Below are 56,848 nucleotides of genomic sequence, written 5' to 3' on the forward strand. Positions count from 1 at the left end.
GATCCGCTTCTTCACCGACCCGGCCGAGGCCGAGTTCGTGAAGTGCGCCCACAACATCTACAACGCGACGAAGATCAGCTTCTGGAACGAGATGTGGCTGGTCAGCCGCACGCTCGGCCTCGATCTGGACCCGATCGCACAGACCGTCGCCCGCTCCGCCGAAGCCTCGTACAACCCGTACTACGGCATCCGCGGCGGCAGCCCGTACGGCGGTGTCTGCCTGCCCAAGGACACCCGCGGGTTCCTCGCGCTCGCCGACGGCCTCGGGGTCGACATGCCCCTGCTCACGGCGGTCGTCAAGGTCAACGAGGTGCTCTCCGCCTCCAGTCTCGGCCGGCCCTGACCGCCGCTCGCGGTCTCACCACGAGGACGGACACGGATCATGAGCAGATTCCTCGACTTCTTCTTCGACAGCGCGCACGGCGCACTCGGTGAACTCCGCTACTACCTCGTCTACCTGCCGCTGGGCATCATCGGCCTGGTCCGCTGGGCCTCCTGGCTGCTGCGGCGGGTGCCGGCGGCGCTGTACCGGCCGGCCCGCGGCGAGTACCGGGCCACGCTCGGCGTCGTCGTCCCCGTCTACCAGGAGGACCCGGAGATCCTCCGCCTCGCCATCGAGTCCTGGCTGGCGAACGAGGTCGACGAGGTGGTCCTGGTCATCGACGTCACCGACGACGTCTGTCGCCGGGTGGCGGAGGGCTACCCGGTCACCGTGCTCGTCACCGACGTCCCCGGCAAGCGCGACGCCCTGCGGCGGGGCTGGGAGGCCTGCCGGTCGGAGCTGGTCGCGCTCGTCGACTCCGACACGATCTGGGCCGACGACGTGGCGGCCGAGGTCCGCAGGCCGTTCGCCGACCCGCGCGTCGGCGGGGTCGGCACCCGGCAGAACGTCTACAACCCGCGCGGGTTCCTCCAGCGGGTCAACGACATGTTCCTCGACTACCGGTACTTCGACGAGAACGCCGCGCAGACCGTCCTCGGCCGCGCCGTCTCCTGCCTGTCGGGGCGCACCGCCGTCTACCGGCGCGCCCTGCTCCTGGAGGTCTCCGACGACTTCATGAGCGAGACCTTCCTCGGGGTGCCGTGCATGTCCGGCGACGACAAGCGGCTGACCACCCTCGTCCTGGAGCGCGGGCACCGCACCTACATGCAGCGCTCCGCACGGGTCTGGTCGACGTTCCCCGGCGCCCTGCGCGTCTTCTGCAAGCAGCGGCTGCGGTGGGCCCGCAACACCTGGCGCTCCGATCTGAGAGCGCTGTCCAGGCGCTGGGTCTGGCGGCACCCGTTCCTCGCCTACAGCATGATCGACAAGAGCGTCAGCAGCTTCACCCTGCTGCTGTCACCGTTCTTCATGACGTACGCGATCGTCCGCCAGGACTGGTTCTTCGTCGCCTGTCTGGGCGCCTGGTGGTGGGTCAGCCGGTCGATGAAGATGCTGCCGCACCTCGTCCGCCGGCCGACGTCGGTGCTGCTGGTGCCGGGCTTCGTGGTGATGTCGTTCCTGATGGCCGTCATCAAGATCTGCGCCCTGCTCACCGTCCGCCGCCAGCGCTGGCTCACGCGTCAGGTCTCGGTGGAGAACGGGGTCGTGGTCCGTACGGCACCGGCCGCCGGGGCGTCCGCGTCGTCGTCCGGAGCGGGGGCGGCGGTGTGAGGGGGCGTCGTGGGGTGCCCGCGCCTTTGACGGGTTGTCGTTCGGCCGACGGCCGGCGGGGCTTCTCGCGCAGTTCCCCGCGCCCCTTTCGGGGCGCTTCCCCGGGTGCGGTCCTGCGGAACGCGGCGCTCGGGATCGTGGGCGCCGCGCTGCTGGCCGCACCCGTGGTGGTGCCGGGCGTCGCGTCGCCGGGGGTGACGGCGTTCGCCGGGGCGCCGGGGTCTGCGGGGAGCTCCGCCGAACCGGGTGGGGCAGCTTCGGGGCCGGGGGAGCCGACCGGGGATCCGGGGGAGCCGACTTCGGGGCCGGGGGAGCCGACCGGGGAGCCCGGTGATCCGGTGCCGACCTCCGCTCCGGGGGAGCCGACCGGTGATCCGGAGCCTCCGACGTCGGGTCCGGGGGAGCCGACCCGTGATCCGGAGCCGCCGACCTCCGCCCCGGTGGAACCGACCCGTGATCCGGACCCGCCGAGTTCGGCCCCGGTGGAACCGACCCGTGACCCGGAGCCGCCGACCTCCGCCCCGGTGGAGCCGACCCGTGACCCGGAGCCGCCGAGTTCGGCTCCGGTGCAACCCACGTACCGCCCGGACCCCTCGGTCCCGCCCAGGCCGACGCAGTCGTCGGCTCCGACGTTGCCGACGCGGGTGCCGACGGCGCCGACCCGGGCTCCCGAGGTTCCGGACCCGGGCCGGAAGCCGCCGCCCGGAGCCGCCCGCAAGGGAGGCGATCCCGATGTCGCGGCCTGGGCGCGCAACGGCAGGCCGGAGCGGCTGGTCGTGCTGCGGCCCGGCACCGTCGCCCTGGTGCGGCGCGGGGCCGTGGTGCGGCGGCTGTACCCGGGCCCCGGCGCCGTCACCCCGGGGTGGCTCTCCGCCAACGCGGGGACCGGCTGGATCACGTACCGGCCGGGACGGCACCCCACGATGCGGGTGCGCGCGGCGATTCTGCTCGCGCCGGGCAGCGCCCTGCAGATCCGGCCCGCCGACGGCACCGTCCTGTTCGCGTCCGGCACCTGGATCAAGGGCTCGCGCGCCGTCCTCGACCTGGCCGGCGCCGCCCTCCGCTCGGCCGGACCGGGGCCCGTGCGGCCCTATCTGGCGATGGGCGCGGGCGGCCGGATGGACATCGTGCGCTCGACCGTCACCGGGTTCGGCCGCCCCGGCCCCGCCGCGGGCTCCGGGGTCACCTGGGCCCGGGGCAGCACCGGCAGCGCCGTCGCCTCGGTGTTCCGCGGCAACCGCACCGGGCTGCGGCTCAACGGCTCCCGCGGGGTCCGGCTCGACCGGGTCACCGTGACCGGGTCGGCCGAGGACGGCGTCGTCCTGAACGCGGACCGCGGCACCACGGTGCACGCCCTGTCCGCCGTGGCCGGCGGGCGGCACGGAGTCGTCGTGGGCGGCACCGACGGCCGCGTCCTGACCGGTGTCGCCACCCGCGCCAACCGTGGCACGGGCATCAAGACGACACCCCAGCGCGGCCTCGTCCTGGACGACCCGGTCGCGTACGGCGACGGCAGCGGTGGCATCCGGCTGATGTCCTGCGCCTCCTGCACCGTCCGCAGTCCCCTGGTCCGGGCGACGGCGGCCGCGATCGCCGTGCTCGGCGCGGACTCCCGGGTGACGGTGAGCGAGCCCGACCTGGCCGGTGACGGCAGCGGTACGGGAATCTCGCTGGCCGCGGGCATCGGCGGCGCGACCGTCCACGGCGGCCGGGCGACCGGTTTCGCGCGGGCCGTCGAGGTCGCCGGAGCGCACGTCGTCGTCGACGGCACCGCGCTCGACGACTGCGTCACCGGCGTCGCCGTGCGCGGCCGGGCCGGTCCCGTCGCGCTGCGCGACCTCGACGTGCGGGCCCACCGGTTCGGGGTCACCGCGTCCGGGACGACCCGGGGCGTGTCCCTGTCCGGGGTGCGGATCGGCGGCGCCACCGTGAAGGGGCTGTCCTCGGCGTCACCGGGGCTGCGGGTCAGCGGCGGCTCGGTCACCGGCGCCCGGACGGCCGTGGACCTGCGCGGCTCGGCCCGCCTGGACCGGCTCGAGGTCAGCGAGGCCCGCCGCGGGGTGCACCTCGCCCCGCGCGCACGGGTCACCGCGGTCGGCCTGGACGTGCTGGCCCGCCGCAAGGGCGTCGACGCCGAGGCGGGTGCCCGCCTCGACCTGACCGACTCCCGGGTGCGGGCGGCCGTCGCGATCTCCGGGGACGGCTCGGTGCACCGGGACGACGCCACCGAGATCAGCCTGCCGCCCTTCCCCTGGCTCGGCCTCGCCGCGCTGGTCGCGCTCGGTCTCGCGGTGCTGCTGCAGACCGTCCACCAGGTCCGGCACCGCAGGACCGCGCCGCCGCGGGTCGCGGGCCACGTCCGCAACACCGCCTGACGGCGTACGGGGAAACGGGGGCAGAGAACGGGCGCACGGAGAACGGGGCGCGGAGAACGGGGGCACAGAGAGGGGCAGCCATGCGAAGGCGGCAGTTCATGGCGGCGGGGGCCGCCGCGGCCGGAGCGGTCCTCGTCGGGTGCTCGTCGGACTCGAAGGACGACCACCCGACGGGCACCCCCACGCCCCCGCCCACCCCCGGGACGGGCCCGCCGCCCACCGGTGGCGCGCGGGCCGTGGCCGGGTTCTTCGGGGCGCAGGTCAGCGCCCGGCACGGCGGGTCGTTCGGCCTCGACCGGGCCGAGCTGCTGGCCGGCGGCGGGCCGGTGCCGGGCCCGGTCCTGCGGGTCAGGTACCCGGCCCGCTCGGCCAGCCCGACGGTGGCCCGCACCTACGACCGGCCCGAGGGCGGCGTCCAGCTCTACCTGCCGCTGCGCTCCGGGCCCGTCGACCGGCTGCACCTGCGGTACTGCCTGCGCTTCCCGGCCGGCTTCGACTTCGTCAAGGGCGGCAAGCTGCCCGGCCTCTACGGGGGGACGGCCACCAGCGGCGGGCACATCCCCGACGGCGACGACGGCCTGTCCACCCGCTACATGTGGCGCTCCGGCGGCCGCGGCGAGGTGTACGCGTACCTGCCCACGTCGAAGGTGCACGGCACCTCGCTCGGCCGCGGCTCCTGGTCCTGGCCGGTCGGCCGCTGGACCTGCGTCGAACAGGCCGTGGTCCTCAACCGCTCCGGGCACCGCGACGGCTCGGTCACCGTGGACCTCGACGGGCGCCGGGTGCTCGCCCGCGACGGCCTGGAGTTCCGCACCACGGACGAGCTGCGCATCGCCGGTGTCTTCTTCTCGACGTTCTTCGGCGGCGGCGACCCCAGCTGGGCCACCCCCCGCACGCAGTACGCGGACTTCACCGCGTTCACCGTCGCGCGCCGCCCCATCGGCCCGCCGCCCGGTCTCCCCTAGGGCCTGTGCCCGGGGCCGCCCCGGCCCTGTCCGGCGACTGTCCGTCCGGCGACGTACTCTGGAGAACCCCGGCCCGTGAGACGTGTCGGGCCCTTTGCGTTGCCCACCCCGGACGGGAAAGGCCAAGGCCCCCATGAGCCTGCACGGACTGCTCGACGCCGTCGTCAAGGACGCGGCCCTCACCGAAGCGGTGAAGGCCGCGGGTGACGGCAACCGCATGCACATCGACCTGGTGGGCCCGCCCGCGTCCCGCCCCTTCACGGTGGCCGCGCTCGCCCGCGAGGCGAAGCGGCCCGTGCTCGCCGTCACCGCGACCGGCCGGGAGGCCGAGGACCTGGCGGCGGCGCTGCGCTCGCTGCTGCCCGCCGACGGCGTCGTGGAGTACCCGTCCTGGGAGACGCTGCCGCACGAGCGCCTCTCCCCGCGCTCGGACACGGTCGGCCGCCGCCTCGCCGTGCTGCGCCGCCTGCGCCACCCGCGTGCCGACGACCCCGAGACCGGCCCGGTCTCGGTGGTCGTCGCCCCGATCCGCTCGGTGCTCCAGCCGCAGGTCAAGGGCCTCGGAGACCTGGAGCCCGTGGCGCTGCGCTCCGGTGGGTCCGCCGATCTGAACGAGACGGTGGAAGCGCTCGCCGCAGCCGCCTACGCCCGCGTCGAACTCGTCGAGAAGCGCGGCGAGTTCGCCGTGCGCGGCGGCATCCTCGACGTCTTCCCGCCGACCGAGGAACACCCGCTGCGCGTGGAGTTCTGGGGCGACGACGTCGAGGAGATCCGCTACTTCAAGGTCGCCGACCAGCGCTCCCTGGAGGTCGCCGAGCACGGCCTGTGGGCGCCGCCCTGCCGCGAGCTGCTGCTCACCGACGACGTCCGCGCCAGAGCGGCTGACCTGGCGGAACAACACCCTGAGCTGGGCGAACTCCTCGGCAAGATCGCCGAGGGCATCGCCGTCGAGGGCATGGAGTCCCTCGCCCCCGTCCTCGTCGACGAGATGGAACTGCTGATCGACGTGCTCCCCGACGGGGCCATGGCGGTCGTCTGCGACCCCGAGCGGGTGCGCACCCGGGCCGCCGACCTGGTGGCGACCTCGCAGGAGTTCCTCCAGGCGTCCTGGGCGGCGTCCGCGACCGGCGGCGAGGCCCCGATCGACGTGGGCGCGGCCTCGCTGCGCTCCATCGCCGACGTCCGGGAGCGGGCCCGCGAGCTGGGCATGATGTGGTGGTCGGTGTCGCCGTTCGCCGCGGACGCCTCCGGCCTCGACACGGACACGCTCCAGCTCGGCCTGCACGCCCCCGAGACGTACCGGGGCGACACCGCCCGCGCCCTGGCCGACACCAAGGGCTGGCTCGCCGACGGGTGGCGCGCGGTCTACGTGACCGAGGGGCACGGCCCCGCCTCCCGCACCGTCGAGGTGCTCGGCGGCGAGGGCATCGCCGCCCGCCTGGAGAAGGATCTGGGCGACCTGGCGCCCTCCGTCGTCCAGGTGTCCTGCGGCAGCCTCGAACACGGCTTCGTGCACCCGGAGTTGAAGGTCGCCGTCCTCACCGAGACCGACCTCACCGGACAGAGGGCGGCCGGCAAGGACGGCCAGCGGATGCCCGCGCGGCGCCGCAAGACCATCGACCCGCTCACCCTCGAATCCGGCGACTACATCGTGCACGAGCAGCACGGTGTGGGCCGCTACATCGAGATGGTGCAGCGCACCGTCCAGGGCGCGACCCGCGAGTACCTCGTCGTCGAGTACGCGCCCGCCAAGCGCGGCCAGCCCGGCGACCGCCTCTACATCCCCACCGACCAGCTGGAGCAGATCACCAAGTACGTCGGTGGCGAGGCGCCCACGCTGCACCGGCTCGGCGGCGCCGACTGGACCAAGACGAAGGCGCGCGCCAAGAAGGCCGTCAAGGAGATCGCCGCCGACCTCATCAAGCTGTACTCGGCCCGCATGGCGGCCCCCGGGCACGCCTTCGGCGCGGACACGCCCTGGCAGCGCGAGCTGGAGGACGCGTTCCCGTACGCGGAGACGCCCGACCAGCTGACCACGATCGCCGAGGTCAAGGAGGACATGGAGAAGACGGTCCCGATGGACCGCCTGATCTGCGGCGACGTCGGCTACGGCAAGACCGAGATCGCGGTGCGCGCCGCCTTCAAGGCGGTCCAGGACGGCAAGCAGGTCGCGGTCCTCGTGCCCACGACCCTCCTCGTCCAGCAGCACTTCGGCACGTTCTCCGAGCGCTACTCCCAGTTCCCGGTCAGCGTGAAGGCGCTGAGCCGCTTCCAGACGGAGACCGAGTCCAAGGCGACCCTGGAGGGGCTGCGCGACGGCTCGGTCGACATCGTCATCGGCACCCACCGGCTGTTCTCCTCCGAGACCAAGTTCAAGGACCTGGGCCTGGTCATCGTCGACGAGGAGCAGCGGTTCGGCGTCGAGCACAAGGAGCAGCTGAAGAAGCTCCGGGCCAACGTCGACGTGCTGACCATGTCCGCGACCCCCATCCCCCGTACGCTCGAAATGGCCGTCACCGGCATCCGCGAGATGTCGACGATCACCACCCCGCCCGAGGAGCGCCACCCGGTCCTCACCTTCGTCGGCCCGTACGAGGAGAAGCAGATCGGCGCGGCCGTCCGCCGCGAGCTGCTGCGCGAGGGCCAGGTCTTCTACATCCACAACCGCGTCGAGTCCATCGACCGCGCGGCGGCCCGGCTGCGCGAGATCGTGCCCGAGGCGCGCATCGCGACCGCCCACGGCCAGATGTCCGAACAGGCCCTGGAACAGGTGGTCGTGGACTTCTGGGAGAAGAAGTTCGACGTCCTCGTCTCCACGACGATCGTCGAGTCCGGCATCGACATCTCGAACGCCAACACGCTCATCGTCGAGCGCGGTGACAACTTCGGCCTCTCCCAGCTGCACCAGCTGCGCGGCCGCGTCGGCCGTGGCCGCGACCGCGGTTACGCGTACTTCCTGTACCCGCCGGAGAAGCCGCTCACGGAGACCGCCCACGAGCGCCTCGCGACCATCGCGCAGCACACGGAGATGGGCGCGGGCATGTACGTGGCGATGAAGGACCTGGAGATCCGCGGCGCGGGCAACCTGCTCGGCGGCGAGCAGTCCGGCCACATCGCCGGGGTCGGCTTCGACCTGTACGTGCGCATGGTCGGCGAGGCCGTCGCGGACTACCGCGCCTCCCTCGAAGGCGGTGTCGAGGAGGAGCCGCCGCTGGAGGTCAAGATCGAGCTACCGGTCGACGCGCACGTCCCGCACGACTACGCGCCGGGGGAGCGGCTGCGCCTCCAGGCCTACCGCTCCATCGCCTCCGCCAACTCCGAGGAGGACGTCACCCACGTCCGCGAGGAACTCACCGACCGCTACGGCAAGCTGCCCGAACCGGTGGAGAACCTGCTGCTCGTCGCGGGCCTGCGCATGCTGGCCCGCGGCTGCGGCGTCGCCGAGATCGTCCTCCAGGGCAACAACATCCGCTTCGCGCCGGTGGAGTTGCGGGAGTCCCAGGAGCTGCGGCTGAAGCGCCTCTACCCCGGCACGGTCATCAAGCCGACCACCCACCAGATCCTGGTCCCGCGCCCGAAGACGGCCAAGGTCGGCGGCAAGCCGCTGGTCGGCCGCCAACTGCTGGCCTGGGTCGGCGAGTTCCTGACGACGATCCTGGGGTCGTGACGCCGGGCCGTCAGTCCGACGCCGCGCGCCGCCGGCGCGGCGTCAGGTCGATGTCGAGCGTGAAGGGGACGGTGACCTTCAGACGGTCGTGGTGGATGCCGGTGACCGCGTAGGAGTTGGTCGCGGGGTCGAGTTCGTACACGTAGACGACGGGCAGGCCGCCGTTCTCCTCGACGCGCCAGAAGTGGGGGATGCGCGCGCCCGCGTACTTGCGGGGCTTGATCTCGCGGTCGCGCTCCTCCGAGTGGGGGGAGACGATCTCGACGGCCAGGAGGATGTCGGACGGGGAGTACCAGGTCTGGGAGGGGCCGGTGAATGCCTCGTCCGGCACCAGCATGAGGTCCGGCTCAGGACGGTTGCGCTTGTCGATCTTCGTGGTCATCTCGCGGACCACCAGCAGATCCTCGGGTGCCTGATCCTCGAACGCACGCTCCAGCAGGCGCAGAGTGAGCATGTGGAAATTGCTCTGCGGACTCCCGAGGAACAGGCCTCCGTCGATCATCTCTGTGTGCGGAGGGAGGCCCGGAATCGTGTCGAGGTCGTCGGCCGTCCAGCCGCCGAGCGGCGGCGTGGGCCACGGGGGCTCCGGCGGCGTCTGCTGCGGCTCGTTGTCGGCGGCGGGGCTCATCAGCGCTCCCATGCGACGGAGTCTGGCGCGTACGGCCAGCGTACTCGGAGGCCTCCGCGGACGGATCGCCGAAACGGGTGACGGGCCGTACGGCTTGCACGGGCCCTTCCGCATCCCCGGGGGGACGCGGGGCATTCGATACCGTGAACCGGCCTGACCGGGACGGCTTGGACCATAAGTGTGCACAGGGGAGGGGTGTCGTGATGCGAGGCGCGGGGCGGGGAGTGGTGGCCGTCGTGCTGGCCGCCGTGGCGGTCACCGGCTGCAAGGCCGATCTGGACACGGACAAGGACGGAAGCGGCAGCGGGGGCGGGAATCCGGGGTCCGGGGCGCAGGGCAAGGCGGGCAGTGCGCTGGCCGCCGTCGACTCGCTCACCGTCAAGGGCCGCGCGCCCAAGACCGGTTACGCGCGGGAACGATTCGGCACCGCCTGGGCCGACACCGACTCCAACAGCTGCGACACCCGCGACGACATCCTGAAGCGGGACCTGAAGGACGTCCGGTTCACCGACGGCAAGTGCAAGGTGGCGGGCGGCTCGCTCGCCCCGGACCCGTACAGCGGCAAGGACGTCACCTTCAAGCGCGGCAGCAGCAAGGTCGACATCGACCACCTCGTCGCGCTCTCCGACGCCTGGCAGAAGGGCGCCTTCAAGTGGGACCCGAGCAAGCGCATCGCGCTCGCCAACGACCCGCTGAACCTGCTCGCCGTCGACGCGACCCCCAACCGCAGCAAGGGCGACGGCGACACCGCGACCTGGCTGCCGCCCAACAAGGGCTACCGCTGCACCTATGTCGCCGGGCAGGTCGCCGTGAAGAAGAAGTACGGGCTGTGGGTGACCGGCGCCGAGCGCGACGCCATGAAGAAGGTGCTGAACACCTGCCCCGACCAGAAGCTCCCCACCGGCGGTAATTCGACTGCGGCACCCTCGCGCTTCCATGCACGATGACCCCATGGACGCACCACCCCGGCCGCACGACGGCCTGACCATCACGACCCTCGCCGACCGGCCCGACCTGGCCGGACCGGTGTGGGCGATGCCCGACAACTGGCCGGTCTTCGTGCCGCACGACCCGGTCGGCGCCCTGCTGATGCACCGCGTGCGCGACGAACTGCCCGAGTACGTGCTCGTCGCGACGGACGCCGAAGGACAGGTCGTGGCACGGGGGTTCAGCGTGCCGTTCGCGCTGCACGCCGAAGGGCGCGGGGAGCTTCCCGACCGGGGCTGGGACCAGGTGCTCCAGTGGGCGTTCGCCGACCGGGAGCGCGGGGTCGTCCCCGACACGGTCAGCGCCGTCGAGATCACGATCGTGCCGGAGATGCAGGGCAAGGGCCTGTCGGGGCGGATGCTCTCGGCGATGCGGGAGAACGCGCGCTCGCGCGGCTTCCGTCAGGTCGTCGCGCCGGTCCGGCCCAGCGCCAAGCACCGGGAACCTGCCGCGCCGATGAGCGAGTACGCGTACCGGGTACGGGACGCGGACGGGCTGCCGCACGACCCGTGGCTGCGGGTGCACGTCCGCGCGGGTGCCGTGATCGAGAAGGTGGCGCCCGCCTCGATGACCGTGTCCGGCTCGCTCGCCCAGTGGCGGGCCTGGACCGGCCTCCCCTTCGACACGGCGGGTCCCGTCGAGGTGCCCGGCGCGCTGGTCCCGGTGCACTGCGCGCCTGGCCTCGACCACGCCGTCTATGTCGAGCCGAACGTGTGGATGCGGCACGCGCTGTGAACACACCGGTGCGGCACGCGCCGTGAGCGCGTGCCGCACCGTCCGCCCCCCTCGGGCGTTCTGAGCGTTACAGCTTCAGGTCCCACTGCGTGCCGTCGTACTCGAAGCTCGGCGTGACCTCGACCGTCAGGTTCCTGGCGTCCGCCGGGGCGTCGAAGGCGTAGACGACGGTCGCCTTCTTGCCGGGCAGGACCGTGCCGTTGAAGCCCGCGCCGACCTTGTCGTCGAAGATCGCCTCGGCGGTCACGCCGTCCTTGCCGGCGCGGGCGTCGGCGGTGAGCAGCGTCGCGTCGAACTTCGCCTTGCTGTCGTTGGTGACCGTGACGGTGACCTTGTAGGCCTTGTTGCCCTTGGTGTGGCCCGCGGCGTACTCGCTCGGGTTGAACGCCACCGCGTTCGACACGGACACCGTCAGGTCGTCGTCGTAGATCACGGAGTCGCCCGCGTCGAGCGTCTTGCCCGCGGCCGGCTTCTCGTCCTTGTCCTTCGTGTCGCCCTTGCCCGCGCCCGCCGCGCCGTCGGCCTTGCCGTCGGCCTTCGTGTCCTTGGCCTTGGTGTCCGACACCGACTTGTTGATCTCGTCGACCGCGTCGCCGACCGCCTTGAAGGTGGTGTACGCGCCGAAGACCGCGAGGCCCATCGCGATCAGGCCGAGGATCGCGCCGGCCAGCGCCACCCCCTTGTTCGTCGCCTCGCCGCGCTTGGCGCGGGCCTTGCCCGTCAGGCCCAGGATCAGGGCGATCACGCCGAGGACACCGGCCAGCCAGAACAGGATCGGGATCACCCCGGACAGGGCGCCGATGATGCCCAGGATCAGCGCCGCCGTCCCCAGCCCGTTCCGCGCGACCTGCTGCGGCTGGTGCTGCGGCTGCTGGAACGGCGGGTACTGCGGGTGCTGCTGGGGCTGGGTGTGAGACATGACAGTTCCTCCGAGATGAGAGACGCCAACCTCCCCCCGGCTTTCCGTGTATCCGGCGGTTGGCTGGGTCAAGAACACCATCATCTGTGAACCGAGTCAACCGCGTACACAGGATTTTTAATGTGAACACCTGTGAATGCGGTTCTTAGGTGGAGGTCGGTAGGCTCCGGTGTACACGCCATGCCACGAGGGGAGCCGAAGCGGTGCAGGACAACGCGACAGAGGTGACGGCCGCCGGAATCGCCCGGCTCGCCGGGGTCGGCCGGGCCGCGGTCTCCAACTGGCGGCGCCGCCACGCCGACTTCCCCAAGCCCGTGGGCGGCACCGACACCAGCCCCTCCTTCGGGCTCGCCGAGGTCGAGGAATGGCTGCGCGCCCAGGGCAAGCTCGCCGAGGTGCCGCTGCGCGAGCGCGTCTGGCAGCAGCTCGCCGGACACCCCGCGGGCCCGGTCACCGCGCTGCTGCACGCCGGAAGCGTCCTGCTGCTCGTGCACGACCGGCCCACCGAATGGCTCGCCCTGAGCGCCACGACGGACGACCACGGTCTCGCCGAGCGGCTGTCGGCCGCCCTCGAAGGCGTCCTCACCCCCCGCTTCGGGCCGCCCGCCGAGCGCGCCCTCACGACACCGGGGCCCGCCGCCCTCGTCCCGTCCGTGCCGCTGCTGCGCGGCGCCGCCGAACTCGCCGCGGACACCGGCGCCCGCCGCGCCTTCGCGTTCCTGCTCGGCCGCCACCTGGACGCGAACCCGCGCCAGTACACACTGACGCCGCCCGGACCCGCCGCACTGATGGCCGCCCTCGCCGGACCCGCCGCCACCGCGCTGGACCCGGCCTGCGGAACCGGCGCCCTGCTGCACGCCGTGCGCACCCACGGCAGCCGCTCCGAACAGCGGCTCTACGGCCAGGACTCGGCCCCCGAACTGGCCGCGCTGACCGCCCTGCGGCTCGCCCTCGACGGGCCCGCGGGGGAGGGCGAGGGCCCCACCGTGCGCACCGCCGCCGCCGACACCCTGCTCGCCGACGCGCTCGGCGACGTCACCGCCGACGTGGTCCTCGCCCACCCGCCGTTCAACGAGCGCGGCTGGGGCCACGACGAGCTGGCCTACGACCCGCGCTGGGAGTACGGCTTCCCCGCCCGCACCGAGTCCGAACTGGCCTGGGTGCAGCACGCGTTGGCCCGCCTCAGGGACGGCGGCACCGCGGTCCTGCTGATGCCGCCGACCGTCGCCTCCCGCCGCTCGGGCCGCCGGATCCGCGCCGACCTGCTGCGCCGCGGCGCCCTGCGCGCGGTGATCGCGCTGCCCGCCGGCGCGGTCCCGCCGAACAACATCCCGCTGCACCTGTGGGTGTTGCGCAGGCCCGCAGGCGCGGCCGCGCCGGGCCCGGCCCCCGAACTGCTGCTCGTCGACACCACCTCGCTGGCCGCCCCCGGCGACGTGCGCGAGAAGCAGGCGTGGGCCGCCGTGCAGGACGCCGTGCTCGACGCCTGGCACACCTTCGACCGCGCCGGAACGCTGAAGGAGCGCCCCGGAGTGGCCCGCTCGGTGCCGGTCATCGAACTCCTCGACGACGAGGTCGACCTCGCGCCCGCCCGCCGGCTGCCCCCGCCGGCCGCGGGCGGGGGCGGCGCCGCCGAACTGACCGCCGTGCGCGAGGACCTCGCCGGGACCCTCCGGCTCACCACGAAGCTCACCCCGGACTCCGCCGTCCCCGCCGGCGAACCGGCCCGCTGGCCGCTGACCACGGTCGGTGAACTCGCGCGCGCGGGAGCCCTGTTCCTGCGCACCCCGGCCGCATCCGGGGCCGACTCCCGCGCCGGCGGGCCCGCGCGCACGGCGGTCCCCGTCCTCACCGACCACGACGTCCTCACCGGCGCCGCCCCCTCCGGCACCTTCACCGGGGACGACGAGCCGTTCCTGCTGCGGGCCGGGGACGTCGTCGTGCCCGTCGTCGGCGGCGGCGCCACCGCCCGCGTCGTCGACGGGGACACCGCGGGCGCCGCCCTCGGTCGCGGTCTCGCCCTGCTGCGCCCCGACCCGGCCGCGCTCGACCCCTGGTTCGTCGCCGGGTTCCTGCGCTCCACCGCCAACAACCGGCAGGCCAGCAGCTACGCCTCCACGGCGACCCGGCTCGACGTGCGCCGGCTGCAACTGCCGCGCCTTCCGCTGCCCGAACAGGCCGGGTACGGCGAGCGGTTCAAGGCGCTGGCCGCCTTCGAGGACGCGCTGCGGCTCGCCTCCCGGCTCGGCGAACAGCTCGTCCAGGGCCTCCACGACGGTCTGACGGACGGCACGCTCGCACCGGAGTGAGCGCCACCGGGTGAGCAGGTCCACAACGGTTCGGTACAACCCTGGGCCGGTTGTCGCAGTCGGCCTATACGCTCGATGGAGCACGCGGTTCGAACACCAGCCACAACCAGCAGGAGCATCCATGCACGGCCACGGCTACGCGCCTCCGCCCAGGCTCCCCTCGTCCGGAGCGCAGGCGGGTCTGCGCGTGCTCTTCGTGGCCATCGCCGTACTGTCGTGCGGCTTCCTGGCGTTCGTGCCGGTGCTCCGGCTCGCCGTGACCACCCGCAGGAAGGTCGACTGGGGCGTCTTCGCCGGTGTCGCCGCGGTCCAGCTGCTCTGCTGGGCGGGGGTGATCAGCGACCCGGGCGCCGAGGAGTTCACCACCTGGTGGGGCAACACCGCGATGGGCCTCATGCTCGTGAACATGGTCGTCTCGATCACGTACTACCTGGTCGGCGACATCCGCTCCGTCCGCAGCAACCCGCTGCCCGTGGGCCCGGCGCCGTACGGCATGCAGCCGCCGCCGCCCGTGTACGGCTACCCGCAGCCCCAGCAGTACCCGCAGGCGCCCGTCGCGCCGCCGGTGCACGGGATGACCACGCAGACGGGCGGCACCGCGCCCCTGCCCAACCCCACGCCCGCACCCACGCCCACGCCCGCTCCCGCTCCCCAGCCGAACGGCCAGGGCCAGCCCCCGCAGCGCATCGACCAGGTCCGCGCCGAGCTGGACGAGTTGAGCGACTACCTGCGCAAGCAGGACGGCGGTCGGTGACGGCTTTGTCCTCTCTGTCGGGGCTCCCCACCACCGGCGGCCACCTCATCGCGGGCCGCTACGAACTCTCCTCGCTCATCGGCCAGGGCGGCATGGGCCAGGTCTGGACGGCGTACGACCAGCGCCTGGACCGCCGTGTCGCGGTGAAGCTGGTGCGCCCCGACCGGGTCGCGGGCGCCGAGGCCGAGGAGCTGCGCCGCCGCTTCCTGCGCGAGTGCCGCGTCACCGCCCAGGTCGACCACCCCGGCCTGGTCACCGTGCACGACGCGGGCACCGAGGGCACCCAGGGCGGCGCCTCGTTCCTGTACCTCGTCATGCAGTACGTCGACGGCTCCGACCTCGCCGACCACCTCGCCGAGCACGACCCCTACCCGTGGCAGTGGGCGGTCTCGATCGCCGCGCAGCTGTGCGCCGTGCTGTCGGCCGTGCACGCGGTGCCGATCGTCCACCGCGACCTCAAGCCGCGCAACGTGATGGTGAAGAAGGACGGCACCGTCACCGTCCTCGACCTCGGCGTCGCCTCCGTGCTCGACACTGACACCACCCGCCTCACCCACACCGGCTCACCCATCGGCACGCCCGCGTACATGGCGCCCGAGCAGGCGATGGGCGGTGCCGTCGGCCCGTACACCGACCTGTACGCGCTCGGCGTGCTGCTCCACGAACTCCTCAGTGGCGACGTCCCGTTCGCGGGCACCACCGCCCTCGGCATCCTCCACCGCCATCTGTACGAGTCCCCGGTCCCGGTCCGCCAGCTGCGCCCCGAGGTCCCCGAGGCGCTGGAGCAGCTCGTCCTGCGGCTGCTCGCGAAGGACCCGCAGCACCGGCCGGCGTCCGCCCAGCAGACGTACGAGGAGCTGCTGCCGCTGCTGCCCGCGCGGGGCGTGCCCACCGGCCGCCCGCTCGACCCCACCCGCCCGTTCCTGCGCCCGCACGCCCCGTGGCCCGACCGGGCCGTGACCCCGGCGCCGCAGCCCGCGGGCTCCGACGTCCAGGGCGACCGGCCCGACGTGGCCCGCGCCGTCGACGAGGTCAAGCGCCTCCTCGGCGAGGGCCGCATCACCCAGGCCGTCGACATCCTCGGCGCGATCCTGCCCGCCGCGGCCGCCCAGCACGGCGAGCACTCACCCGTCGTCCGTACCCTGCGCAAGCAGTACGCGGCGACGCTCATGGACGACGGCCAGTACCGCCGCGCCCTGCCCGAACTGCGCCGCCTCGCCGACGAGCGGGCCGCGGAGGCGGGCCACGCCGACCCGCAGTCCCTCCAGTTCCGCTACGAGGTCGCCCAGTGCCTCGAAGCTCTCGGCGAACCGGCCGCGGCGCTGGCCGAGTACCGCTCCCTGCTGCCGTACTACGAGAACCAGTACGCGACCACGGACCTGCGGCTCGCCCTCGAAGTGCGGCGCCGCATCGGGCAGTTGCTGCTCGCCGTCGGCGACCGGGGAGCCGCCCAGGAGACCCTGGTCCGGCTGCTGCACGACGCGGAGCGGATGCACGGCCCGGCCCACCCGTTCCCCTCCGAGGTCCGCCGCACCCTGCAGTGGCTGGGGCAGGTCAGGGGCTGAGCGGCAAAGAACCGGACAACCGACGGTCAAGAACTGTCCGATCGCTGTCCAACACCTGTGCGAGCAGGCATGATCGGCTTGCTCGCAGTGTGCCGCCTCCCGGCGTGCCCGTACCCCGCCTCTCTGCCGGCGGGTCCTGCCGGCGCCTCCTCGTACTCCTCCCGAGAAACACCTCTTCCATGCGCTCGATATCCCGGATGTCCCGGGCCGCCGTCCTGCTCGGTGCCGCCGCCGTCCTCCCGCTCGCTCTGACCGCGTGCTCGTCGGACGACTCCGCCGACGGCGCCGGCACCACGGCGACGTCCTCCACCGCGAAGACCGCGAAGACCGCGAAGACCTCGAAGACCGCGAACCCCGACGCGGGCCCGGCCACCGGCGCCCGGCTGAAGAAGGCGCTCGCGCCCGCGTCGTTCTTCGGCGCCGGCTACACCCTGGACAAGTCCGCGGCCCGCGACACCGGCACCACGTACCAGGAGCCGAGCAGCGACCCCGCCGCCGTGGCGAAGCCGGACTGCGCCAAGCTCGGCGGCACCAGCTGGATCGCCATCACCGGCGACGAGGGCGTCTCCTTCGCGCAGAACGACTACGTGAACGCCGACTCCACCGCCGACATCGCCCAGGAGATCGACGAGTTCCGGGGCACGACGGGCACCGCCGTCATGACCCGCCTGGTGAAGGCCGTCGCCGCCTGCGACACCTACCGGGACAAGGACACCAGGTCCGACGTGCACGTGTCCGGCACCGCGGTCGCGGGGCTCGGCGACGACGCGTACCGGATCACCCTCACCGACATGGCCTGGGACAACGGCACGACGCTGATCGCCGTCCGCACGGGCACCTCGGTCGTCACGGTCATGTCGACGGACGGCCACGACAACGGCGCGGCCACCGCCGGCAAGCTCGCGAAGCGAGTGACCGGCAGCCTGTAGGCCGCCGCATCCACGCACGGACAACAAGGGGTGGGAACCGCATGACCGTACGCACGTCCAAGAGGACCGGCAGCCACCGGCTCTCCAAGCGCAACCGCCACCTCGCCTGGGGCGCGGCCGGAGCCCTCGTCGTCGCCGGTGGCGCCTTCGCCGCGACCACCGCGTCCGCGGCCACCGCCTGGCCCGCGCAGAAGACGTTCACCGGCCGCGCCTTCGACACCTGCACGGCGCCCTCGGCCGCCGCGATGAAGGCCTGGAACACCGGGTTCTACGGGGCGGCCGCCGTCTACGTGGGCGGCAAGAACCGCGGCTGCGCCCAGCCCAACCTCACCGCGTCCTGGGTCAAGACGGTCAGCGCGCAGGGCTGGAAGCTGATCCCGCTCTACGTGGGCGCCCAGCCGCCGTGCCAGACCGGCACCCGCAACGAGAAGATGACCACGTCCGACGCGGCCTCGCTCGGCACCGCCGACGGCAAGGACGCCGTGGCGAAGTCCGCCGCGCTCGGCATGAAGGCGGGCAGCGCGATCTACCTGGACATGGAGCCGTACGACACCGCGAACAGCTCCTGCAACAAGGCGGTCCTGAACTACGTCCGCGCCTTCGACAAGGTGCTGCGCGGCAAGATCTACCGGGCCGGCTACTACGGCTTCTCCAGCTCCAGCGCCGCCGCGATCGCCACCGCCACCGACCGCACCGACCTGCCCGGCAACCTCTGGTACGCCAAGTGGGACAAGGTGAACACCACCACGTCCGACTGGCCGTGGTCGAAGACGCTCTACACGGACCACAGCCGCGCCCACCAGTACATGGTCAACAGCAAGGAGAAGCGCGGCAGTTACACCATCACGGTGGACCGCAACGCCTGGGACGCGCCGGTCGCCGTCGTCGGCTGAGCCATCGGGGTCCGGCGGCCGGGGGCGATACCTCATCTCCCGACGAATCGTTGTCGAATAGGTGGCCGAGCCCGCGGTCACCTCCTACCATCGATCACCGCCGGACTTTGTGCACCGACGCACAAACTCGCCGCAGGGAGGCCACCTTGCACCGCCGCCGTACCGCGCTCGTCCTGTCCACCGCCGCCGTCGCCGCGCTCCCCGTCCTCACCGCCTGCGGAAGCGAGGCGCATCCCGGCGCCGCGGCCGTCGTGGGCGGCCAGCGCATCACCGTCTCCCAGCTGGAGAGCAGGGTGAGCGAGGTGCGCCGGGCACAGCAGGACGTCACCGCCGACGGTGCGCAGTACGAGCAGGCCGTCGCCAAGTCCGGCGGCCTCACCCGCAACACCCTGCACACCATGGTCCTGGACCGGGTGCTGCACCGCGCCGCCACCGACGCCGGCGTCTCCGTCTCCCGCAGGGAGATGCAGCAGATGCGGGCGGGCCTGGAGCAACAGGCGGGCGGCGCGAAGCAGTTGGAGGCGGCCTGGCTCCAGCAGTACAACGTCGCGCCCAAGCGGCTCACCGAGTCGCTGCGCACCGAGATCGAGGCGCAGAAACTGTCGACGTCGCTCGGCGTCGACACCCAGACCCCCGCGGGCCAGGCCGCCTTCTGGAAGGCGCTCTCCCGGGCCTCCAGGGAACTGAACATCGACCTCAACCCGCGCTACGGCAGCTGGGGCGTCACCAAGACCGGCACGGTGGGCCGTGTCGACGCCAAGACCCCCTGGCTGACCCAGGTCACCCAGGAGCAGCCGGCGGACCAGCAGCAGACGGCCTAGTACGCATGCGGTCGGCGGCCTGCGTTACGTTCGAGGCGTGAACGACGACACCTCTTCCGACGCCGGCCGCGTCGTCCTGCTCACCACCAGCCACCGGGTCGCCCCCGGGCTGCTCTCCTGGCAGGCGTGGCAGGTCCTGCACGCCGCCGACGACGTGCTCTGCGCCGACCCCGAGCACCCGCAGCTGCCGTACCTGAAGGAAGCGGGCGTCGAGGTCACCCTCGGCGCGCCCGCCGCCCGCGACCTCGTCGAGCGCTGCGCCGACGGCGGCCGCACCGTCGTCGTGCTGACCACGGCGGAGGGCGACCGCCGCCTCACCGACGGCCTGGCGGCGCTGGCCGGCTCCGGCCGCGTCGCGATGCCCTCCCTCGAACTCCTCCCCGGCTCCTACGACCTGCCGGGCGCCCGCCTCCTCGACCTCGTCCAGGTCATGGACCGCATCCGCCGGGCCTGCCCCTGGTCGGCCCTGCGCACCCACGAGGACCTGGCGAAGTACGTCATCGAAGAGGCCTACGAGCTGGTCGAGGCGATCGAGGCCGGGGACCGGGACGAGCTGCGCGAGGAGCTGGGCGACGTGCTGCTCCAGGTCGTCTTCCACGCCCGGATCGCGGAGGAGGACCCCGAGGAGCCGTTCTCCGTCGACGACGTGGCGGGCGCCATCGTCGACAAGCTCATCCACCGCCACCCCCATGTCTTCGGCGACGAGAGCGCGGCCACCCCCGAGGAGGTCCGGGAGATCTGGCTGCGCAAGAAGGCCGAGTCGAAGCAGCGCGCCTCGGTGACGGACGGCGTGCCGGTCGGCCAGCCGGGCCTGGCCCTCGCCGCGAAGCTCGGCTCGCGCGTGCGCACGGCGGGCCTGGACGTCCCGGTCCCGGCCGGGGAGGGCGTCGGCGACGAACTGCTGGCCCTGGCGCTGCGCGCCGAGGCGTCCGGCATCGACCCGGAAGCGGAGCTCCGGGCGGCGGCCCGCGCCTACCGGGACGCGGTGCGCGCCGCCGAGGGGCTGTAGGGCCGGTCAGCGCGGGGTGAACTCCACGGGCAGCGTCCGCAGCCCCCGCATGATGAGCCCGCCGCGCCAGCGCAGCTCGGCGGGGTCCTCGCCGAGGCGCAGGTCCGGCAGCCGGGTCAGCAGCGTCGCCAGCGCCGTGTGCCCCTCCAGGCGGGCGAGCGGGGCGCCGATGCAGTAGTGGATCCCGTGCCCGTACCCCAGGTGCTTGTTGTCGCCGCGGGCCAGATCGAGGGTGTCGGGGCTGTCGAAGCGGGCGGGGTCCCGGTCCGCCGCGGCCAGCACCACGAGCACCGGGTCGCCCTCGGCGACCGCGACCCCGCCGATCTCCAGGTCCTCGGTCGCGTACCGCCAGGTCGCCATCTCCACGGGCCCGTCGAAGCGCAGCAGTTCCTCCACGCCCGTCTCCAGCAGTCCGTGCTCGCCGCGGGCGAGGGCGCTCTGCAGGACGGCCCGCTGCTCGGGGTGGCGCAGCAGGGCGTGGGTGCCGTTGCCGATGAGGTTGATGGTCGTCTCGAACCCGGCGAAGAGCAGCACGAAGCACATCGCCACCACCTCGTCCTCGGTGAGGTGCTCGCCGTGGTCGGAGGCGCGGATGAGGCCGGAGATCAGGTCGTCGCCGTCGCCGAGGCGCTTGCGGTGGATGAGGTCGGCGAGATAGCGGCGGATCTTCTTCACGGCGCGGGCGACCCCGCCGCGCGGCCCCTTGCCGTGGCGGATCATCATGCCCGCCCAGTCGCGCAGGTCGTCCTGGTCCTCGCGCGGGACGCCCAGCAGGTCGCAGATGGCGTAGATGGGGAGCGGGAAGGCGAACTCGTGGATGAGGTCGGCGCTGCCCCGGGCGGCGAAGCCGTCGATGAGGCCGTCCGTCAGTTCCTGGACGCGCGGGGCGAATTCGGCGACCCGGCGCGGGGTGAAGGCCTTGGAGACCAGGCGCCGCAGCCGGGTGTGGTCCGGCGGGTCGATGTTCAGCAGATGGGTCATCAGGCCCGCGCTGCGCTCGCCGGGGATACCGGTCTTGCTCTTGCCCTGCGCGTCGTCCGCGTGATGCACCGGGTTCTTGGACAGCCGCTGGTCCGCGAGCGCCTGGCGCGCGTCCGCGTAACGCGTCACCAGCCAGGCCTCGACGCCGCTGGGCAGCGTGGTGCGGTGCACGGGGGAGTGCTCGCGCAGCCAGGCGTAGGCGGGATACGGATCGGTGGCGAACTCCCAGGTGAAGAGTTCGGGGGCGGGCGCGGTGTTCACATCCCGACCGTACCCGGGGGCGGTCGGTGCAGGTGGAACCCGTGTGACCGGCGCCACTCGGGATCGGCGGCGCGGCGTCGTGGGACGGTTTGTCGTGATCTTGAAAAGCCGTGAACCGGGCCTATTCGCCGCACAGTTCGCGACCCCTCACAGGTGGTTGAAAACTGACGTTGTGTCAAATCTGTGATGGTGACGTGATCTACGCTGCATCGACTTGTGACAAGCGTTCGAGTCCCGCTACGTTCACCAGTCATCGCGACACACGCACAACAGGCACCACACATCCACCCTGTCGCGTGCAGCAGTATCAGTCTCGCGAAAGGCAACCGCATGCTCTCCGGGAACGGCCGACACCGTCGCCCCCGCCAGGCCCCTGCTCTCGTCGTCGCCGCCGGAGTCACCGGCAGCGCCATCGCGATCCCGCTGCTGGGCGCGACGGGCGCGGGCGCGGCGACGGCCACCACGTGGGACAAGGTCGCCGAGTGCGAGAGCGGCGGGCAGTGGAGCCTGGACTCGGGCGACGGCTACTACGGCGGCCTGCAGTTCTCGCAGGAGGTCTGGGAGCAGTACGGCGGGCTCGACTACGCGCCGCGGGCCGACCAGGCCAGCCGCTCGCAGCAGATAGCCGTCGCCGAGAAGGTCCTCGACGACAAGGGGCCGACCGCCTGGCCGGGCTGCTCGGTCACGGCGGGGCTCGCCAAGGGCGACGGCTCGGCGGACGTCGACCCGGGTGCCAGTGCCACCCCGCAGCCGTCGGACTCGGCCGACGCGAACGCGGACTCCGACGCGGATTCCGGAGACAAGAATCACGACGAGTCCGGCGCATCGGACAAGGCGTCGGGCAAGTCGTCCGGCAAGGCTTCGGGCAAGTCGTCCGACGACGCGTCAGACGAGGCGACGCAGGACGCGTCGAGCCGGCCGTCGGACGAGGCGTCCGACGGGGCGTCAGCCGACAGCTCCGCCGATACCGGCGGTAACAGCGCGGACGACGACGCGTCGACCCCGTCCGGCACCGCCCCGTCGAACTCCCCGGCCGCCACCGACTCCAGCGGCTCCGAGGGCGCCTCGTCCGGTGGCCGCCACCGGGGCGACCCCGCCGCCGACGACGCCGACTCGCGTACGGGGGACGGCCGTCACGCCTCCCGCGGCGAACAGCGCGACGACGAGGCCTACGTGGTCCGCTCGGGTGACAGCCTCTGGGACATCGCCGACGCCCACGACGTGCGCGGCGGGTGGTCCGCGCTCTACGACGCGAACAAGAAGACGGTCGGCACCGACCCCGACCTCATCCTCCCTGGTCAGAGTCTGGATCTTGGGCCCGAATCGGTCGAAAAGTAGCGGGAGTTACGGGGTCTTTGAGGCTTGTATGTCCGCTTTTGTTCGAGTGAGACATGAGTCTCAAAGACCCTGATCGTCTTTGAAATCGGGCGGATCCACTGCTTACGGTCGTCACCGCTCGCCACAGCGGGCCCCGACGGACGTCACGCCGAATCCTGCCAACGTCCGTACGGGAACAGTCGACGCGTCAGCGCCGTAGGCAGGAGCGGGGGACCCAGGTAAGCCGCCCTCCCGGGAGACCGGAGGGGCTAGGGGTTAAGTCGCGCACAAGGATGCGCGGCCGGGCACTCACTGGTCCGAACCCGACAGCTCACCTCGTAGGCGTCGGTGAGGGGATCTCTCCATGCTGCTTTCCAGCAAGGGCAAGCACCGCCGCCCGTCCAAGGCTGTCCGTGTCGCCACGCTCGCCGGTGTCGCCGGTGCCGCCGTCGCCGTCCCGCTGATGGGCGCCACGTCCGCCTCCGCCGCCTCCACCTCCGAGTGGGACCAGGTCGCGCAGTGCGAGTCCGGTGGCAACTGGTCGATCAACACGGGCAACGGCTTCTCCGGTGGCCTCCAGTTCTCCCCGTCCACCTGGGCGGCCTACGGCGGCACGCAGTACGCGTCCTCCGCCGCCGGCGCCTCCAAGGCCCAGCAGATCTCGGTCGCCGAGAAGGTCCTCGCCTCGCAGGGCAAGGGCGCCTGGCCGAGCTGCGGCGTGAACCTGTCCGGCGCCTCCACGGGCAACTCCGCCCCGGCCCCGCAGCAGGACACCCAGCAGTCGCAGCAGCAGCAGAGCCAGCCGCAGCAGCAGGAGCAGAAGTCGACGGAGCAGCACACCGACTCCTCGGTCGCCTCCCGCTCGCAGTCGCGCGACACCGTGACCACCCCCACCGGCCAGAAGGTCGAGAAGGGTGACGGCGAGTACAAGGTCAAGACCGGCGACACCCTCAGCAAGATCGCCGACGCGCACGGCACGAGCTGGCAGAAGGTGTTCAAGCTCAACAAGGACATCGTCAAGGACGCCGACCTGATCTTCCCGGGCCAGCAGCTCCACCTGAAGTAGGACCCCGCGGGAGTGCCGCGGGCCCGGCATCGGCGGACGCCGAGCCCCCGGCCGCACCCCCGTCCCCACCCCCCAGTGGGCCGCTCACCTGAGCAGCCCCCGCCCCATGCAGCGGGCGGGGGCTGCTGTCTTTGTTCCGTTAAGAAACATTTCGCTCTGGGCGTTGTCCACGAGCCGGGCGGTCGGCTGGCCGATGCCCCGGAGCCGGTTAGGCTCAGTGGGTCGGGACCGAACCATCCGGCCCCGCACAGTCCGCGTCACATCCCAGAAGGAGATGCTCGTGCCGTCCATCGACGTCGTCGTAGCCCGGGAAATCCTGGACTCCCGAGGCAACCCCACGGTCGAGGTCGAGGTCGGCCTCGACGACGGCAGCACGGGTCGTGCTGCTGTTCCGTCCGGCGCCTCCACCGGAGCCTTCGAGGCCATCGAACTCCGCGACGGTGACCCCAACCGTTACCTCGGCAAGGGCGTCGAGAAGGCCGTTCTCGCCGTCATCGAGCAGATCGGCCCGGAGCTCGTCGGCTACGACGCCACCGAGCAGCGCCTCATCGACCAGGCGATGTTCGACCTGGACGCCACGGACAACAAGGGCTCGCTGGGCGCCAACGCCATCCTCGGCGTCTCGCTCGCCGTCGCGCACGCCGCCTCCGAGGCGTCCGACCTGCCGCTGTTCCGCTACCTCGGTGGCCCGAACGCGCACCTGCTGCCCGTCCCGATGATGAACATCCTCAACGGTGGGTCGCACGCCGACTCCAACGTCGACATCCAGGAGTTCATGATCGCCCCGATCGGCGCGGAGTCCTTCTCCGAGGCCCTTCGCTGGGGCGCCGAGGTCTACCACACCCTCAAGAAGGTGCTGAAGACCAAGGGCCTGTCCACCGGCCTCGGCGACGAGGGCGGCTTCGCCCCGAACCTGGAGTCGAACCGCGCCGCGCTCGACCTCATCCTCGAAGCGATCAAGGAGGCCGGCTACATCCCCGGCCAGCAGATCGCGCTCGCGCTGGACGTCGCCGCCTCCGAGTTCTACAAGGACGGCAAGTACCAGTTCGAGGGCAAGGAGCGCTCGGCGGCCGAGATGACCGAGTACTACGAGGAGCTCGTCTCCGCGTACCCGCTCGTCTCCATCGAGGACCCGCTGTACGAGGACGACTGGGCCGGCTGGAACGTCATCACCGAGAAGCTGGGCGACAAGGTCCAGCTCGTCGGCGACGACCTGTTCGTCACCAACCCGGAGCGCCTCGCCCGCGGCATCGAGGAGAACTCGGCCAACGCCCTCCTGGTGAAGGTCAACCAGATCGGCTCGCTCACCGAGACCCTGGACGCCGTCGAGCTGGCCCAGCGCAACGGCTTCAAGTGCATGATGTCGCACCGCTCGGGCGAGACCGAGGACGTGACGATCGCGGACCTCGCCGTCGCCACGAACTGCGGCCAGATCAAGACCGGCGCCCCGGCCCGCTCCGAGCGCGTCGCCAAGTACAACCAGCTCCTGCGCATCGAGGAGATCCTGGACGACGCGGCCGTCTACGCCGGCCGCAGCGCTTTCCCCCGCTTCAAGGGCTGACCGCTCCTGACGCCCGCTTGAGGCGGTAGTTCCGTACGTCCCCGCACTCGGTCCCGTACCGTGTGCGGGGACGTACGCACGTAGGAACACAGCCAGGCAGTCGGACGGGGAGGCGGAGGAGCCATGCCGGGAAAGCTCCGAGACAGGGGCCGTGACGACTCGGCCCGCTTCTCCACGGCGACCCGTCTGCGCCTGCTCGGCGAGCAGACCGCGGAGCGGGTCTACCGGTCGCAGACCAAGCGCCAGGCGCGACGCTCCCGGCTGACCGGCCGCGCGGCGCTGCTCGCCCTGGTCGTCTGCACCCTCGTCGTCGCGCTCGCCTATCCCATGCGGCAGTACGTCTCCCAGCGCGGCGAGATCGCGGACCTCCAGCGCCAGCAGCAGCAGGCCAAGGACCGGGTCGACCGGCTCCGCGACGAGAAGGCCCGCTGGCAGGACGACGCGTACGCCGAGCAGCGGATCCGGGAGCGCCTGCACATGGTGATGCCGGGCGAGACCGGCTACGTGGTGCCCGACGCGCGGGCCACCACCTCCGGGCGCCCGGACCAGAGCCCGGCCGAGCGCGCCTGGTACTCGAACGTCTGGGACGGCGTCGACAAGGCCGACCAGGCAGCCAACTGACACGAAAGACACCCGAGAACAGTCATGGACACGCCCCCGCCCCAGACCGAGCGCACCGAGCCCACGGACGCCGACATCCACGCGTTCAAGGAGCAGCTCGGCCGCCCGCCGCGCGGCCTGCGCGCCATCGCCCACCGCTGCCCCTGCGGCAACCCGGACGTGGTCGAGACGGCCCCGCGTCTGGAGGACGGCACTCCGTTCCCGACGACGTACTACCTGACGTGCCCCCGCGCGGCCTCCGCCATCGGCACGCTGGAGGCCAACGGCGTCATGAAAGAGATGACGGAGCGCCTCAAGACGGACGAGGACCTGGCGGCGAAGTACCGCGCGGCCCACGAGGACTACCTCGCCCGCCGCGACGCCATCGAGGTCCTGGAGGGCTTCCCCAGCGCGGGCGGCATGCCGGACCGTGTGAAGTGCCTGCACGTGCTGGTCGGCCACTCCCTGGCGGCTGGCCCGGGTGTGAACCCGCTCGGCGACGAGGCGATCGCGATGCTGCCCGAGTGGTGGAAGAAGGGGCCGTGCGTGAGCGCCTGCGGCGTGGCGGAGGAGAGCGAATGACCCGCGTGGCGGCCATCGACTGCGGTACGAACTCGATCCGGCTCCTCGTCGCGGACGCGAACCCGCGGACGGGCGAGCTGGTCGACCTGGACCGCCGGATGACGATCGTCCGGCTCGGCCAGGGCGTCGACCGGACGGGCCGGCTGGCCCCGGAGGCGCTGGAGCGCACCTTCGCCGCCTGCCGCGAGTACGCCGCGGTGATCAAGGAACTCGGGGCCGAGAAGGTCCGCTTCGTCGCGACGTCGGCGTCCCGCGACGCCGAGAACCGCGACGAGTTCGTCCAGGGCGTCCTGGACATCCTGGGCGTCGAGCCCGAGGTGATCACGGGCGACCAGGAGGCCCAGTTCTCCTTCACGGGTGCGACGAAGGAACTGACCGGCCGCGCCGACCTCGACACGCCCTACCTGGTCGTGGACATCGGCGGCGGGTCGACCGAGTTCGTGGTCGGCGACGACACCGTGGAGTCGGCCCTCTCCGTCGACATCGGCTGCGTCCGGATGACCGAGCGGCACCTCGCGGGCGAGGACGGGCGGATCACCGACCCGCCCACCGCCGGGCAGATCGCGGCGATCCGCGCCGACATCACCGAGGCCCTCGACCGGGTCACGCAGACCGTCCCGATCCGCTCGGCCCGCACCCTGGTGGGCCTGGCCGGTTCGGTGACGACGGTGGCGGCCCTGGCCCTCGGCCTGACCGCCTACGACTCGACGGCGATCCACCACTCCCGCATCTCCTACGCCAAGGTCGCCGAGCTCACCGACTGGCTCCTGACCTCGACCCACGACCAGCGCGCCCTGAAGCCGGTCATCCACCCCGGCCGGGTCGACGTGATCGCCTCCGGCGCGCTGGTGCTCCGCCTGATCATGGAGTGGATCGGCGCGGACGAGGTCGTGGTCAGCGAGCACGACATCCTGGACGGGATCGCCTGGTCCGTGGCCTGACCCCGGTCCCCGCGGCGCGGCCCCCTTGTAGGGTGCCGCGCATGGGGGAGACGACGGCGCGGTACGGCGCCTATCGGACCGATCCGCTGTGGGCCGTGGCAGGGATCTGCCTCAGTGCCCTGGTGGTCTGCTCGGGGCTCGCGCTCTTCGGAATGCTGGAGTTCGACGAGCGGTGCATGCAGGGGATCACCAAGGGGCCCGGCGCCCTCGGCGAGGTGCGTCAGCAGGCGTTCCCGCCCGCGACGGTCTGCGAGTTCGCCGGCGGGGACGTCACGTCCGTCGGCGGGCGGTGGCCGCTCGCCGCGCTGCTGTGGCTGGCCATGGCGGGGTTCGTGGGCTGTCTGCTGGTGGCGCTGGTCGCCGAGTGCTTCGAGCCGGCCCCGGGCCGTGATCACGTGATGCCGATGTCCAGGGCGGCCAAGCTGGGCCGTACCGGCACGGCGTTCTTCGTGACCGGCTCGGTCTTCGCCGGGTTCTACGCGCTGGTGGGGTGGCGGCTCCTGGCCGGTCCCTCCTCGGCCTGCGCGAGAGGGGCGGACTGGGGTTCCGAGGTGCCGCGGACCCTGGACCCCGGCTTTCTGCCGCCCCAGGCGACCTGCCGCTACACCAGTGGCATCACGAAGCAGCTGAACCCCGACTGGATGGCGTCCCTCGCCGTCGCACTGGCCGTCCCCGCGCTGCTCGCGGGCCTCGGATTCGCCCTCGCCTGGTGGCGGTGGCGGCAGGAGCGCAGGGCCGCGAAAGCGCCACTTCTGAGCGCGCCGCACGGCGTCTGAGCACCCCGAAAGGGGGACGCCACACCCTCCGGCGACACCCCGTCGGGAAACTTCGTGAAGTTCTTCACAAGGAATTCGGCCCTGTTGGACGCCGTTACGGGCCCTTGGGTCCGTCCGGGGCCCGCGAAGGGCTCCGGCGAAGGGGGTCCGCCGGGTTCCACGGGTGTTACGCGCGGATGAAATCCGGGAGTGGTCCAGTGCCGCCGAATGCCCACCGTCGCTGCTCAAGAGGGGTGTGCAACGACTGGCGGGGCCGTGCGGTTCCCCTGGCCGACCATGACATGGGTCACGTGGGCGGCGAAGTGTAGCAGAGGGGTCGTCGAACCTTGTGAAGGGGCGCACGAGCACCCCCCTCCACTCGGGTGGATACTCGATGGCATGAGCACCACGGAGCGTCCCAGGATCCTCATTGTCGGGGGTGGGTACGTAGGCCTGTACGCAGCGCGTCGCATCCTCAAGAAGATGCGTTACGCGGAAGCGACCGTCACGGTCGTGGACCCGCGCTCGTACATGACGTACCAGCCCTTCCTCCCCGAGACCGCCGCCGGCAGCATCTCGCCGCGCAACGTCGTCGTCCCGCTGCGACGCGCTGTGCCGGGAGCCGAGATTCTCACCGGCCGCGTCACCACCATCGACCAGGACCGCAAGGTCGCCACGGTCGCCCCGCTCGTCGGCGAGGCGTACGAGGTGCCCTTCGACTACCTGGTGATCGCGCTCGGCGCGGTCTCCCGCACCTTCCCGACGCCGGGCCTCGCCGAGGTCGGCATCGGTATGAAGGGTGTCGAGGAGGCCATCGGCCTGCGCAACCACGTGCTCGAGCAGCTCGACAAGGCCGAGTCGACCACGGACGAGGAGATCCGCCGCAAGGCGCTCACCTTCGTCTTCGTCGGCGGTGGCTTCGCGGGCGCCGAGACCATCGGTGAGGTCGAGGACCTGGCGCGCGACGCGGCCAAGTTCTACAAGAACGTGAAGCGCGAGGACATGCGCTTCGTGCTCGTCGACGCCGCCGACAAGGTGCTGCCGGAGGTCGGCCCGGACCTGGGCACGTACGGCCGCAAGCACCTCGAGTCGCGCGGTATCGAGGTCTACCTGAAGACGACGATGCCGTCCTGCGTCGACGGTCACGTGGTGCTCAGCAACGGCCTGGAGGTCGACGCCAACACCATCGTGTGGACCGCCGGTGTGAAGCCGAACCCGGCGCTCGCCCGCTTCGGTCTCCCGCTCGGCCCGCGCGGCCACGTGGACACCGCCGCCACCCTCCAGGTGCAGGGCACCGACTACATCTGGGCCGCGGGCGACAACGCCCAGGTCCCGGACCTGGTCGGCCGTGCCAACGGCAACGAGAACGCCTGGTGCCCGCCGAACGCGCAGCACGCCATGCGTCAGGCCAAGGTCCTCGCGGACAACGTGGTCTCGGGCATGCGGGGCTTCCCGCAGGGCGAGTACAAGCACGCCAACAAGGGTGCGGTCGCCGGTCTGGGCCTGCACAAGGGCGTCGCGATGATCGTCATGGGCAAGATGAAGATCAAGCTCAAGGGCCGTCTCGCCTGGTACATGCACCGTGGCTACCACGGCATGGCCATGCCGACGTACAACCGCAAGATCCGTGTGATCGCCGAGTGGACGATCAACATGTTCCAGAAGCGCGACATCACCGCGCTCGGCGCCCTGGAGACTCCGCGCGAGGAGTTCTACGAGGCCGCCAAGCCGGCGCCCAAGCCCGCCGCGGCCGAGGCGCCCAAGGTCGAGGAGAAGGCCGAGAAGAAGGCCGAGGCCAAGGCCTCCTAGCCGCACGCCGTACCAGCCCGAAGGGGCCGCCTGCCATCCGTGGTGCAGGCGGTCCCTTCGGCGTTTCCGGGCGGCGCAACCGGACGAATTACATGGTGGCTACATGTATTTTGCCCATCCGTAACCCGGTAACGGGACTGCGGAGCCGGGCGGTTGGTGTTTACCTGCTGTTGGACCGGACCCCGTTCTCGGGGCGCTCCGGTATCTCCGACGCAACGGAGGTGTGCGCCATGCAGGACGCCGCACAGCGGCTGAAGAACCTCGCCGAGCAGCTGCTCGGCACTGAACTTCCCGTGCGCCTGCGCGCCTGGGACGGCTCCGAGGCCGGCCCGCCGGACGCCCCCGCCCTCGTCGTCCGCCACCGGCGCGCCCTGCGCCGCCTGCTGTGGAAGCCGGGCGAACTCGGCCTGGCCCGCGCCTGGGTGGCCGGCGACCTGGACGTCGAGGGCGACCTGTACGAGGCCCTGGACGCGATGGCGGGTCTCATCTGGGAGCACGACGACGATGCCCCGCGCAGGAGCCTCGCCGAGGCGCTCAGGGACCCGGGCGTCCGGGCCGGGGCGCGCGAACTGGTGAAGCTGGCGGGCCCGTACCCGCCGCCCGCGCCGCCCGCCGAGGAGAGGCGCCGCAAGGGCCGCCTCCACCTGCACACCAAGGGCAGCGACAAGCAGGCCATCAGCCACCACTACGACGTCGGCAACGACTTCTACGAGCTGGTCCTCGGCCCCTCGATGGTCTACTCGTGCGCCTACTGGGAAGCCGCGGACGGCCCGGACGCGACGCTCGAATCCGCACAGCGCGACAAGCTGGAGCTGATCTCCCGCAAGCTCGCCCTGAAGCCCGGAATGCGGCTGCTCGACGTCGGCTGCGGCTGGGGCTCCATGGCCATCCACGCCGCCCGCGAGCACGGGGTGAGCGTCGTCGGCGTCACCCTCTCGCAGGAACAGGCCGCGTACGCCCGCAAGCGCGTCGCCGACGAGGGGCTGACCGACCGCGTGGAGATCCGCGTCCAGGACTACCGCGATGTGCGCGACGGCCCGTACGACGCGATCTCCTCCATCGGCATGGCCGAGCACGTGGGCGCCGACCGGTACCTGGAGTACGCGCAGGACCTGTACGCCCTCCTGGTCCCCGGCGGGCGGCTGCTCAACCACCAGATCGCGCGGCGTCCGCAGCGCGACGAGTCGGCGTACGAGGTCGACGAGTTCATCGACGCGTACGTCTTCCCCGACGGGGAGCTGGCGCCCGTCGGCAGCACGGCCGGGCTCCTGGAGCGGGCCGGGTTCGAGGTCCGCGACATCGAGGCGATCCGGGAGCACTACGCCCTCACCCTGCGCCAGTGGGTGCGGAACCTGGAGGCCCGCTGGGCCGAGGCGCTGAAACTGGTCAGCCCCGGCCGGGCCAGGATCTGGCGGCTGTACATGGCCGCGTCGGCCCTGAGCTTCGAGCGCAACCGGATCGGCGTCAACCAGATCCTCGCCGTGAAGACCCCGCCGTCCGGGGCGTCGGGGATGCCGCTGCGAGCGCGGACCTGGAACTAGCACCCCGCTCGTACGCCGAGGGGGCGCCCGGTGATCCACCGGGCGCCCCCTTCGCGTGTGCGGGTCTCCGCTACTCGGACTTGATCGCGGCGAGCATGTTCAGCCGGGCCGCGCGGCGGGCCGGCCACAGGGCCGCCAGGATGCCGACCACGGCGGCCAGCGCCAGGAAGATGCCCATCCGGCCCCACGGCAGGATCAGTTCGTACGTCGCCATCGAGTTGCCGATCAGCTGTCCGGCCGCCCAGCCGAAGAACACGCCCAGGCCGATGCCGAGCACGCCGCCGAACAGGGAGATCACCAGGGACTCCAGGCGGACCATGCGCTTGATGCCCTTGCGGTCGATGCCGATCGCGCGGAGCATCCCGATCTCCTGCTGACGCTCGAAGACCGACATGGCCAGGGTGTTGATGACACCGAGGACCGCGACGATGACCGCCATCGCGAGCAGGCCGTAGAGCATGTTCAGCATCAGCGTGAAGATCTGAGCGATCTGATTGGAGATGTCCTGCTTGTCCTGGACCTGGATCGCCGGGTTGTCGCCGAGGGCCTTGGTGAGCCGGTCCTGGTTGGCCTCGGTGGCGCCGCCGGACATCTTCACCATGACCTGCATGTCGGTGGCGGTGCCGTCGACGTGCGGGGTCAGGGTCGCCGAGTCGATCAGGACGCCCTGCATCATCTCGTTGCCCTCGTAGACGCCCGCGACGGTGAGCCGCTGCTTCCGGCCGTCCTCGTAGGTCGTGGTGAAGGACGAGCCGGTCTTCCAGCCGTACTCCTTCGCCGTCTTGTCGTCGACCACGATGTCCGAGCCGCCGACGGTGAACCGGCCGCTGTTCATGTCGAGCGCGGCGAGCTGCCGGATCGTCCTGCCGTTCACCCCGGTCAGGTACTCGGTCCTGCCGTCGACGCGGGAGGGCGAGTTGGCGAGGCCGGTGCTGGCGGTGACCCCGTCCGTGCCGTCCAGGGTCTTCAGGACGTCGGGGGAGAGCGGGTTGCCGTTCGCCATCGAGACGACGTAGTCCGCCTTGATGGAGTCGGCGGCCATCTTGTCGATCGCGCCCTGGACGCTGCCCGCGATCACCGTGAGGCCGGTGATCAGGGTCAGCCCGATCATCAGGGCCGAGGCGGTGGCGGCGGTGCGGCGCGGGTTGCGGACCGAGTTCAGGCGGGCCAGCTTGCCGGAGATGCCGAAGACGCGCAGCAGCGGGGCCGCGGCGGCGATCAGCGGGCGCGACAGCAGCGGCGTCAGGATGAAGACGCCGATGACGAGCAGGCCCGCGCCGAGGCCCATGGGGGCCTGGCCGGAGCTGCCGCTCATGGTCGTCGCGGCGAGCACGGCCACGACACCGGCGGCGGAGACCAGCGCGCCGAGCGTGTTGCGCAGCACCAGCGACTTGGCGGTCGGGGCCGCGTGCACCGCGTTCATGGCGGCGACCGGGGGGATCCGCGCGGCACGGCGGCCCGGCAGCCAGGCGGCCAGCATGGTGACGAGGACGCCGACGACGAGCGCGGAGACCACGGTGCTGGGCGAGATCACCAGCGGGCCGTCGGGGATGACCGCGCCGGTGCCGTTCATCAGCGCGCGCATCCCGGCGCCGATGCCGATGCCGACCGCGAGGCCGGTGACGGCGGCGACGGCGCCCACGACGAACGCCTCCAGGAGCACGGACCGGGTGACCTGGCGGCGCGAGGCGCCGACCGCGCGCATCAGGGCCAGTTCCTTGGTGCGCTGGGCGACCAGCATCGTGAAGGTGTTGGCGATGATGAAGATGCCGACGAAGAGCGCGATCCCGGCGAAGACCAGCAGCATCGTCTTCATGGAGCTCATCGACGTGGCGATCGACTCCGCCTGGTCGTCGGCAAGCTGCTGACCGGTCTCGGTGTGCACCGCGGCGCCGTCGAGCGCCTTGTCGAGCTGGGACTTCAGCCGGTCCTGGCTGGTGCCGGCCGCGGCCTTGACGTCGATCTCGTCGTACGCGCCCGGCTTGTGGAAGAGCTGCTGCGCCGTCGCCGTGTCGAACAGGGCGAGGGAGCCGCCCGCCGCGACGTTGCCGTCGTCGGTGGTGAAGATGCCGGTCAGGGTCGGGGTGAGGACGGGGCCGTCGACCGACATCCGGACCTGGTCGCCGACCTTGTACCCGGCGCGCTCGGCGGTCTCGGAGTCCAGGGCGACCTGGTTCTTCCCGTGCGGGGCGGTGCCCTGCGCCAGCGGGTAGCGGTCGTCGGGCTTGCCGGCGGAGCCGGCGTAGTTGCCGCCCTTGGTGGAGAAGCCGTTGCCGACGAGCTTGCCGTCCTGGTCGGCGACGGCCGCGTAGCCGCTGACGACGCCGGTCGCCGAGGCGGCGCCCGGCACGCTCCCGGCCTTCTTCAGGGTGGCGTCGGTCAGCTTCACCTCCTTGCTGACCTTGTCGCCCTCGGCCTTGGTGGAGCCGGGCGTGAGCGCGACGTCGACGTGGTCGAAGCCCTTGGCGGAGGACTTCTCCAGCGCGGAGGAGATGGTGTTGGTGAAGACGAGGGTGCCGCTGACGAAGGCGACGCCGAGCATGACGGCGAGGACCGTCATCAGGAGGCGGGCCTTGTGCGCGAACACGTTGCGCAGGGCTGTACGGAACATGTGTTTCTGCCAGTCCAGGGTTCGGCGGGGCGGTGCCCCGGCCCGGCGCCTTCGCGCCGTAGGGGCTGTGGTCGGTCTGCGGGTGCGGGGTGCGTCGTGGTTGCTCGCGCAGTTCCCCGCGCCCCTCCGGGGCGCTTAGCTCGTGCGGCCCTTGGTGTCGAAGCGCTTCATGCGGTCCAGGACCGTGTCCGCCGTCGGCTGGTGCATCTCGTCGACGATCCGGCCGTCGGCGAGGAAGACCACGCGGTCCGCGTAGGCCGCCGCGACGGGGTCGTGGGTGACCATGACGACCGTCTGGCCGAGCTCACGGACGGAGTTGCGCAGGAAGCCGAGGACCTCGGCGCCGGAGCGCGAGTCGAGGTTTCCGGTGGGCTCGTCGCCGAAGATGATCTCGGGCTGGGAGGCGAGCGCGCGGGCGACCGCCACGCGCTGCTGCTGGCCGCCGGAGAGCTGCGAGGGGCGGTGGCCGAGGCGGCCGGAGAGGCCCACCATCTGGATCACGTTCTCCAGCCACTGCTTGTCGGGCTTGCGGCCCGCGATGTCCATGGGGAGCGTGATGTTCTCCAGGGCGGTCAGCGTCGGCAGCAGGTTGAACGCCTGGAAGATGAAGCCGATCTTGTCCCGGCGGAGCTTGGTGAGCTGCTTGTCCTTGAGCGTGCCGAGTTCGGTGTCGCCGATGCGGACGGAGCCGGAGGAGAAGGTGTCCAGGCCCGCGACGCAGTGCATCAGCGTCGACTTGCCCGAGCCGGACGGACCCATGATCGCGGTGAACTCGGCCTGCCGGAACTCGACGGAGACCCGGTCGAGCGCGACCACCTGGGTCTCGCCCTGTCCGTAGATCTTGGAGAGATCCGTGGCGCGGGCGGCCGCCGTGGTGGTCCGGCCTGCGAGCGGGGTGGTGGTCACGGGTGGGTGCTCCTGTCCGTCGGGGGAGGTGATCGGGGGACTGGTCCCATCGTCCGTGCCGATGGCGCCGCTGAAGTCAGCCGCAGTTCCCGTTCCGGGGGGCGACTTCCGGCGGACCGGGAGCGCCGGTGTCATCCCCAGGTATGACACGGGACCCTGAGAGCACCGCCCGGGCGCCGTGCTGAGCGGAACCTGTCGTACCGCACGTGGGGCGGAGGTGAAATCCCGTCAATCACCGAGTGGGGGCACGCGCGCGCGGAAGGGCCCCCGGCATGTGCGGATAGCCTCGGTCATGGGCTGATGCACCCTCAGACGTCAATAAAATAAGACAACATCGGGAGGTTGTTCCGCTGTTCGGGGGATGCCGCCGGATAGGCTCGGAAGGTCGACGCGGAGCCGCTCAGCCTGCCCGGATGGTGGAATGCAGACACGGCGAGCTTAAACCTCGCTGCCCTTCGCGGGCGTACCGGTTCAAGTCCGGTTCCGGGCACCTCCGGCGCATGCGCGGCGGCCCCCCTGGCGGCTGCCTGACGCACTGTCACATGCCGTCGTCACTCTCCTCCGCGGCCCCGCCGTCCCGTGCGGTCCGCTCTCCCCGTGTGCCCCGACCATTGACACTCACGCCTGGCCCGGCGGATGATCCACGGCAACCCGCAATGAACGAAAGTTCGCTGCGCGAACGCGAGGGGCGGACGGGGATGCGGGCGCACGCAATGAGGCGAGGCGAGAGGGATCCGTATGCGCACCACCGTCGGCATCGTCGGAGCGGGACCGGCAGGGCTGCTCCTGGCCCGGCTGCTGCACAACGCCGGGATCGAGTCCGTCGTCCTGGAGAGCCGCGACCGCCGTTACGTGGAACAGCGCCAGCGCGCCGGAATCCTGGAGCAGGGCACCGTCGACGTGCTGCGCGAGGCGGGCGTCGGCGCCCGGATGGACCGCGAGGGGCTGCCGCACGACGGCATCGAGCTGCGCTTCGACCGCCGCCGCCACCGCGTCGACTTCCCGGCCCTGACCGGCGGCCGGCAGGTGATGGTCTACGCCCAGACCGAGGTCTGCAAGGACCTGATCGCCGCCCGGCTCGCGGACGGCGGGCCCCTGCTGTTCGAGGCGGAGGCGCTGGCCGTGGAGGGCGCGGAGACGGACCGGCCGCGCGTCCGGTTCCGGCACGAGGGCCGCGAGGACGTCCTCGACTGCGACTACGTGGTCGGCTGCGACGGATTCTGGGGCGTGTCCAGGGAGGCGGTGCCGGCCGCGCTCTCCCGCACGTACGAGCGCACGTACCCCTTCGGCTGGCTCGGCATCCTCGCCGACGTCGCCCCCTCCCACGACGAGCTGGTCTACGCCCGCAGCGACCGCGGCTTCGCCCTGCTCAGCATGCGCTCGCCCACGGTCACCCGCGCCTACCTCCAGGTCCCCGCGGACACCGACGCCGCCGACTGGTCCGCCGAGGAGATCTGGGACGAGCTCGACCGCCGCCTGGAGGTCGACGACCCGGGGTGGCGGCTCGCCCGCGGACCCGTCACCTCGACGTCCGTGACACCCATGCGGTCGTACGTGCACGAACCGATGCGGCACGGCCGGCTCTTCCTCGCCGGGGACGCCGCCCACATCGTCCCGCCGACCGGCGCCAAGGGCCTCAACCTCGCCGTCGGCGACGTCGTCACCTTCGCCCGCGCCCTGATCGCCCTGCGCGACACGGGGGACGCCACGCCCCTCGACACGTACTCCGAGACCTGCCTGCGGCGGGTCTGGCAGGCCGAACGGTTCAGCTACGCCATGACGACGATGCTGCACCGCGCACCCGACGCCACCGCCTTCGACGACAGGATCCAGCTCGCCCGCCTCGACCGCGTGACCACGGCACGCTCCGCCGAGACGGACCTGGCGGAGGGGTACACCGGCTTCCCGCTGTGAGGCGGAACACCCTGGGGCCCCGCGACGTTCCTCCGTCACAGGACGGGAAAGATCCTCCTTGAGCACTAGGGTCGTATCTTTGCCAGACCATTACTCTTGATGGCAAGGCCATACACGGTGGCCACGGAGGAGTGAAATGAGGAGCAGCAACCCGGTCTTCTCGCGACGGGGGTTCAGCCGCGACAACGGCTACGCGCAGTTCAACGCGCAGCCGCAGGCCGGGGGCCCCGCTGTCGGCACGGCCGAAGGTAACCCGTACGCGCAGGCCCCCGCGGGCAACCCGTACGCGCAGAACCCGTACGCACAGGCGGACGTCCAGTACGGCGCACCGCAGGCGCCGGCCACCACCGGCCGCATGACGATGGACGACGTCGTCATGCGTACCGCGACCACCCTCGGCCTCCTGGTCGTCACCGCGGCGCTCGCCTGGGCGCTGCTGCCGGTCGACGAGGCGAACATCGGCAAGTCGTACGGCATCGCGATCGTCTCCGGACTGATCGCGATGGTGCTCGGCTTCGTCCAGGCGTTCAAGCGCAAGGCGTCCCCGCCGATCATCCTGGCGTACGCCGCCCTTGAAGGCGTCTTCCTCGGCGTCCTGTCGAGCATCGTCGACAACTACGTCAAGAGCGGCGCGGCCATGCAGGCCGTGCTCGGCACGATGGCCGTGTTCGTCGCGGTCCTCGTCGCCTACAAGGCGGGCTGGATCCGCGTCAACCGCCGCTTCTACGGCTTCGTGATGGCCGCGGCGATGGGCTTCGTCCTGCTCATGGCCGTGAACCTGCTGTTCGCGGTCTTCGGCGGCGGCGACGGCCTCGGCTTCCGCAGCGGTGGCCTCGGCATCCTGTTCGGCATCATCGGCGTGCTCCTCGGCGCGTGCTTCCTGGCCCTCGACTTCAAGCAGGTCGAGGACGGCATCGCGTACGGCGCCCCGAAGGAAGAGGCGTGGCTGGCCGCGTTCGGTCTGACCATGACCCTGGTCTGGATCTACATGGAGTTCCTGCGGCTCATCGCGATCCTTCAGGGCAACGACTGACGGTCGCCCGACGGCAGTGGAAGGGCCCGCGCACCTCGGTGCGCGGGCCCTTCGCCGTATGCGTGCGGGGGAGTCGCGGCGGTTATCCGAACCGCCGGGCCGCGCGCCTCAGGTCGTACTCGTGGACGATCGCCTTGGCGTGGCCGTACGCGAGGTCGTGCTCCCCGCGCAGCCAGCTGACCTTCTCCTCGAAACGGAAGAAGCACGGGCCTTCTTCTACGGTGCGCAGCCAGTCGGCGACTTCACGACCGGTGCAGTGGGGGATGCGGGCGAGCAGGTTGCGGTGGGTCTCCTCGGAGAAGACTTGGGACATCGGCGCCTCCGGAACGCTTCGATGTTGCCGGGTCTTCACGTCACCGTGCCTGAGCGACAGGGCCTTGTAAACAGCTACAGTCGCCGAGTGCTTGATACGACGCCTTTGACGGACGCGGTGGATCAGTTCGCGGACCGGCTGCGGGCCGCGCCGCAGAGCCGGTTGCAGCGAGGGGCCGCCGCGGCGGCTCTTGAGCTGGCCCGGGAGTTGTCCGGGTGGGCCCAGCGGTTGGAGGAGCCGGGGGCGGGGGCGGTGCGGGTGATGCCGGATGCGGGGATGTTCGCCGCCGCTGATCAACTCACCGTTGCGGGGCGGGATCTCGGGGTGGCTCTGCGCGATGCCGATGATCTTGTACGGGCTGTCGAAATGGTGGAGTCGGCAATGAAGCGGGCCGGGGTCTAGTCCGCCTGATCCGTCGCCCGCGCCACCGTCGTGGCTGGTCGCGCAGTTCCCCGCGCCCCTGAGATGCGCACTGCGTGCGCCATCTCATCGACAGAGGCGCGACGAAGCCGCGCCTCTGATGGAGAGGCGCGCGCAGCGCAGCCTCAAGGGGAGGCGGCGCGAAGCGCCTGCCTCAGGGGCGCGGGGAACTGCGCGAGAAGCGGCCACCGGCCTGCGGACGAAAGACAACCCAGGGGCGCGGGGAACTGCGCGACCAGCCCCCACCGGGGCGCGGGGAGGCGAGTGGTCCAGGTTTCCCGCGGATGCGGTCAGGCGGAGGCTATGACTCGGTCGGCCAGGATGTAGACGGAGTCGGCACCGCATTCGAAGGTCAGGGCATAGGCGCCCGAGACCCCGGAGCCCCCGAGCAGCACCGGCGCGTCGCCGGAACGGAGCGCGTCGGCGAGCCGCTCCGCGGTCTCCCGGTGCCCCGGGGTCATGCACAGCGTCGTCCCGTCGGTGAAGACATAGACATCGAGCGTGCCGAGCGGCCCGGGCCGCACGTCGGCGAGAGCCGTGCGGGCCTGCGCCAGCTCCTCCAGACAGGCCACCGTGCGCTCGTGATCGCTGACGACCGGCGACTGCACCGGCACGAAGTCCGGGTGCGAGGGGTGCCGGCGCCGCGCGGCGGCCAGCTCGGGGGAGTCCCCGGCGAACTCGTCCTCGGACTCGAGGAGGGGCTCGAGCACCGGCTCGGCGACCGGCTCCAGGCCCGCGAAATCGGCCTGCCGGGGCATGAAGAACTCCTCGCCCAGCGTGCCGCCCGCGAGGAACGGCGGCAGGTCGGAGCCGTCCCGCGCCTCCTGCGCCGCCCAGAACGCCCGCGCCTCGGCCAGCTCCCGCTCCCGCTCCTCGGCGAGCGCGTCGGCGACCGCGGCACGTATCGCGTCGGTGTCGCTGGTGGTGCGGGCCGCCGGAACGGTGGCCGAGCGCGCGGTGGTCGCGCGGTCCCGGGCCAGCTCGTCTCTCAGATCCGCCAGCTGCCGGCGCAGACCCCGCACGTGGTGCAGAGTGACGGCGCCGACGGCCGTGGCAGCGGCCGAGGCGAGCAGCAGGACACTGAGGGTGGCAGGCATGGCGCTCACTGACGTACTCCCGGTTTCAAGTCGACCCCCGACTTCCTACATCAGCTTGAAGCCTGTAAGAACCTGCTGTCAGTGCATTACGTCACGAATTGGACAGGTCTTTTGGCCGGGCGTTTAGCCCTGTTATGGCCTGGGTACCGACCTGACCTGCGAAAACGGGTTTCCCCCATGACGTAGATCACATCATGGGGGAATTTCGATCACGAACAGATAGCCGAATTCAGGTCAGCTCAGGCGCTCGATGACCATCGCCATGCCCTGGCCGCCGCCGACGCACATGGTCTCCAGGCCGAACTGCTTGTCGTGGAACTGGAGGCTGTTGATCAGCGTGCCGGTGATGCGGGCGCCGGTCATGCCGAAGGGGTGGCCGACGGCGATGGCGCCACCGTTCACGTTCAGCTTGTCCTCGTCGATGCCCAGGTCGCGGGCGGACGGGATGACCTGGGCGGCGAACGCCTCGTTGATCTCGAACAGGTCGATGTCGGAGACGCCGAGCCCGGCGCGCTTGAGCGCCTGCTTGCTGGCCTCCACCGGGCCGAGGCCCATGATCTCGGGGGACAGGCCGGAGACGCCGGTCGACACCACGCGGGCGAGCGGGGTCAGGCCCAGCTCGCGGGCCTTGGTGTCGGACATGATCACGAGGGCGGCGGCGCCGTCGTTGAGCGGGCAGCAGTTGCCGGCCGTGACCAGTCCGTCCGGGCGGAAGACCGGCTTCAGGCCCGAGACGCCCTCCAGGGTGACGCCCGCGCGCGGGCCGTCGTCCTTGCTGACGACCGTGCCGTCGGGGGTGGTGACCGGGGTGATCTCCCGCTCCCAGAAGCCGTTCTTGATGGCTTCCTCGGCGCGGTTCTGCGAGCGGACGCCGAAGCGGTCCATGTCCTCGCGGGTGATGCCCTTCAGGCGCGCCAGGTTCTCCGCGGTCTGGCCCATCGCGATGTACGCGTCCGGGACCAGGCCGTCCTCGCGCGGGTCGTGCCAGGTCGTGCCCTCCTGCTGGGCGACGGCCGCCGTGCGGGCCTCCGCCTCGGCGAAGAAGGGGTTGCGGGTGTCGGGGAGCGAGTCGGAGTTCCCCTTCGCGAACCGCGACACCATCTCCACGCCGGCCGAGATGAAGACGTCGCCCTCGCCCGCCTTGATCGCGTGCAGCGCCATCCGCGTCGTCTGCAGGGAGCTGGAGCAGTACCGGGTGATGGTGCAGCCCGGCAGGTGGTCCATGCCCATCTGGACGGCGACGATCCGGCCGAGGTTGTTGCCCTGCTCGCCGCCGGGGAGGCCGCAGCCGAGCATCAGGTCGTCGATGTCGTGCGGGTCGAGCTCGGGGACCTTGGCGAGGGCCGCCTGGATGATCGTGGCGGTCAGGTCGTCCGCGCGCAGATCCTTGAGCGAGCCCTTGAAGGCACGGCCGATCGGGGAACGGGCGGCTGAGACGATCACTGCTTCGGGCATCACGGCTCCAGGAGTTCGTTGACCTTTTCAGGTGGGACCGTGTGGGAAGTTACCTGTACGTATGGCGCGGGTCACGGCCTCGGGCATGTGACTCCGACCGCATTTTTCTAAGCGCTTGCTCAGCCAGCGTCTCCTGATGATCGCAGCCGGGGCTAGGGCGTGACCGGGGTCGGGTCCTGGGTGGGGACGCGGCGGCGGCGCCGGCGCTTGAGGAGGGCCCAGGGGCCTCGCGGCCCCGTGGGCATGGCCCCCGTGACCTCGGTGCCGCCCTCGGCGGCAGCCCGCACGGCAGCCCGCGCCACCGGCAGGAACCCCTCCTCCCGGGCCACGTCGGGCCGCTCCTCCTCCGGCCACAGACCGAGCGCGGCACACAGCGTCGGCAGCACCGCCATCGCCGCCGTCGCATACCCCTCGGCGGACGGATGGAAGTTGTCCGGCCCGAACAGCTCGCGGGGGTTCGCCGAGAACTCCGGCCCCAGCAGATCCCCCAGCGACACCGTGCGCCCGCCCTGCTCCACGGTGCCGATGGTCTGCGCGGCGGCCAGCTGCCGCGAGGCCCGCCGGGCGATCCAGCGCAGCGGCTGCTGCACCGGCTCCACCGAGCCCAGGTCGGGACAGGTGCCGACGACGACCTCGGCCCCGGCCGTGCGCAGCCGTCGTACGGCGGCCGACAGATGACGTACCGACTTGGTCGCCGGAATCCGGTGGGTGACGTCGTTCGCACCGATCATGATCACGCAGACGTCGGGCAGCCAGCCCGGATCGGCGAGGACCAGCGCGACCTGCCGGTCGAGGTCGTCGGACTGGGCGCCGGGCAGCGCCACGTTGCGCAGCTCCACCGCGCGCTCCGCCACCGCCGCGAGCCCCGAGGCGAGCAGCGCCCCCGGCGTCTGCCGGGCCCGGTGCACGCCCTGCCCCGCGGCCGTGGAGTCGCCGAGCACCGCGAACCGCAGCGGATCGCTGCCCACGGCGTCGTAGACCCGGCCGTACAGCCCGTCGGCGGACGGCACATGGACCGGTTCGGGACCGTGGTTGCCGACCTGGCGCCGGGCCATCTGCACCTCCGCGACCACCACCCCGACCGCGGCGGCCCCGATCAGCCCGATCCCGCCCCCGCCGTACGCCGCACCCGCGGCGATCCGCCGTGCCACCCTCGCCCTGCTCGACATGTTCTGCGGCCACCTGCCCTTGCGATGCGACTGTGATGGGACTTTCTTACGGCTCCATGAACTCCTTGCCCCGTAATCACCGTCGGTCAATCGCAAGGGGAGATGAAGGCCCGGTGCGCGCCATACTCTGGCGGCATCCCGCAACTGGACATCCAGCAGGACATCCACCGGCAGACCCGGAGTAGAACGTGCAGATCCACGACTCGATGATCAGCCTCGTCGGCAACACCCCGCTGCTGAGGCTCAACAAGGTGACCGAAGGCCTCCAGGCGACCGTTCTGGCCAAGGTCGAGTACTTCAACCCCGGCGGTTCCGTGAAGGACCGCATCGCGCTGCGCATGATCGAGGCGGCCGAGCAGAGCGGGGAGCTGAAGCCGGGCGGCACGATCGTCGAACCGACCAGCGGAAACACCGGTGTCGGACTGGCCATCGTGGCCCAGCAGAAGGGGTACAAGTGCATCTTCGTGTGCCCCGACAAGGTGAGCACCGACAAGATCAACGTGCTCCGCGCGTACGGCGCCGAGGTGGTGGTCTGCCCCACGGCGGTGGACCCCGAGCACCCGGACTCGTACTACAACGTCTCCGACCGCCTCGTACGCGAGACGCCGGGCGCGTGGAAGCCCGACCAGTACTCGAACCCGAACAACCCGCTCTCCCACTACCACTCGACCGGCCCCGAGCTGTGGGAGCAGACGGACGGCAGGATCACCCATTTCGTGGCGGGCGTCGGCACCGGCGGCACCATCTCCGGGACGGGCCGCTATCTGAAGGACGCCAGCGAGGGCCGGGTCCGGGTCGTCGGCGCGGACCCCGAGGGCTCGGTCTACTCCGGTGGCTCCGGGCGGCCGTACCTGGTCGAGGGCGTCGGCGAGGACTTCTGGCCGACGGCGTACGACCGTGACGTCGCCGACGAGATCGTGCCGGTGTCCGACAAGGACTCCTTCCAGATGACGCGCCGCCTCGCCAAGGAGGAGGGCCTGCTGGTCGGCGGTTCCTGCGGGATGGCGGTCGTGGCCGCGCTGCGGGTCGCGGAGCGGCTCGGTCCCGACGACATCGTGGTGGTACTGCTGCCGGACAGCGGCCGCGGCTACCTCAGCAAGATCTTCAACGACGAGTGGCTGTCGTCCTACGGGTTCCTTGACGAACCGGCCGAGGCCGGCCGGGCTCTGGACGTGCTGAACCACAAGGAGGGATCCATCCCCGGGCTTGTCCACATGCACCCGGAGGAGACGGTCGGAGAGGCCATCGAGGTACTGCGTGAGTACGGTGTGTCACAGATGCCGGTGGTGAAGCGCGGGGCCGGGCATCCGGACGTGATGGCCGCCGAGGTCGTGGGCTCCGTCGTGGAGCGGGAACTGCTCGACGCGCTCTTCGCTCAGCGCGCGTCGTTGGGCGACCGGCTGGAGAAGCACATGTCGGCGCCGCTCCCGCAGGTCGGCTCCGGCGAGCCCGTCGCGGATCTGATGAACGTGCTCGGTTCCGCGGACGCGGCGATCGTGCTGGTCGAAGGAAAGCCCACCGGCGTGGTCAGCCGTCAGGACCTCCTCACGTACATGGCGCGCGAAGCCAAGTGAGCCACCGTGTGGTTCCTCGCCCTGCTGAGCCGGCGAGGAACCACACCGCGGCCCGTGGCTAATCGCCCGGCCGTTGCTTCGGGATCACCTGGAGCAGACCCGGGTCGAACGCGGCACGGCGGGAGACGCCCGGAGGCAGGGGCCTGACGATCACCGCCTCCAACACCTCGGCGATCGCCGCGCGTTGTTCCCCGAGGCACAGGGTGTGCCACCGGGCGGGTTCCCGGACGTGGTGCGGGTGTTCGAGTGCCGCCAGATGATCGGTGCGTGCCGCTTCGAGGCTGAAGATCCGTGCCGACAGGTCGTCGACCGCGGCGGAGGACGCCGGTGTCGCTTCGCACCGGACGAGCGCGCCGCGCTCCTGCCTCAACTGCCCGAGCAGGGCTTCCCCCGCCCATTCGACGGGTGCGGCGGCGCGGTGGTGTGCGGCGTGTTCGGCGAGGAGAGCGGTCACGACGTCGCGGAGATGGGCGTCCACGGCGGCGGCGCTGCGCGCGGTACCGCCGCAGTCCATCGCGGAGCAGACGTACACCGCGTTGCGCGGATCCCGGGCCGTCGGTCGCGTGCAGCCGCCCATTCTCGAGTGGCAGGGAGCCCCATTCCTGGTCGCGCCGCAGCGCAGAAATCCGCTGAAGAGGTATTTGCGCAGCGGAGCGGGTGGTGAGCCGTGCGGAGGGCTGCCGTTGGTGAGCCGAGTGCCGCGGCGTGCGCCGTTCTGCCGGGACGTCTCCACGAGGGCGCGCCACTCGTCCGGTGTGGCGGGGATGTCCCAGGTTCCGCGCACCGGGAGGCCTGTCGCCGGGTCTGTGACCAACTGGCCGTGCAGCGAACGGAATCCGCACATCACCGGGTTCGTGAGCGCCTGGCGTACCGTCGCTCCGCTCCACCGGTTTCCGGATGCCGTGACCACTCCACGGCTGTTCAGGTCGCGAGCGATGGCGTTCCAGCCCTGTCCTCGCAGGGCTGCCTCGATCATTTCGAGCAGGACCGGCCACTCGTCGGGGTCCTTGCGCATGTTCATCTTCCGGCCGGACCGTGGGTCGGGCGGCAGCCAGCCGAAGCGACGGCGCCCGCCGGGTGGCCCTCCGTCCAGGGCCCGCCGGCGGACGTGTCGCCCGATGCGTTCGCTGGTCCGTCGTACTTCGTCGATTCCCGCATCGACGTTCTTCGGGCGGTCCACCGAGCCGAGGTCGAAGATCGCGCGGCCCTCGATGAACAGTCCGTCGTCGGTGACCGACACCGCACGGCGCAGCCGGTCGAAGTCCGCGGGGAGGCGCCAGACCCGCTCCTGTTCGGTGGCGATGAGCGCGCTGACGGGGAAGCCTTCGGGCGTCCTTCGGCAATGCAAGGCGTGGATGGTCTCGTCGAACGAGGGGCGGGGGACATCCGGGTGCGTGGCGCCGACTCCGTTGTCCTCATGGAACTTGACGAGGGCGATGCCGAACCTTTCGGCCGTCTCGCAGTTGTCCTCGTGCTGATGGCGGACACCGGTTCCCGGTTTCCTGCCGCGGGCGAGGACTGCGGATCGCGTGCTCTGGTCGGCCGTGATCCGCGCGTAGTCGATGCCGGGGGTTCTGCCGTCGAGCCACTGATCGAAGGTGAGCCCTTCTTCCAGGGCCGTGACGAGCGACGGATTCAGGAAGCTTCGTGACCAGCCGGGCACAGCGGTCTCCTCGGGGCCGATGTCGGACGGAGCCGACTCTGGCCGCAGTGACGCTATGCGTGTAGATGGATGGCCGACTGATTCACGCGATCGAGTGGCCATGGGCGATGAGGTGAAGGCGCCGGGCTTCGCCGAACTGGTACGAGCGCGTCACGTGCCCGCAGCACCCGCTTAACACGCGTCCGGCAGATTAGTGGATGTCGGAAGGGGCGGGAGCGGCTCCCCGCCCCAGCCGGCACCGTAGCGGCGTCAGGACCTCCGGAGCGGCTCCCGGACCTCCAAGGACGCCCAGGACGTGGCAGCCCGGCCCTGACCGGGCTGTGCGCGTCCCTCGCGGGGACCGCCGTCGTCCCGCCCCCCGTCACACGGGGGTGCGGCGGTCCCCGCGCAACTCTTTTCCGCGCCTCTCGCGCCGTTCCCCGCACCCCTGGGCCCAGGGCTACTCGACGAACAACCCCCGCTCCTGCGCCCGTACGTCGAACTCCTCCAGCCGGGCCTGCGCCTGCGGGAGCCCGTCGCACATCGCCTCCAGCAGGACCCGCCCGAGCAGCATCGGCGCGCACGCCGTGTCGAAGGCGAGTCCGGTGCCGACCGCGGCCGGCAGCAGCAGGTCGCTGTGCCGGGCGACCGGGGCGAACGCCGAGTCGGCGACGGTGACCACGCTGAGGCCCGCCGACTGCGCGTACGCGAGCGCGTCGACGACCTCGCGGGGGTGGCGGGGGAGCGCGAAGCAGAGCAGCGCCGTGGCGCCCGCCCGGACGGCCGCGTCGATCCGGTCGGCGAGCATCGTGCCGCCCTCGTCGAGCAGCCGGACGTCCGGGTGGACCTTGGCCGCGAAGTACGAGAACCCGTACGCCTGCGAGGCCGCCGCCCGCAGTCCGAGGACGGGCAGCGGGCGGGAGGCGGCGAGGAGCCGTCCCGCCCGTTCCACCGGGGCGGGGTCGGCGAGCAGGTCGGCGAGGTGGCGGAGGTTGGCGATCTCGGCCTCCACCGCCTGCTGGTACTCGTTGATCCTGACGGCCGCGGCCGGGGCGGCCGGGGTCACCTCGCGCAGGTGCTTGCGCAGCGCCGGGTACCCGTCGAAGCCGAGCGCGACGGCGAAGCGGGTCACGGAGGGCTGGCTGACGCCCGCGAGTTCGGCGAGTTCGACGGAGGACAGGAACGGCACGTCGGCCGCGCGCCGCACCATGCAGTGCGCGATGCGCCGCTGGGTGGGAGTGAGCCGGTGCCCCTCGAAGAGGTGCTGGAGCCGCGCGGCGGGGCTGCCGCCGGTACCGGTGCCGGTCGTCTGTTCGGTCTGCTCGCTCATGGCTCCCCGTCCGTTCCCCGCCACTCCATTCACGGGGATTGCGTTGTGCATGAGCTTATTCAAGGGGGTGGGAGTGCGCCAGGGTGTGATGTCGGCTGACGGCCGGTGGGGGCTGCGCGACCAGCCACGACGAGAGCCGCAGCCGACGTGCGGCCCCTAGACCTCGAACCGCCCGAGCAACTCAGCGGCCCTCTCCACATCCAGCGTCAAGGGCCGGTCCGCCATCTCCGGGTTCAGTTCCGCGTCCGCGAGGGCGAAGGCGCGGCCCACCGGTAGCGTCGGGTCGAGGCGGAGGTCGCGCAGGCGCAATGCCCGTACCGTCGCGACGAGTTCGCAGCCGACCACCTGGCGGTAGGCCGCGCACAGGCGCAGGGTCTGGCGGGCCGCCAGGGAGGCGAAGCTGGCCTGTTCCTCGACGCCGCGGGAGAGCACGGCGTGGCCGAGCGAGGCGGGGGCGGCGAAGGCGCGCAGGTCGGCGAGGGCGCCGCCGGCCGCGTACTCCAGGATCATCACGCCGGACGCCGCCGCCTCGCCGTCCGCGAGGAAGGGGCGCAGGCGGGTGAAGTTCGGCTCGTTCAGGGTGGAGAGGCGGGAGGTGGACAGGCGGGCCACCTGGGTCATCGCCAGCCTGAAGTGGTCCAGGGCGAGAGCGAGTTGGGCCATGTAGAAGCCGCCGTGGTGGTACGCCGCCATGTCCTCGGGGGAGATGAGCGGGTTCTCCGCCGCCGCGTTGATCTCGACCAGGAGGACGTCCTCGAGCGCGTCGGCCGCGTCGTGCGCCGGGCCGTGGATCTGCGGCACGCAGCGGAAGCCGTACGGGTCCTGGATGCGGCCGAGCGGCGGGGTGGGACGCTCGTCGGCGCCCAGGATCGCGCGCATGCTCTCCGCGACGCCGTAACTGCCCTTGTGGTGGCGGGCCTCGTGCACCGGCAGCGCGTACGCCTCGTAGGAGCCGTCGACCGCCATCAGGCTCATCGCCGCCACCAGCTGGGTCGCGGTCAGCAGGTCGCGCAGTTCGTGCAGGGCGAGCGCCGCCTGGCCGAGGGTGAGGGCGTTGGAGGAGATCAGCGCCAGGGCGTCGTTGTTGTCGAGGGGCTGGGGTTCGGGCGGGGTGCCCTTGCCGCGCCAGGGGTGCTCGCCCGCGAGGGCCAGGCCCATCTGGGCGAGCGGGGCGATGTCGCCGGTGCCGACCGAGCCGTGCTCGTTGACCGACGGGTGTGCGCCGTTCGTCAGGGCCTCGCACAGCGCCGTGACGACGGTGGGGCGCAGTCCGGCGCCGCCCGCGAGCAGCTGGTTCGCGCGGACCGCGAGCATCGCCCGGACCTCGCGCTCGGGCAGCTCGTCGCCGATCGCGCCCGCGTGGCTGCGCAGCAGCCGCAGGCCGTGGTCGGCGGCGGCCTCGGTGGGCACGTCCTCGCTGCGGTTGGCGCCGACGCCGGTCGAGCGGCCGTAGACCCGGCCCCACGCGGCGATCTCCCGGGCCGCGTTCCAGGACTCCTCGACCCGTTTCATCGCGTCGGTGCCGGGCACCGGGCGGGCCTCGGAGCGCGCGAGGCGGACCACGTCGGCGACGGGCAGGCCGTGGCCGTCGAGGACGACGACCGTGCGGGCGACAGGAGAGGACTTCGGGGGCATAACGGTCTTTTCCCTCTCAAATGGTCGTGCGTGTCTCACAGTTCGGTCGATCTGGGGCGATCCGGGGGTGATTTACCAGCGATTTACACCAGGCCATTGACAACTTATTCATGCACCAAGAACTCTGCATGACGATATGCAGGACGGGCAAGAGGACTCCAGAGGCGCTCCATGATTCAGTTCGAAGCGGTCCACAAGAGGTTCCCGAACGGCACGACCGCGGTGCACGACCTCTCCCTCGACATGCCGGAGGGAGGCGTCACCGTCTTCGTCGGCTCCTCCGGGTGCGGCAAGACGACCAGCCTCCGGATGATCAACCGCATGGTCGAACCCAGCTCCGGGACGATCCGGGTGGGCGGGCGCGACGTCCTCGACCAGGACGCCGCCGAGCTGCGGCGCTCCATCGGGTACGTCATCCAGCAGGCCGGCCTCTTCCCGCATCGGACCGTCCTCGACAACGTCGCCACCGTGCCGCTGCTGCTCGGCTGGGGCCGCAAGAAGTCGCGGACGGTCGCCGCCGAACTCCTGGAGCGGGTCGGGCTCGCCCCCGAGATGGGCAAGCGCTACCCGCACCAGCTCTCCGGCGGCCAGCAGCAGCGCGTCGGCGTGGCCCGCGCGCTCGCCGCCGACCCGCCGGTGCTGCTCATGGACGAGCCGTTCGGTGCCGTCGACCCCGTCGTGCGCACCCAGCTCCAGGACGAACTGCTCAGGCTCCAGAAGGAGCTGAGCAAGACCATCGTGTTCGTCACCCACGACATCGACGAGGCCGTGCGGCTCGGCGACCGGATAGCCGTGTTCCGCGAGGGCGGGCATCTGGTGCAGTGCGCTGCTCCTGCGGAGCTTCTGGCGCGGCCTGCCGATGAGTTCGTCGCGGACTTCCTCGGTGCCGAGCGGGGGCTGAAGCTGCTGTCGCTGACCGATCTGAGCGGCGTGCCGCAGGGGCCCGCTCCGGAGGGCGGTTCCTGGGAGCTGGTGCTCGACGCGGGCCGCAAGCCGGTGGCCTGGCGCGAGCGGGGCGACGGTGCCGAGGCGCCCGTACGGGCGTTGCGCGACTCGGACTCGCTGCTCTCGGCGCTGAACGAGGCCGTTGCCTCGCCGGCCGGGCTGGTGGTCCGGGTGGATGCCGATGGGGTGGTGACCGGGGTGTCGTCGCGGGACGACATCCACGGGCGGGCCGGGGTCGCGCATGCGCAGGCCCTGACGGGCGCGCCGTCCCGGGGCGCCGCCCCGGACCCCGCTCCTCAATCGCCGGAGGGGCTTGATGAGGCCGAGCCTGCCTCCAAGGAGGCCGGTAGCGCATGACCATCGACTGGACCTGGATATCCGAGCACGGCTCGGACCTCACCAGCCTCACCCTCTCGCACCTCCAAGCGGCCCTCAGCGCCGTCCTGTTCGGCCTGCTGATCTCGCTGCCGCTCGCCGTCGTCGCCCACCGGGTCCGCCCCCTGCGCGGCTTCCTGCTCGGGCTGTCGAACGTGCTGTTCACGATTCCGTCGATCGCCGTGTTCGTGCTGCTGCTCCCGGTCTCCGGACTGACCCGCACCACCACCGTCATCGGCCTGACGATCTACACCCTCGTCGTGCTGCTGCGGAACACCGTCGAGGGCCTGGACTCCGTGCCGCAGAAGACCAAGGAGGCCGCGAAGGCCATGGGCACGCGGCCGATGCGCACCCTGTTCACGGTCGAGCTGCCGCTCGCACTGCCCGTGATCATGGCGGGCGTCCGCATCGCCACCGTCATGTCGATCTCGCTCGTCTCCGTGGCGACGTACATCGGCGACGGCGGCCTCGGCCAGCTCTTCACCGACGGGTTCCAGCGCAACTTCCCGACCCCGGTCATCGTCGGCGTCGTCCTCACGCTGCTGCTCGCGCTCGTCGCCGACGCGCTCCTGGTCGCCGTGCAGCGGCTGCTCACGCCCTGGACCCGGACCCGGAAGGGCTGACCGCCATGTACGAACTGTTCAAGAACCTCGGGTCCTGGCTCGTCAGCGGCGAGCAGTGGACCGGCCCCGACGGCATCGGCCACCGGCTCGTCGAGCACCTCCAGTACTCGCTGATCGCCACCCTCGTCGCCGCCGCGATCGCCCTGCCCGTCGGGCTCCTCATCGGGCACACCGGACGCGGCGCGTTCGTCGCGATCAACCTGTCGTCCTTCGGGCGCGCGCTGCCGACCGTCGGACTCGTCGTGCTCGTCTTCCTGGCCAGCGGGCTGTCCATGTGGCCCGTCTACATCGCGCTCGTCGCGCTCGCCGTGCCGTCCATCGTGACCAACACGTACGCGGGCATGACCGCCGTCGACCCGGAGGTCCGGGACGCCGCGCGCGGCCAGGGCATGCGCGCCCACCAGGTGCTGTTCCAGGTCGAGCTGCCGCTCGCGCTGCCGCTGATCATGACCGGGCTCCGGCTCGCGCTGATCCAGGTGGTGGCGACCGCCACCATCGCCGCGTACGTCTCCTTCGGCGGGCTCGGCCGCTACGTCTTCGACGGGCTCGCCCAGCGCGACCTCGTCCAGGTGCTCGGCGGCGCCGTACTCGTCGCGGTCGTCGCCGTCGTCCTCGACCTCGCCCTGTCCGGACTCCAGCGCCTGCTGTTCCGCCACCGCCCCGCCGTCACCCCCAAGTCCGCCTAGGAGCACGCCAGATGAGCACACTCAACCGACGCACGCTGCTCGGCGGGCTCGCCGCCGCGGCCTCCGTGCCCGCACTCGCCGCCTGCTCCAGTGGCATCACCTCCCTGGACGGACAGGGCAGCGCGGGCTCGGGCTCCGGGTCCAGCAAGGGCGGCGTCACCATCGGCACCGCCAACTTCACCGAGAACCAGGTCCTCGGCTACCTCTACGCTGCCGCGCTCGACGCCGCCGGGGTGAAGACCACCGTGCGGCCCAACCTCGGCACCCGCGAGATCCTCATCCCCGCCCTCAAGGGTGGCGACATCGACCTGCTCCCCGAGTACCAGGGCGCCCTCCTGCACTACCTCGACACGAAGTCGAAGGCCACCGAGGAGGGCGAGATGCAGAACGCGCTCGCCATGGTCCTCCCGAACGGCCTGCAGATCCTGCCGTACGGGATGGCCGAGGACTCCGACGCCTTCGTCGTCACCCGGGAGACCGCCGCGAAGTACCACCTGAAGTCGCTCGCCGACCTCGCGAAGCACAACGGGAAGCTCGTCATCGGCGCGGCGCCGGAGGTCAAGAAGCGGCAGGTCGGCGCCGTCGGCCTAAAGGACGTCTACGGCGTCGAGTTCAAGGAGTTCAAGTCCCTCGACTCCTCCGGACCGCTGGTCAAGGGCGCCCTGAAGAAGGGCGACGTCGACGTGGCGAACCTGTTCACCACCGACACCGACATCGCCGCCAACCACTGGGTCGTCCTCACCGACCCCAAGAACCTCGTCCCCGGCCAGCACATCGTCCCGCTGATCGCCGACCGCAAGGCCGACTCGACCGTCCGCAAGGCCCTGGCCCGCCTCGGCAACGTCCTGACCACCGAGGACCTGACCGAGCTGAACCGGCTCGTCGACAAGGACAAGAAGGACCCCGAGGACGTGGCGAACGACTACGCGCGCCGGCACGGCCTGACGCAGAAGACGTCGCCGAAGAAGTCGCAGAAGAAGTAAGGAGGCCATCGAATGGCAGCGGTAGTGGAGCAGCACTCCATCGACGTCGTCCCCGACAGCGAACGGCACGGGCACCCCTTCAGCCAGTTCACGCTCTGGCTCGGCGCCAACCTCCAGATCACGGCCGTCGTCACGGGCGCCCTCGCGGTCGTCTTCGGCGGTGACGTCGTCTGGTCGCTGATCGGGCTCGTCGTGGGCAATCTGCTCGGCGGCGCCGTCATGGCCCTGCACTCCGCGCAGGGCCCCAGGCTCGGACTGCCCCAGATGATCCAGTCCCGGGCGCAGTTCGGGGTCAAGGGCGCCGTCGTACCGCTGCTCCTCGTGATCCTGATGTACGTCGGCTTCTTCGCCAGCGGCAGCGTGCTCGCCGGACAGGCGACCGCCGAGCTGACGCACACCGGCGATGTCACCGGCATCATCGTCTTCGCGCTGATCACGGCCGTCATGGCGGCCGTCGGCTACCGCGTCATCCACGTCCTCGGCCGGGTCGCCAGCGTGATCTGCGCGCTCGCCTTCGTCTACCTCGGCATCCGGCTCCTGGACCGCGTCGACCTCGGCGCGCTCCTCGGCGACGCGCACTTCTCCTTCCCGATGTTCCTGCTCGCCGTCTCCCTCTCGGCGTCCTGGCAGCTCGCGTTCGGCCCGTACGTCGCCGACTACTCGCGCTACCTGCCGCGCACGACGAGCGCCAAGGCGACGTTCTGGTGGACGCTGTCCGGCTCGGCGCTCGGCTCGCAGTGGTCGATGACGTTCGGCGTGCTGGTCGCCGCGAGCGCCGGTGACGCCTTCATCGACAACCAGGTCGGCTACGTCGTCTCGCTCGGCGGCACCGGACTCGTCGCCTCCGTGCTCTACTTCGTGATCGCGCTCGGCAAGCTCACCATCAACGTGCTCAACACGTACGGCGGCTTCATGTCGATGGTGACCGGCATCAGCGGCTTCCGCGGCCAGCGCACCCTCGGCCCGCGCGGCCGGGCCGCGTACATCGCGGTCATCATGGTCGCGGGCACGGCCGTCGCCCTGCTCGGCAAGGACAGCTTCCTGGACTCCTTCAAGGACTTCCTGCTGTTCCTGCTGACGTTCTTCACGCCCTGGTCCGCGATCAACCTCGTCGACTACTACCTGGTCTCGCGCGAGCGCTACGACATCCCGGCCCTCGCCGACCCGCGCGGCCGCTACGGCGCCTGGCGGTGGGACGCGCTGGCCGTGTACGCCGTCGGCGTCCTCGCCCAGCTCCCCTTCCTGGCCACGTCGTTCTACACCGGCCCGTTCGTCGAGCCGCTCGGCGGCGCCGACGTCTCCTGGATCGTGGGACTCGCCGTCCCGGCCGTCCTGTACTGGCTGCTCGCCCGCCGCGACACCTCGCACGTGCCCGACGAGACGATCCTCGGCCTGCCCCGCGAGAGCGAGCCGGCCGGCGCGGGCCGCTGATTTCGGGGGGTTAGCCCCACTGTCCCGGCGCCTTCGGATCCGTACCGTACGAGGGTATGGAAGCCCGCGAACACACACGCGATGCCGAACTCAAGAAGGAGCTCGACGCGACGCTCCAGGCGCGCAGAGAGCTCGGTGCCGAGTACGAGCCGGCGCTCGTCGACTCGTTCCTCGACAAGGTCGACCAGCGGCTCGACTCCGTGGTCGACCGCCGGGTGCGGCGGCAGCTCGCCGAGCAGCAGCTGACGGCGGCCCGCGACACCCGCCAGGGCCGCCCCCACGTCGACAGCTGGGGCGAGCGCTTCGGCTTCGCCGTCGTCTCCCTCGTCCTCGCGATCCCGCTGTCCGCGATCGCCGTGGTCAACGCCGGCCGGCCCGGGCTGCTGATCGCCTGGGTCGGCATCGTCGCGGTGAACGCGGTGCACGCCGGGGTCCGGCACGACCGGCCGCGCCTCGGGCGGCGGTCGCGGGAGCGCGCCGACAGCGAGTGGGAGGGATAGCGGGCCGGCCGCTCACGCCTGGCGCGTGGGCAGCGCGATCACCTGGCGCAGATTGACCCGGCGGGGCCGGCTCGTCGTGTACGCGATGAGGTCGGCGATGTCGTCGGCGGTCAGCCCGGCCAGCGCGTCGAACATGCCGTCCAGCTGGGCCGAGAGGTCCGCGTTGTCGACGTGGGAGGCCAGCTCGGTGTCGGTCAGACCCGGTTCGAGGTTGGTGACGCGGACGTCGTGCGGGCCGAGTTCGGTGCGCAGCGACTGCGAGAGATAGGTCAGCGCGGCCTTGGTCGCCCCGTACACCGCGTAGTTCGGGAACGGGACGTGCGCGCCGATCGAGGAGATGTTCACCAGGTCCGCGGTGCCGCCCGCCCCGGCCGCCGCGAGCAGGTCGGGGACGAAGGCGCGGATCACCCGCAGCGCGCCGGTGACGTTCGTGTCGAGCATGCGCTGCCACTCGTCGGCGCGGCCGTCGGCGATCGGATTGGGCAGCATCACGCCCGCCGCGTTCACCACGAGGTCCACCGGCCCGTACGCGGCGTGCACCCGGGCGGCCACCGTGTCCACGGACGCCTGGTCGGTGAGGTCCGCGGGCACGGCCAGGGCGCTGCCGCCCTCCTTCCGGATCCGTGCCGCAAGCTCCGCGAGCCGGTCCTCGCGGCGGGCCAGCAGCGCGACCCGCACCCCGTGCCCGGCCAGCAGCCGGGCGGTCGCCTCGCCCATCCCGCTGGCGGCGCCGGTGATCAGGGCGGTGCGGCCGGAGAGGGAGGCGTACGGGCTGTGGATGCTCAGGCTGTTCTGTGTCGTCGTCATGGTGAGGACTCTGCGGGACGGCGGGCGGCCCACCCAGCGCAGAGCTGTTCCTGGGTCTGCCAGTACCAGGACGGCGGCACGGGCCCGCCCTAGGATCGGGGCATGGGAGCGGACGGGGAACTGGGCGGCATAGGGGACTTCCTGCGATCGCGGCGCGCCCGCATCCGGCCCGACGAGATCGGGCTGCCGGAGTACGGGCGGCGGCGGGTGCCGGGGCTGCGGCGCGAGGAGGTGGCGCAGCTCGCGGGGGTCAGCGTCGACTACTACATCCGGCTCGAACAGGGGCGCGGCCCGTCCGTCTCCGACGCCGTCCTGGACGCCGTCGCACGGGTGCTGCGGCTGGACGCGACCGAGCAGGCGTACCTGCGGTCGGTGGCGCGGCCCGCGCAGGCCCGCCGCCGGCGGGAGACCGAGCAGCCGGTGCGGCCCGGACTGCGGCTGCTCCTGGACACGATCGACCGGGCGCCCGCCTTCGTGCTCGGCCGCCGCATGGACGTCCTCGCCTGGAACGCGCTGGGCGACGCCCTGCTCGGGTTCTCGGCGATGGCGCCGAAGGAGCGCAACATGCCCCGGCAGGTGTTCCTCGAACCGGCCGCGCGGGAGCTGTACCCGCAGTGGGCCGCCGTCGCCGCGGAGACCGTCGCGCACCTGCGCCTCGACGCGGGCCTGCACCCGGGGGACCCGCACCTGGCCCGCCTGGTGGGCGAACTGTCCCTGGCCAGCGCCGACTTCCGGCGCCTGTGGGCCGACCACCAGGTGAAGCGGAAGACGACCGGCGCGAAGCTGATGGCGCACCCCGTCGTGGGTGAACTGGTCATGCCCTACGAGACGTTGACCGTCTCCGGCGAGCCCGACCAGGCGCTCGTCGTCTACACCCCGGAGCCGGGGTCCGTGACGGCGGACCGGCTGAGGACGCTCGCCGCCGCGGCCGCGGCGCCCGTCTCCTGACGGCAGCGGGAGACGCCGCGCCCGGTGGGGCGCGGCGCCGTCAGGGTCTGTCCTGCGGTCCGGACCGCACGGGCTCAGACCTCCAGTTCGGCCTCGATCTTCTTGAGCTGGTGGCGTGCCATCGCCAGATTGGCGCGCGAGGAGTCGAGCACCAGATAGAGGAAGAGCCCGTTGCCCCCGCGGCCTTTGATCAGGCGGATCAGGTGGTACTGGGTATTGAGGGTGATCAGGATGTCCTCGATCTCGTCCTTGATGCCGAGGTGTTCCATGGTGCGGAGCTTGGCGCGGACGACGTCGGTGTTCCCGGCCGCCGCCACCTCCAGGTCGAACGACTTGGAGCCGCCGATCGTCCCGAGGGCCATGCCGCTGGTGTAGTCGACCAGGGCGGCGGCGCTGGCGCCCTCGATGGAGGCGATCGCGTCCTTGAGAGCGGTCTCGGCGTTGGTCATGATGGTGGTTCCTTTCGTGTACGGCTTCTCTGTGTCGCGTTCTGTGGGCGTCAACGGGCGGTTCGCGGCTGCAGCTTGGGTTCGGCGTGCTTGGCGAGGTCGGACGGTTTGGCGGTGCGGACCGGGAGTCCGCTGTCGGTGGTCGGCGCCGCTTCGTTCGCGGCGGTGCGGGCCCGGGACCTGCCCTTGGTCCGCATCACGGGTTCGGGCAGCTCGGCGGCCTCGGCGACGAGTTCACCGACCCGGGTGCCGGCTCTGCGGCCCTCCAGGTGGAGCCGTCCGACGTTGACCCGGTTCTCGGCGAGCAGGGTGAGGACGGCGGTGTCCCCGGCGGCGTACGTCGCGACGTAGCCGTCCGTGCCGCGCACCAGCAGTTCG

Annotated in this window: 49 protein-coding genes, 1 tRNA gene and 1 riboswitch (2 of these 51 cut by a window edge); of the genes, 35 read left to right on the forward strand and 15 right to left on the reverse strand. The window is 71.7% G+C overall.

Translation table 11 applies throughout. The features are described from left to right. From ABT127_RS02025 to mfd, 5 genes are all read left to right on the forward strand, one after another. Positions 1-343: the 3' end of a 2-dehydropantoate 2-reductase N-terminal domain-containing protein gene (locus ABT127_RS02025; protein WP_351443925.1), read on the forward strand. The gene continues 530 nt to the left of window position 1, outside the view; the window shows 343 of its 873 coding nt (coding positions 531-873); the start codon falls outside the window, past its left edge; its stop codon occupies positions 341-343. Between the two features lie 39 nt (positions 344-382). Further along, positions 383-1,654, forward strand: a complete 1,272-nt coding sequence (locus ABT127_RS02030) for a glycosyltransferase (protein WP_351443926.1) — start codon at positions 383-385, stop codon at positions 1,652-1,654. 632 nt (positions 1,655-2,286) lie between these two features. Further along, the gene (locus ABT127_RS02035) at positions 2,287-4,029 is read left to right on the forward strand and encodes a right-handed parallel beta-helix repeat-containing protein (RefSeq protein ID WP_351443927.1); all 1,743 of its coding nucleotides are present in this window, start codon (positions 2,287-2,289) and stop codon (positions 4,027-4,029) included. Positions 4,030-4,109: 80 nt separating this feature from the next. Beyond that, positions 4,110-4,994: a polysaccharide lyase gene (locus tag ABT127_RS02040; protein WP_351443928.1), complete on the forward strand. Its 885-nt coding sequence runs from the start codon at positions 4,110-4,112 to the stop codon at positions 4,992-4,994. A gap of 133 nt (positions 4,995-5,127) precedes the next feature. After that, positions 5,128-8,661: a transcription-repair coupling factor gene (gene mfd, locus ABT127_RS02045; protein WP_351443929.1), complete on the forward strand. Its 3,534-nt coding sequence runs from the start codon at positions 5,128-5,130 to the stop codon at positions 8,659-8,661. A gap of 10 nt (positions 8,662-8,671) precedes the next feature. Here mfd and ABT127_RS02050 read toward each other — a convergent pair whose 3' ends face one another. After that, positions 8,672-9,289: a Uma2 family endonuclease gene (locus ABT127_RS02050; protein ID WP_351444053.1), complete on the reverse strand. Its 618-nt coding sequence runs from the start codon at positions 9,287-9,289 to the stop codon at positions 8,672-8,674. A gap of 203 nt (positions 9,290-9,492) precedes the next feature. On the opposite strand from ABT127_RS02050, the gene ABT127_RS02055 reads away from it, so the two are divergent. Both ABT127_RS02055 and ABT127_RS02060 read left to right on the forward strand, forming a co-directional pair. Next, on the forward strand, positions 9,493-10,236 hold the full coding sequence (locus ABT127_RS02055) for an HNH endonuclease family protein (protein ID WP_351444054.1): 744 nt from the start codon (positions 9,493-9,495) through the stop codon (positions 10,234-10,236). Between the two features lie 4 nt (positions 10,237-10,240). Continuing rightward, on the forward strand, positions 10,241-11,011 hold the full coding sequence (locus tag ABT127_RS02060) for a GNAT family N-acetyltransferase (RefSeq protein ID WP_351443930.1): 771 nt from the start codon (positions 10,241-10,243) through the stop codon (positions 11,009-11,011). Positions 11,012-11,078: 67 nt separating this feature from the next. On the opposite strand, the gene ABT127_RS02065 is transcribed toward ABT127_RS02060, so the two are convergent. Beyond that, complete coding sequence (locus tag ABT127_RS02065) at positions 11,079-11,930, reverse strand: DUF4190 domain-containing protein (protein ID WP_351443931.1); 852 nt, start codon at positions 11,928-11,930, stop codon at positions 11,079-11,081. A gap of 203 nt (positions 11,931-12,133) precedes the next feature. Here ABT127_RS02065 and ABT127_RS02070 point away from each other — a divergent pair, with 203 nt between their 5' ends. The 7 genes from ABT127_RS02070 (at position 12,134) to ABT127_RS02100 (ending at position 20,210) form a co-directional block, all read left to right on the forward strand. Then, positions 12,134-14,239: an N-6 DNA methylase gene (locus tag ABT127_RS02070; RefSeq protein ID WP_351443932.1), complete on the forward strand. Its 2,106-nt coding sequence runs from the start codon at positions 12,134-12,136 to the stop codon at positions 14,237-14,239. 121 nt (positions 14,240-14,360) lie between these two features. After that, positions 14,361-14,993 (forward strand): hypothetical protein, encoded by a 633-nt coding sequence (locus tag ABT127_RS02075; RefSeq protein WP_351443933.1) that lies wholly within the window; start codon positions 14,361-14,363, stop codon positions 14,991-14,993. Next, positions 14,990-16,558, forward strand: coding sequence for a protein kinase domain-containing protein (locus ABT127_RS02080; RefSeq protein ID WP_502971609.1), 1,569 nt, complete (start codon positions 14,990-14,992; stop codon positions 16,556-16,558). Before ABT127_RS02075 ends, ABT127_RS02080 begins: the two co-directional genes overlap by 4 nt. A 179-nt stretch (positions 16,559-16,737) precedes the next feature. Then, positions 16,738-17,487 carry a hypothetical protein gene (locus ABT127_RS02085; protein WP_351443934.1) on the forward strand — a complete coding sequence of 250 codons (750 nt, stop codon included), beginning with the start codon at positions 16,738-16,740 and terminating at the stop codon, positions 17,485-17,487. A 41-nt stretch (positions 17,488-17,528) separates the two neighbouring features. Further along, the gene (locus ABT127_RS02090; RefSeq protein ID WP_351443935.1) at positions 17,529-18,380 is read left to right on the forward strand and encodes a glycoside hydrolase domain-containing protein; all 852 of its coding nucleotides are present in this window, start codon (positions 17,529-17,531) and stop codon (positions 18,378-18,380) included. A gap of 146 nt (positions 18,381-18,526) precedes the next feature. Next, the gene (locus tag ABT127_RS02095; RefSeq protein ID WP_351443936.1) at positions 18,527-19,201 is read left to right on the forward strand and encodes a SurA N-terminal domain-containing protein; all 675 of its coding nucleotides are present in this window, start codon (positions 18,527-18,529) and stop codon (positions 19,199-19,201) included. 37 nt (positions 19,202-19,238) lie between these two features. Beyond that, on the forward strand, positions 19,239-20,210 hold the full coding sequence (locus tag ABT127_RS02100) for a nucleoside triphosphate pyrophosphohydrolase (RefSeq protein WP_351443937.1): 972 nt from the start codon (positions 19,239-19,241) through the stop codon (positions 20,208-20,210). Positions 20,211-20,216: 6 nt separating this feature from the next. Here the strand turns inward: ABT127_RS02100 and ABT127_RS02105 are convergent, their stop codons facing one another. Further along, positions 20,217-21,452, reverse strand: a complete 1,236-nt coding sequence (locus ABT127_RS02105; protein ID WP_351443939.1) for a cytochrome P450 family protein — start codon at positions 21,450-21,452, stop codon at positions 20,217-20,219. A gap of 330 nt (positions 21,453-21,782) precedes the next feature. Between ABT127_RS02105 and ABT127_RS02110 the strand changes: the two genes are divergently transcribed. From ABT127_RS02110 to ABT127_RS02150, 9 genes are all read left to right on the forward strand, one after another. Beyond that, positions 21,783-22,790 carry a transglycosylase family protein gene (locus ABT127_RS02110; protein ID WP_351443940.1) on the forward strand — a complete coding sequence of 336 codons (1,008 nt, stop codon included), beginning with the start codon at positions 21,783-21,785 and terminating at the stop codon, positions 22,788-22,790. Positions 22,791-22,971: 181 nt separating this feature from the next. Further along, a riboswitch (cyclic di-AMP (ydaO/yuaA leader) is annotated at positions 22,972-23,129 on the forward strand. A 4-nt stretch (positions 23,130-23,133) separates the two neighbouring features. Continuing rightward, the gene (locus ABT127_RS02115; protein WP_351443942.1) at positions 23,134-23,835 is read left to right on the forward strand and encodes a transglycosylase family protein; all 702 of its coding nucleotides are present in this window, start codon (positions 23,134-23,136) and stop codon (positions 23,833-23,835) included. A gap of 280 nt (positions 23,836-24,115) precedes the next feature. Then, positions 24,116-25,396, forward strand: coding sequence for a phosphopyruvate hydratase (gene eno / locus ABT127_RS02120; protein WP_026245643.1), 1,281 nt, complete (start codon positions 24,116-24,118; stop codon positions 25,394-25,396). A gap of 123 nt (positions 25,397-25,519) precedes the next feature. Further along, positions 25,520-26,017 carry an FtsB family cell division protein gene (locus tag ABT127_RS02125; RefSeq protein WP_351443944.1) on the forward strand — a complete coding sequence of 166 codons (498 nt, stop codon included), beginning with the start codon at positions 25,520-25,522 and terminating at the stop codon, positions 26,015-26,017. 24 nt (positions 26,018-26,041) lie between these two features. After that, the gene (locus ABT127_RS02130) at positions 26,042-26,578 is read left to right on the forward strand and encodes a DUF501 domain-containing protein (RefSeq protein WP_351443946.1); all 537 of its coding nucleotides are present in this window, start codon (positions 26,042-26,044) and stop codon (positions 26,576-26,578) included. Then, a complete protein-coding gene (locus ABT127_RS02135; RefSeq protein ID WP_351443947.1) occupies positions 26,575-27,519 on the forward strand; it encodes a Ppx/GppA phosphatase family protein in 945 nt (314 codons plus the stop codon). The genes ABT127_RS02130 and ABT127_RS02135 overlap by 4 nt, the downstream gene beginning before the upstream one ends. 41 nt (positions 27,520-27,560) lie before the next feature. Next, positions 27,561-28,295, forward strand: coding sequence for a hypothetical protein (locus tag ABT127_RS02140; RefSeq protein WP_351443948.1), 735 nt, complete (start codon positions 27,561-27,563; stop codon positions 28,293-28,295). 378 nt (positions 28,296-28,673) lie between these two features. Further along, complete coding sequence (locus ABT127_RS02145) at positions 28,674-30,083, forward strand: NAD(P)/FAD-dependent oxidoreductase (protein ID WP_351443949.1); 1,410 nt, start codon at positions 28,674-28,676, stop codon at positions 30,081-30,083. A 230-nt stretch (positions 30,084-30,313) separates the two neighbouring features. Then, complete coding sequence (locus ABT127_RS02150) at positions 30,314-31,624, forward strand: class I SAM-dependent methyltransferase (RefSeq protein ID WP_351443950.1); 1,311 nt, start codon at positions 30,314-30,316, stop codon at positions 31,622-31,624. Positions 31,625-31,694: 70 nt separating this feature from the next. Here ABT127_RS02150 and ABT127_RS02155 read toward each other — a convergent pair whose 3' ends face one another. Then, positions 31,695-34,235 (reverse strand): ABC transporter permease, encoded by a 2,541-nt coding sequence (locus ABT127_RS02155; RefSeq protein WP_351443951.1) that lies wholly within the window; start codon positions 34,233-34,235, stop codon positions 31,695-31,697. A 135-nt stretch (positions 34,236-34,370) separates the two neighbouring features. After that, positions 34,371-35,141: an ABC transporter ATP-binding protein gene (locus tag ABT127_RS02160; protein WP_351443952.1), complete on the reverse strand. Its 771-nt coding sequence runs from the start codon at positions 35,139-35,141 to the stop codon at positions 34,371-34,373. 407 nt (positions 35,142-35,548) lie between these two features. On the opposite strand from ABT127_RS02160, the gene ABT127_RS02165 reads away from it, so the two are divergent. The 3 genes from ABT127_RS02165 (at position 35,549) to ABT127_RS02175 (ending at position 38,088) form a co-directional block, all read left to right on the forward strand. Further along, positions 35,549-35,631: transfer RNA gene (locus ABT127_RS02165), tRNA-Leu, on the forward strand. Positions 35,632-35,879: 248 nt separating this feature from the next. Further along, on the forward strand, positions 35,880-37,055 hold the full coding sequence (locus ABT127_RS02170; protein WP_351443953.1) for a 4-hydroxybenzoate 3-monooxygenase: 1,176 nt from the start codon (positions 35,880-35,882) through the stop codon (positions 37,053-37,055). 136 nt (positions 37,056-37,191) lie between these two features. Next, positions 37,192-38,088, forward strand: coding sequence for a Bax inhibitor-1/YccA family protein (locus tag ABT127_RS02175; protein ID WP_351443954.1), 897 nt, complete (start codon positions 37,192-37,194; stop codon positions 38,086-38,088). A gap of 82 nt (positions 38,089-38,170) precedes the next feature. Here the strand turns inward: ABT127_RS02175 and ABT127_RS02180 are convergent, their stop codons facing one another. Continuing rightward, positions 38,171-38,401 (reverse strand): DUF4287 domain-containing protein, encoded by a 231-nt coding sequence (locus tag ABT127_RS02180; protein WP_351443955.1) that lies wholly within the window; start codon positions 38,399-38,401, stop codon positions 38,171-38,173. Positions 38,402-38,488: 87 nt separating this feature from the next. Between ABT127_RS02180 and ABT127_RS02185 the strand changes: the two genes are divergently transcribed. Beyond that, the gene (locus ABT127_RS02185) at positions 38,489-38,803 is read left to right on the forward strand and encodes a hypothetical protein (protein WP_351443956.1); all 315 of its coding nucleotides are present in this window, start codon (positions 38,489-38,491) and stop codon (positions 38,801-38,803) included. Between the two features lie 308 nt (positions 38,804-39,111). Here ABT127_RS02185 and ABT127_RS02190 read toward each other — a convergent pair whose 3' ends face one another. From ABT127_RS02190 to ABT127_RS02200, 3 genes are all read right to left on the reverse strand, one after another. Further along, positions 39,112-39,918, reverse strand: coding sequence for a hypothetical protein (locus ABT127_RS02190; RefSeq protein WP_351444056.1), 807 nt, complete (start codon positions 39,916-39,918; stop codon positions 39,112-39,114). Between the two features lie 234 nt (positions 39,919-40,152). After that, entirely contained in the window at positions 40,153-41,373 is a 1,221-nt protein-coding gene (locus ABT127_RS02195; protein ID WP_351443957.1) for an acetyl-CoA C-acetyltransferase, read from the reverse strand. Between the two features lie 152 nt (positions 41,374-41,525). Continuing rightward, positions 41,526-42,542, reverse strand: a complete 1,017-nt coding sequence (locus ABT127_RS02200; RefSeq protein ID WP_351443958.1) for an SGNH/GDSL hydrolase family protein — start codon at positions 42,540-42,542, stop codon at positions 41,526-41,528. A gap of 188 nt (positions 42,543-42,730) precedes the next feature. Here ABT127_RS02200 and ABT127_RS02205 point away from each other — a divergent pair, with 188 nt between their 5' ends. Further along, positions 42,731-44,116, forward strand: coding sequence for a cystathionine beta-synthase (locus ABT127_RS02205; RefSeq protein ID WP_351443959.1), 1,386 nt, complete (start codon positions 42,731-42,733; stop codon positions 44,114-44,116). A gap of 58 nt (positions 44,117-44,174) precedes the next feature. Here ABT127_RS02205 and ABT127_RS02210 read toward each other — a convergent pair whose 3' ends face one another. From ABT127_RS02210 to ABT127_RS02220, 3 genes are all read right to left on the reverse strand, one after another. Continuing rightward, positions 44,175-45,779, reverse strand: coding sequence for a recombinase family protein (locus ABT127_RS02210; RefSeq protein WP_351443960.1), 1,605 nt, complete (start codon positions 45,777-45,779; stop codon positions 44,175-44,177). 439 nt (positions 45,780-46,218) lie between these two features. After that, positions 46,219-47,088: a MurR/RpiR family transcriptional regulator gene (locus tag ABT127_RS02215; protein WP_351443962.1), complete on the reverse strand. Its 870-nt coding sequence runs from the start codon at positions 47,086-47,088 to the stop codon at positions 46,219-46,221. Between the two features lie 156 nt (positions 47,089-47,244). After that, positions 47,245-48,723 (reverse strand): aromatic amino acid ammonia-lyase, encoded by a 1,479-nt coding sequence (locus ABT127_RS02220; RefSeq protein WP_351443963.1) that lies wholly within the window; start codon positions 48,721-48,723, stop codon positions 47,245-47,247. Positions 48,724-48,894: 171 nt separating this feature from the next. Here ABT127_RS02220 and ABT127_RS02225 point away from each other — a divergent pair, with 171 nt between their 5' ends. From ABT127_RS02225 to ABT127_RS02250, 6 genes are read left to right on the forward strand one after another with little or no spacing between them, the layout of a single operon-like run. After that, positions 48,895-50,025, forward strand: coding sequence for an ABC transporter ATP-binding protein (locus ABT127_RS02225; protein WP_351443964.1), 1,131 nt, complete (start codon positions 48,895-48,897; stop codon positions 50,023-50,025). Continuing rightward, entirely contained in the window at positions 50,022-50,666 is a 645-nt protein-coding gene (locus tag ABT127_RS02230) for an ABC transporter permease (protein ID WP_351443965.1), read from the forward strand. Before ABT127_RS02225 ends, ABT127_RS02230 begins: the two co-directional genes overlap by 4 nt. A gap of 5 nt (positions 50,667-50,671) precedes the next feature. Beyond that, positions 50,672-51,352: an ABC transporter permease gene (locus ABT127_RS02235; RefSeq protein WP_351443966.1), complete on the forward strand. Its 681-nt coding sequence runs from the start codon at positions 50,672-50,674 to the stop codon at positions 51,350-51,352. Positions 51,353-51,363: 11 nt separating this feature from the next. Next, complete coding sequence (locus ABT127_RS02240; protein ID WP_351443967.1) at positions 51,364-52,335, forward strand: ABC transporter substrate-binding protein; 972 nt, start codon at positions 51,364-51,366, stop codon at positions 52,333-52,335. A gap of 12 nt (positions 52,336-52,347) precedes the next feature. After that, positions 52,348-53,766 (forward strand): purine-cytosine permease family protein, encoded by a 1,419-nt coding sequence (locus tag ABT127_RS02245; RefSeq protein ID WP_351443968.1) that lies wholly within the window; start codon positions 52,348-52,350, stop codon positions 53,764-53,766. A gap of 56 nt (positions 53,767-53,822) precedes the next feature. Further along, positions 53,823-54,266 carry a hypothetical protein gene (locus ABT127_RS02250; RefSeq protein ID WP_351443969.1) on the forward strand — a complete coding sequence of 148 codons (444 nt, stop codon included), beginning with the start codon at positions 53,823-53,825 and terminating at the stop codon, positions 54,264-54,266. 12 nt (positions 54,267-54,278) lie between these two features. On the opposite strand, the gene ABT127_RS02255 is transcribed toward ABT127_RS02250, so the two are convergent. Then, entirely contained in the window at positions 54,279-55,073 is a 795-nt protein-coding gene (locus ABT127_RS02255; RefSeq protein WP_351443970.1) for an SDR family oxidoreductase, read from the reverse strand. Between the two features lie 102 nt (positions 55,074-55,175). Here ABT127_RS02255 and ABT127_RS02260 point away from each other — a divergent pair, with 102 nt between their 5' ends. Further along, positions 55,176-56,021 carry a helix-turn-helix transcriptional regulator gene (locus tag ABT127_RS02260; protein ID WP_351443971.1) on the forward strand — a complete coding sequence of 282 codons (846 nt, stop codon included), beginning with the start codon at positions 55,176-55,178 and terminating at the stop codon, positions 56,019-56,021. A gap of 74 nt (positions 56,022-56,095) precedes the next feature. On the opposite strand, the gene ABT127_RS02265 is transcribed toward ABT127_RS02260, so the two are convergent. Together ABT127_RS02265 and ABT127_RS02270 are read right to left on the reverse strand one after the other, a co-directional pair. After that, positions 56,096-56,470: a roadblock/LC7 domain-containing protein gene (locus tag ABT127_RS02265; protein ID WP_351443972.1), complete on the reverse strand. Its 375-nt coding sequence runs from the start codon at positions 56,468-56,470 to the stop codon at positions 56,096-56,098. 50 nt (positions 56,471-56,520) lie between these two features. Next, a protein-coding gene (locus tag ABT127_RS02270) for a roadblock/LC7 domain-containing protein (protein WP_351443973.1) crosses the window boundary here: on the reverse strand, positions 56,521-56,848 show its 3' portion. The gene runs 209 nt beyond the window's last position; 328 of the gene's 537 nt are visible here — the last part of the coding sequence; the start codon falls outside the window, past its right edge; it ends in the stop codon at positions 56,521-56,523.

The organism is Streptomyces sp. NPDC001904 (assembly GCF_040297005.1).
Lineage (GTDB): Bacteria > Actinomycetota > Actinomycetes > Streptomycetales > Streptomycetaceae > Streptomyces.

What these genes read in the sequence shown, in the direction of transcription:
- ABT127_RS02190 (WP_351444056.1), bottom strand. Translation starts at nt 39,918, where the DNA reads ATGCCTGCCACCCTCAGTGTCCTGCTGCTCGCCTCGGCCGCTGCCACG.
- mfd (WP_351443929.1), top strand. Translation starts at nt 5,128, where the DNA reads ATGAGCCTGCACGGACTGCTCGACGCCGTCGTCAAGGACGCGGCCCTC.
- ABT127_RS02250 (WP_351443969.1), top strand. Translation starts at nt 53,823, where the DNA reads ATGGAAGCCCGCGAACACACACGCGATGCCGAACTCAAGAAGGAGCTC.
- ABT127_RS02055 (WP_351444054.1), top strand. Translation starts at nt 9,493, where the DNA reads ATGCGAGGCGCGGGGCGGGGAGTGGTGGCCGTCGTGCTGGCCGCCGTG.
- ABT127_RS02040 (WP_351443928.1), top strand. Translation starts at nt 4,110, where the DNA reads ATGCGAAGGCGGCAGTTCATGGCGGCGGGGGCCGCCGCGGCCGGAGCG.
- ABT127_RS02255 (WP_351443970.1), bottom strand. Translation starts at nt 55,073, where the DNA reads ATGACGACGACACAGAACAGCCTGAGCATCCACAGCCCGTACGCCTCC.
- ABT127_RS02230 (WP_351443965.1), top strand. Translation starts at nt 50,022, where the DNA reads ATGACCATCGACTGGACCTGGATATCCGAGCACGGCTCGGACCTCACC.
- ABT127_RS02050 (WP_351444053.1), bottom strand. Translation starts at nt 9,289, where the DNA reads ATGAGCCCCGCCGCCGACAACGAGCCGCAGCAGACGCCGCCGGAGCCC.
- ABT127_RS02135 (WP_351443947.1), top strand. Translation starts at nt 26,575, where the DNA reads ATGACCCGCGTGGCGGCCATCGACTGCGGTACGAACTCGATCCGGCTC.
- ABT127_RS02090 (WP_351443935.1), top strand. Translation starts at nt 17,529, where the DNA reads ATGACCGTACGCACGTCCAAGAGGACCGGCAGCCACCGGCTCTCCAAG.
- ABT127_RS02085 (WP_351443934.1), top strand. Translation starts at nt 16,738, where the DNA reads ATGCGCTCGATATCCCGGATGTCCCGGGCCGCCGTCCTGCTCGGTGCC.
- ABT127_RS02240 (WP_351443967.1), top strand. Translation starts at nt 51,364, where the DNA reads ATGAGCACACTCAACCGACGCACGCTGCTCGGCGGGCTCGCCGCCGCG.
- ABT127_RS02175 (WP_351443954.1), top strand. Translation starts at nt 37,192, where the DNA reads ATGAGGAGCAGCAACCCGGTCTTCTCGCGACGGGGGTTCAGCCGCGAC.
- ABT127_RS02260 (WP_351443971.1), top strand. Translation starts at nt 55,176, where the DNA reads ATGGGAGCGGACGGGGAACTGGGCGGCATAGGGGACTTCCTGCGATCG.
- ABT127_RS02075 (WP_351443933.1), top strand. Translation starts at nt 14,361, where the DNA reads ATGCACGGCCACGGCTACGCGCCTCCGCCCAGGCTCCCCTCGTCCGGA.
- ABT127_RS02195 (WP_351443957.1), bottom strand. Translation starts at nt 41,373, where the DNA reads ATGCCCGAAGCAGTGATCGTCTCAGCCGCCCGTTCCCCGATCGGCCGT.
- ABT127_RS02145 (WP_351443949.1), top strand. Translation starts at nt 28,674, where the DNA reads ATGAGCACCACGGAGCGTCCCAGGATCCTCATTGTCGGGGGTGGGTAC.
- ABT127_RS02200 (WP_351443958.1), bottom strand. Translation starts at nt 42,542, where the DNA reads ATGTCGAGCAGGGCGAGGGTGGCACGGCGGATCGCCGCGGGTGCGGCG.
- ABT127_RS02115 (WP_351443942.1), top strand. Translation starts at nt 23,134, where the DNA reads ATGCTGCTTTCCAGCAAGGGCAAGCACCGCCGCCCGTCCAAGGCTGTC.
- ABT127_RS02060 (WP_351443930.1), top strand. Translation starts at nt 10,241, where the DNA reads ATGGACGCACCACCCCGGCCGCACGACGGCCTGACCATCACGACCCTC.
- ABT127_RS02155 (WP_351443951.1), bottom strand. Translation starts at nt 34,235, where the DNA reads ATGTTCCGTACAGCCCTGCGCAACGTGTTCGCGCACAAGGCCCGCCTC.
- ABT127_RS02245 (WP_351443968.1), top strand. Translation starts at nt 52,348, where the DNA reads ATGGCAGCGGTAGTGGAGCAGCACTCCATCGACGTCGTCCCCGACAGC.
- ABT127_RS02215 (WP_351443962.1), bottom strand. Translation starts at nt 47,088, where the DNA reads ATGAGCGAGCAGACCGAACAGACGACCGGCACCGGTACCGGCGGCAGC.
- ABT127_RS02030 (WP_351443926.1), top strand. Translation starts at nt 383, where the DNA reads ATGAGCAGATTCCTCGACTTCTTCTTCGACAGCGCGCACGGCGCACTC.
- ABT127_RS02065 (WP_351443931.1), bottom strand. Translation starts at nt 11,930, where the DNA reads ATGTCTCACACCCAGCCCCAGCAGCACCCGCAGTACCCGCCGTTCCAG.
- ABT127_RS02235 (WP_351443966.1), top strand. Translation starts at nt 50,672, where the DNA reads ATGTACGAACTGTTCAAGAACCTCGGGTCCTGGCTCGTCAGCGGCGAG.
- ABT127_RS02225 (WP_351443964.1), top strand. Translation starts at nt 48,895, where the DNA reads ATGATTCAGTTCGAAGCGGTCCACAAGAGGTTCCCGAACGGCACGACC.
- ABT127_RS02140 (WP_351443948.1), top strand. Translation starts at nt 27,561, where the DNA reads ATGGGGGAGACGACGGCGCGGTACGGCGCCTATCGGACCGATCCGCTG.
- ABT127_RS02110 (WP_351443940.1), top strand. Translation starts at nt 21,783, where the DNA reads ATGCTCTCCGGGAACGGCCGACACCGTCGCCCCCGCCAGGCCCCTGCT.
- ABT127_RS02180 (WP_351443955.1), bottom strand. Translation starts at nt 38,401, where the DNA reads ATGTCCCAAGTCTTCTCCGAGGAGACCCACCGCAACCTGCTCGCCCGC.
- ABT127_RS02150 (WP_351443950.1), top strand. Translation starts at nt 30,314, where the DNA reads ATGCAGGACGCCGCACAGCGGCTGAAGAACCTCGCCGAGCAGCTGCTC.
- ABT127_RS02220 (WP_351443963.1), bottom strand. Translation starts at nt 48,723, where the DNA reads ATGCCCCCGAAGTCCTCTCCTGTCGCCCGCACGGTCGTCGTCCTCGAC.
- ABT127_RS02130 (WP_351443946.1), top strand. Translation starts at nt 26,042, where the DNA reads ATGGACACGCCCCCGCCCCAGACCGAGCGCACCGAGCCCACGGACGCC.
- ABT127_RS02125 (WP_351443944.1), top strand. Translation starts at nt 25,520, where the DNA reads ATGCCGGGAAAGCTCCGAGACAGGGGCCGTGACGACTCGGCCCGCTTC.
- ABT127_RS02265 (WP_351443972.1), bottom strand. Translation starts at nt 56,470, where the DNA reads ATGACCAACGCCGAGACCGCTCTCAAGGACGCGATCGCCTCCATCGAG.
- ABT127_RS02170 (WP_351443953.1), top strand. Translation starts at nt 35,880, where the DNA reads ATGCGCACCACCGTCGGCATCGTCGGAGCGGGACCGGCAGGGCTGCTC.